We start from the raw sequence: 50431 nt of genomic DNA on the forward strand, positions 1-50431 counted from the left end.
ACGAGCCAGTCGATAAAGACCAGGTGATGTTCTACAAGGAAGACAAGAAGGGCCAGATCCTCGAAGAAGGCATCAACGAAGCGGGCGCCATGAGCTCCTTCATCGCTGCCGGTACTTCGTACTCCAGCCACAACCAGCCGATGCTGCCGTTCTACATCTTCTACTCGATGTTCGGCTTCCAACGTATCGGCGACCTGGCGTGGGCAGCAGGCGACAGCCGTACCCGTGGCTTCCTGATCGGCGGCACCGCCGGCCGGACCACGCTGAACGGCGAAGGCCTGCAACACGAAGACGGTCACAGCCACATCCTGGCTGCCACCATCCCGAACTGCCGCACCTTTGATCCAACCTACGGCTATGAGCTGGCGGTGATCATCCAGGACGGCATGAAGAAGATGACCGAAGAGCAGCAGGACGTTTTCTACTACATCACTGTGATGAACGAGTCCTACCAGCAACCTGCCATGCCGGCTGGTGTTGAGGAAGGCATCATCAAGGGCATGTACCTGCTCGAAGAAGACACCAAGGAAGCGGCGCACCACGTGCAGCTGATGGGCTCCGGCACCATCCTGCGTGAAGTGCGTGAAGCGGCGAAGATCCTGCGTGAAGAGTTCAACGTCGGCGCTGACGTGTGGAGCGTTACCAGCTTCAACGAACTGCGTCGCGACGGCCTGGCAGTCGAGCGCAACAACCGCCTGCACCCAGGTCAGAAACCAGCCAAGAGCTACGTCGAAGAGTGCCTGGCCGGCCGTAAAGGTCCAGTCATTGCCTCTACCGACTACATGAAGCTGTTTGCTGAACAGATTCGCCAGTGGGTCCCGTCCAAGGAATTCAAAGTCCTGGGCACCGACGGTTTCGGCCGCAGTGACAGCCGCAAAAAGCTGCGTCACTTCTTCGAAGTTGACCGTCACTTCGTGGTGTTGGCAGCCCTGGAAGCCTTGGCTGACCGTGGTGAGATCGAACCTAAGGTGGTGGCTGACGCTATCGTCAAGTTCGGGATCAACCCGGAAAAACGCAACCCACTGGACTGCTGAGGAGATTTTTTGTGAGCGAACTCATTCGCGTACCTGACATCGGCAGCGGTGAAGGTGAAGTAATCGAGCTGTTTGTGAAGGTCGGCGACACCGTCGAAGCCGACCAGAGCATCCTGACCCTGGAGTCGGACAAGGCGAGCATGGAAATCCCTGCTCCCAAGGCCGGCGTGGTCAAGAGCCTGAAAGTGAAGCTGGGCGACCGCCTGAAAGAAGGCGACGAACTGCTGGAACTGGAAATCGAAGGCGCCGCTGATGCGGCCCCTGCGCCAGCCCCGGCTGCCGCTGCTGCACCCGCACCTGCCGCTGAAAAACCTGCTGCTGCCGAGGCCCCTGCGGCCCCGGCTGCTGCTCCGGCCGCTGCCACTGTTCAGGATATTCATGTTCCGGACATCGGCTCGTCGGGCAAGGCCAAGATCATCGAGCTGCTGGTCAAGGTCGGCGACACCGTCGAAGCCGACCAGTCACTGATCACCCTGGAGTCCGACAAGGCCTCCATGGAAATCCCATCGCCGGCTGCCGGCGTAGTGGAAAGCATCGCGGTCAAGCTGGAAGACGAAGTCGGCACTGGCGACTTCATCCTCAAGCTCAAAGTACAAGGCGCTGCACCTGCTGCAGCTGCGCCAGCACCGGCTGCTGCTCCGGCTGCCAAGGCTGAAGCTGCTCCGGCGGCTGCCGCTCCTGCACCTGCTGCAAAAGCCGAGGCCGCACCGGCTCCGGCGGCTGCGCCTGCACCTGCGCCAAGCGGTGCCAAGGTTCACGCCGGCCCTGCCGTGCGTCAGCTGGCCCGTGAGTTCGGCGTTGAGCTCAACGCTGTGTCGGCCACCGGCCCGCACGGTCGTGTGCTCAAAGAAGACGTGCAGGTGTACGTCAAAGCCATGATGCAGAAAGCCAAGGAAGCTCCGGCTGCCGGCGCTGCTACGGGCGGCTCGGGCATTCCACCGATCCCGGTCGTGGACTTCAGCCGCTTCGGCGAAACCGAAGAAGTGCCGATGACCCGCCTGATGCAAATCGGCGCGTCGAGCCTGCACCGCAGCTGGCTGAACATCCCGCACGTGACTCAGTTCGACCAGGCCGATATCACCGACCTGGAAGCGTTCCGCGTTGCGCAGAAAGCCGTGGCCGAAAAAGCCGGTGTGAAACTGACCGTGCTGCCACTGTTGCTCAAGGCGTGCGCGCACCTGCTCAAGGAGCTGCCGGACTTCAACAGTTCGCTGGCACCAAGCGGCAAGGCGATCATTCGCAAGAAGTACGTGAACGTAGGTTTCGCCGTGGATACCCCGGACGGCCTGCTGGTTCCTGTGATCAAGAACGTTGATCAGAAGAGCCTGCTGCAACTCGCCGCTGAAGCTGCTGCGCTGGCTGCCAAGGCCCGCGACAAGAAGCTCACCGCCGATGACATGCAAGGCGCTTGCTTCACGATCTCCAGCCTCGGTCACATTGGCGGTACTGGCTTCACGCCAATCGTCAACGCGCCGGAAGTGGCGATCCTGGGTGTGTCCAAGGCCACTATCCAGCCTGTGTGGGACGGTAAAGCGTTCCAGCCGAAGCTGATGCTGCCGCTGTCGTTGTCCTACGATCACCGTGTGATCAACGGCGCTGCTGCTGCCCGCTTCACGCAGCGTCTGAGCCAACTGCTCAACGACATCCGCACCATCTTGCTATAAGCCTCAAACGGGCCTCCCTGTCACCGGGGAGGCCTGGCACTACCGATTTCCGAGCGCCACGCTCGTACCTCAACCCCGCCACTTGGCGGGGCTTTTTTTGGGTGTCTGTTGAACACGCAAAACAGGTTTGTACACCTTCCATCACCCCGATTGCAGAAATCCCCCACGCGGCCGATAACAGGGTTATAGCACTTAGCCTTCATCCTCTCTTGTCAGTGCGTGCTGCATGATGCAACCTTGCCGCAGGTGACAGTAAAGAGGGCGTGAGCCCGGCGCCGTGCGCATCTTCCCAAGCGAGTTTCCCCCATGAAAAGCCAACCCGATGTCGCCCGTATGGCGGCCGAGGTAGTGACGCAATTACCGGTGCCTTCGCGCCTCGGTATGCTGCGTTTCGAGCGGCTTAATGAGGCAAGCTGGGCGCTGCTGTACCTGGACCCCAATTGCGAGCGCCAATTCGGCCTGCCGGCGGTGGAACTGTGCGCCTTGATCGGCACCCCCTACGCCAGCCTGATGGAACCCCAGGCGCGCTATCAACTGCACGACACCATCCAGCAGCAGTTGGCCCATAGCCCGCATTACCTGGTGCGCTACACCCTGCACACCAACGATGGGCCATTGAGCCTGCTGGAGATGGGCGAGGCGTATAAACAACACAATCGCCACCTGTTGCGCGGCTACCTGATGGTGGTCGACGGCCTGTTCAGCGAAATCCCCACCGCCGCCCCGACCGCCGACCTGGAAAACCAGAACAGCCGCCTGCAGATTGCCCTGGAACTCAACCAGCGTGCCCAGCAGGAACAGCTGCAGCACCTTGAACGGGTACGCGCCCAACAGGAGCTGATCCTGCTGCTGGCGCGCCAGCGCTACACCACGCCGAATTCGCTGCAAGAAGCCGCCGAGCTGATCACCCGCAGTGCCTGCGATATCTACCAGATCGACTGCGCCAGCATCTGGAACCTCGAAGGCCAGCGCCTGGTGCCGATCTCGGCCTACCACCGCGAAGACCAGCAGCACCACTTGCCCGAAGCGATTGACGCCAGCAACTTCCCGGATTACCTGGAAGCCCTGCATTCGAGCCGTGCCATCGACGCCACCCACGCGATGCGTGACCCGCGCACCCGGGAAATGGCCGAGAGCCTGCGCGCCAAGGACGTCCACGCCATGCTCGACGCCAGCATCCGCGTAGATGGTCAGGTCGTCGGTGTGTTGTGCCTGGAGCAAAGTGGCAGCTCGCGTGCCTGGCAGTCGGATGAGATCGCCTTTGCCGGCGAGCTGGCGGACCAGTTCGCGCAAGTGATCAATAACCACAACCGCCGCACCGCCACCAGCGCCTTGCACCTGTTCCAGCGCGCGGTGGAACAAAGCGCCAACGCCTTTCTGCTGGTCAATTGCGACGGCGTGGTGGAGTACGTCAACCCAAGCTTTACCGCGATCACCCAGTACAGTGCCGAAGAAGTCCACGGCCACCGCCTGGCACAGTTGCCGGCCCTGGAAAACCTCAGCGAACTGCTGTTCGACGCGCCGTCGAGCCTGGCCAAGAGCAACAGCTGGCAGGGTGAATTCAAGAGCCGGCGCAAAAACCTGGAACCCTATTGGGGCCAGCTGTCGATCTCCAAGGTGTATGGCGACAACCGTGAGTTGACCCACTACATCGGCATCTACGAAGACATCACCCAGACCAAGCTCGCGCAGCAGCGTATCGAGCGCCTGGCCTACACCGATAACCTGACCAACCTGGGCAACCGCCCGGCGTTTATTCGCAACCTTGATGAACGCTTCGCCCGCGACAGCGACAGCCCGATCAGCCTGCTGCTGGTGGACATCGACAACTTCAAGCGCATCAACGACAGCCTCGGTCACCAGACCGGTGACAAACTGCTGATCAGCCTGGCCCGGCGCCTGCGCAACAGCCTGAGTGCCGGTGGCAGCCTGGCGCGTTTTGCCAGTAACGAGTTTGCGGTGTTGCTGGACGATACCGACCTTGAGACCGGCCAACAGGTGGCCAGCCAATTGCTGACCACCCTCGACAAGCCGATGTTTGTCGACAACCAGTTGATCAGCGTCACCGGCTCCGTGGGCCTGGCCTGTGCACCGCTGCACGGCCGCGACCCACAGACCCTGATGCGTAACGCCGGTTTGGCCCTGCACAAGGCCAAGGCCAACGGCAAACATCAGGTGCAGGTCTTCACCGAGGCCCTGAACGCCGAGGCCAGTTACAAGCTGTTCGTGGAAAACAACCTGCGCCGCGCCCTGACCCAAAACGAGCTGGACGTGTTCTACCAGCCCAAACTGTGCCTGCGCAGCGGCCGCTTGCTGGGCATGGAAGCGCTGCTGCGCTGGAATCACCCGGAAAAGGGCATGATCCGCCCGGACCAGTTCATCAGCGTGGCCGAAGAAACCGGGTTGATCATCCCCATCGGCAAATGGATCGCGCGCCAGGCCTGCCGCATGAGCAAGCAGTTGAGCGCAGGCGGCATGGGCAATCTGCAGGTGGCGATCAACCTGTCGCCCAAGCAGTTCTCCGACCCGGACCTGGTGGCGTCGATCGCCACCATCCTCAAGGAAGAACAACTGCCGGCCAACCTGCTGGAGCTGGAGTTGACCGAAGGCTTGCTGCTCGAAGCCACCGAAGACACGCGCCTTCAACTCGACCAGCTCAAGAGCTTCGGCCTGACCCTGGCCATGGACGACTTCGGCACCGGCTACTCGTCGCTGAGCTACCTGAAAAAATTCCCCATCGACATCATCAAGATCGATCGCAGCTTTATCCACGAAATCCCGGACAACCAGGACGACATGGAGATCACCTCGGCGGTCATCGCCATGGCCCATAACCTCAAGCTCAAGGTAGTGGCCGAGGGCATCGAGACGGCCGAACAGCTGGCGTTCCTGCGCCGCCATCGCTGCGATGTGGGCCAGGGCTACCTGTTCGACCGGCCGATCCCCGGCGCAGAGCTGTTGGAAAAGCTTAAACGCTATCCGCGCGGGCCAATCGCCTGACAGCGCTGTAACACTCGGGCACACTGGCTGTCTGTCTTAATACATAACTCAATCTGACTGAGAGGACTGATCATGGTCTTGCGCTCGGAAATTCTGGTGAACAAAAACGTGCTGCCGACTCAAGAACAAGCTTTGCCTGGCCGTGAAACGCCGATGAACCTGCCCGAAACCCACTTCGTCAACGGCAACCCGCTGCTTGGCCCCTTTGTCGACAACGTAGAGTTTGCGATCTTCGGCCTCGGTTGCTTCTGGGGTGCCGAACGGCGGTTCTGGCAGCGCGACGGCGTGGTCAGCACCGTGGTCGGTTACGCCGGTGGCTACACGCCGAACCCGACCTACGAAGAAGTCTGCTCGGGCCTGACCGGCCACAGCGAGGTGGTACTGGTTGTGTTTGACCAGGACAAGATCAGCTATGAAGAACTGCTGAAAATGTTCTGGGAGTTGCACAACCCCACCCAGGGCATGCGCCAGGGCAACGACATCGGCACCCAATACCGCTCGGTGATCTACGCGGTGAAACCTGAGCATCTGGAAGCGGCCAAGGCCAGCGCCGATGCCTATCAGGCTGAATTGAACAAGGCGGGCCTGGGTGTGATCACGACTGAAATCGAACAAGCCCCGACGGTGTATTTCGCCGAGGCGTACCACCAGCAGTACCTGGCGAAGAATCCGCAAGGCTATTGCGGCATCGGCGGTACCGGCGTGACCTGCCCTATCTGACGCCAAAAGCATCGCGGGCAAGCCCGCTCCCACCTTGGAATGCATTCCAAATGTGGGAGCGGGCTTGCCCGCGATAGCGTTCCGACAGGCGACTCATTACTCAGCGATGAGCCAATCCATCTGCCACCCACCCTGGGTCTGACCAAGTTTCTTGGACAGCCACGGCAGCAGCTCACGAAGCTCCTCCTCCAGCCCCCACGGCGGGTTGGCAATCGCCAGGCCCGAGCCGGTCAGGGTGTTGGGCGTGTCCAACGGATGCACCAGCAATTCCACACGCAGCAGCTTCGGCGCGCCGGTGCCGGCCAGGTCCTGATAGAAACGCCGCAGCATGCGCTGGTCCTTCACCGGGTACCAGATCGCCGCGACGGTCTGGCGCATGCGGCTGACCGCTTCCTTGAGGGACGCCGCGCAGCGCTGCATCTCATCAAGTTGTTCAAACGGGGGATCGATCAGCATCAACGCGCGTTTTTCCGGCACTGGCAGCAAAGCACGTGGCACATGCCAGCCTTCGCCCAAGTGCACTTTGACCCGGCGATCGCCTTTCATGTTGTCCTTGAGCAGCACGCCGTCTTCCGGGTGCTTCTCATTAAGCAATACACGGTCCTGGGGCCGCGTGAGGCGGCGCGCCAGCTCCGGCGAGCCTGGGTAGTAGCGCAGCTGGCCGTCCGGGTTCATCTCGTGCAGCACACGCATGTAGTCGGCGGTGAGTGGCGGCAGGTCGCTTTCGCCCCACAGGCGCGCAATGCCTTCCAGGTATTCGCCGGTGCGGTTGGCCTGGTCGCCCTGCAAGTCGTACAGGCCAATCCCGGCGTGGGTGTCGAGGTAGGCGAACGGCTGCTCCTTGCGCGACATCAGGGCGATGAGGCGGGTCAAGGTCAGGTGTTTGAAGACATCGGCGTGGTTGCCGGCGTGAAAGGCGTGACGATAATTCATGGTTGCTCCTGCGCAGGGGGCGAAGTTTACCTTCTACGGCGGCAAAGGTGCAGGGCTGCGTGCCGGGCGGTGCTTATGTCGCAAAGGCAGGCGCACTGCCGAAAACAATCTATGGCTGCTGTGGGAGCTGGCTTGCCTGCGATGGCATCACCGCGGTATTACCCATACACCGCGGTGCTGGCATCGCAGGCAAGCCAGCCCCCACATTGCTTGGGGGCAACCCTGGAATCCAAGGAGGTCAACCCGCATCATGAAAGACGCCACCATTGCATTGCACCACGGCTTCAAGTCGGACCCGACCACCAAGGCCGTCGCCGTGCCGATCTACCAGAACGTCGCCTTCGAGTTCGATAATGCCCAGCATGGCGCCGACCTGTTCAATCTGGACGTGCCCGGCAACATCTACACACGCATCATGAACCCCACCAACGACGTGCTGGAGCAGCGCATTGCCGCCCTTGAAGGCGGTATCGCCGCCCTGGCCGTGTCGGCCGGTAGCGCGGCGATTCACTATGCAATCCAGACCCTCACCCGTGCGGGCGACAATATCGTCACCACGCCCCAGCTTTACGGCGGCACCTACACCTTGTTCGCCCACCTGCTGCCAAGCTTTGGCGTCGACGTGCGCTTCGCCCGCGACGACTCTGCCCAGGCCATCGCCGAACTGATCGACGACAACACCAAGCTGGTCTACTGCGAAAGCATCGGCAACCCGGCAGGCAATATTATCGACATTGAAGCCCTGGCCGATGTCGCCCATGCGCGCGGCGTACCGCTGATGGTGGATAACACCGTGGCCACGCCGATCCTGTGCAAGCCGATTCAGTTCGGCGCCGACATCGTGGTGCACTCGGTCACCAAATACGTGGGCGGCCATGGCAACTCCCTGGGCGGTGTGATCGTCGACAGCGGCAGCTTCCCCTGGACCCAATACCCGGAAAAATTCCCCGGCCTCAACCAACCGGAGCCGGCCTACCACGGGGTGGTCTACACGGAAAAGTTCGGCCCCGCCGCCTTCATTGCCCGCGCCCGCACCGTGCCGTTGCGCAACACCGGGGCTGCGCTGGCGCCGATGAATGCGTTCCTGTTGCTGCAAGGCCTGGAAACCCTGGCCTTGCGCATGGAGCGCCATACCGAAAACGCGCTGAAGGTTGCGCAATTCCTGCAAGGCCACGCCGAGGTGGAGTGGGTCAGCTACGCCGGGCTGCCGGACCACCCGCACCACGCCTTGGCGCAGAAATACATGCAGGGCAAACCCTCGGCGATCCTGTCATTCGGCTTGAAGGGCGGCTATGACGCGGGCGTGCGTTTCTACGATGCGCTGCAAATCTTCAAGCGGTTGGTGAATATTGGCGATGCCAAATCCCTGGCCTGCCACCCCGCGTCCACCACTCACCGGCAGATGAACGAGCAGGAACAGGCCAAGGCCGGCGTGAAGCCGGAGATGATTCGCCTGTCGGTCGGCATCGAGGCGATTGAAGACCTGATCGAGGACCTGCAGCAGGCCCTGGCTTCAACTCAACTCTGAAGCCAGATAATCCGCCAGCGCTTGAGGGCTGACGTCGGGCCTGCGCGAAAAGTAGGCGACCTTGTGCCGCAAGGTCGCAGGCCTGAACGCGGTGTAGAGGTCCGGGCGCTGTTCTTCGAGCCATTGCAGCAGGTTGCCGATCAGCACCTGCGGCGAGTGCTCGGCCAAGTGTGCAAGCAGCGACGCAGGCACTTGCCACCATGGGCTGGCCTTGGCCGCCGTGGCCGGGCCGGTGCTGACGGCCAGCGGCTGGCCATTGATCAGGTAACGCTGAAACACCGGCAACACGCGTCCGGCCTCGTCGCCCAGCTTCTGCAAAATGGGCAGCCATTGAGCGCCATCCCAAAAACGCAAAAACACCGCCTGCTCATCCGGCAACAACACTTTGGTCAGGCCTTGCAGGTGCGCAGCCACCGTCTCCGGCGGGCTGGACGAGACCGCGAGCCAACCCCAGTCCGTTGCCTCGGCGCTGGCGACCCAATCAAGGAAGGCACTGCCCGGCTCAACAATGCCCACATAAGGCATGACGTCGACCCATTCGGCGTAAGCCGTACCGGCCCATATCGAATGCGGCAATTTCCTCGGTGCCAGGGTTTGCCATGCATTAAGCGGCCTGGCTTCGCTGGCGCTGCCCAACACTGCGTAGAGGCGCTCCTCGGGTTGTAGTGGCCACTGTGCGAGCCAGGCGCTGGGAACCATGGACTGAGACATCGGGATAAATTCCATTTAAGGGTGAGAGTGTCCGGGAATATCACACTGGCCGTTCTTGCAGCGCTCACACTCCTCGCAAAACGGCGCACTGCGCTTGAGGCTGGCAACCTGTACGCCACTGAGTGGTGCAGCAACAGCCGCTGACAACTTTGCGGTGACACCCGGCATCAGCGGCATCGGCACAGCAGCGGGCGCACCGCCAACCTGGATCGGCACACTGCTGAAAATTCCGGCGGCCGACAGCGTGATCGATTGCCCTCCGGCCTGGATTGTCACGCTGGCGCCCGCATCGATGACCACGCTTTGCCCGGCGCCGATCTGGATGGTCCGCCCGGCCCGCACCTGCTGCGAGCCAGCGACGACCAGATGATCATCCTGCTTGAGTTCCGCGAGGCGATTGCCATGGGTGATGCGCTGCTCTTCACCCAGCAGCTCATGGTGGGATTCGCCGCCCACCTTGATCCGACGCTGGTTATCCACCTGGACGTGTTGGTCATGCAAGACGTGCTGGGTCCAGTCGCGCTGGGCACGCAGGTAAATCTCCTCGGCGCCTTTGCGATCCTCAATGCGCAACTCGTTGTAACCGCCGCCGCCCGGGGTGCTTTGGCTTCGGAACAGGCTGCGGGTCTTTTCCGCCGGCAGGTCAAGGGGCAACAGATTCGCCGCGTTGGGCAGGCAGCCCATCACCAGCGGCATATCCACGTCGCCATTGACGAAGCCCACCAGCACCTCCATGCCGACCCGCGGGATCAGCACCGCACCGTAACGGTCGTGAGCCCAGCCGCTGGCTACCCGCAGCAAGCAACTGGAGTACTCGTTGTGTTCGCCGTCGCGATCCCAGGCCATCTGCACTTTGACGCGACCGTATTCGTCGCAATGGACCTCAGCGTCGGCAGGCCCGGTGACCACTGCGTTCTGGTAGCCCGATATTTGCGGGCGGGACATGATCAGCGGCGTTCGAAACGGCACATCCCAAGGTGTGACGACAAACTCATTGTGGTAGCCGGGGGAGACGCCATCGTCATAAGTGTCAGGCGCAGATTCCTCAAGGACCTGAGGCTGTTGCCCTGAATGGTACAACCGGGTAACCAACCACAAATTATTCCATTCCGGACGAGGGTGCCCGGTCATCTTCAGGAACTGCCCAGTGGACAAGGCCGGCTGGTCACCACTGCCGCTGGCTTGGCGAAAGTCACTGCGATGACGCTCAAGCACCCGTTGCGCCAAGTACTTGCCATGGGCTCGATCAGTGAAGTGCCCAGGGTAGTACTGCTCATTCAGCACAGGCTGTTGCCCGCTGGATGCCGCGCTTTCCAGGACCAGACCGGGCTTTTTGAAATCATAATCGCGCACGCTTACGCCGGTGGTGCGGGTCTCCAACCGCAGGATGAAGTGCTTGATCGCAGGGGCCCCGGCCACCATGGCGGAACCGGCCGAGTAGGGAGTGGCTTGGTCTGGCTGGGTGAACACGCTTTGGTCATCGCCAAACACCAACAGATGGCGTTCGGGGCTGTGCTGGAAGTGATAGTGAATGCCCGACTCCACGCACAAGCGCTGAATGAACGCCAGATCGGTTTCGCCGAACTGAACACAGTACTCACGCTCGGGGTATTGCCCACTCAGCTGAAACGCAAAGGCATCACCCTGGATACCCTGTGCCTCCAGTGCCAGCGCAATGATCTGCGGCACGGTTTTTTTCTGAAAGATCCGCTGGTGCGTGCTGTGTTCCAGGTAAGCCAACTGCGGCACCAGGGTGATCTGGTAACGGGTCAGGCGCTTGCCGGAATCGCCTTGCGCCACCCGGTACACCTGGCCATGAACGCCGTGCCCTTGCGCATCAAACCCCAGGAACGCCTGACGGTGCAGGAGGCTATCGAGGTCCAGGTCGGGTTGTTCGCTCACCAACTCAAGGTCAAAACGAAAAGGCAGGCTGATAAATTCATCACCCGAAAACCCTCGAACCTTGAGTTCACTGGGCTGCCCATCAAGGGTCAGGTTAAAGGCACTTTGATTGGCAAGAGCAAACATCCGGTGTCTCTCCGCAAGGGGTGGGCGAGCGATTCTGCACCAGCTTTTCACCCACCAGAGCACACCACGGACAAATCAGTAAGCTCCTACACCCTGGGTGCCGGATTCTTCATGTATCTGGCGTCGAAGGCACGCCAAGGCCGTGCTAGCGTAATAGCTCCTCCTCACCGGATCACTGGAAAAAGCATGGCCACCCGCTACGCAAAAATCATCCTGACCCTGGCCCTCGCCGCCTTCGCCACCCTGGTTGCGTTCAACAACATCACGGACTACGGCTCCAACTTCGCCTTCGTCCAACATGTGTTGAGCATGGACACCACCTTCCCGAACAACGCCGCCATGTATCGGTCAATCACGACGCCGTGGATGTGGCACGCGGCCTACGTGCTGATCATTCTCGGCGAGGCGCTCACCGCTGTACTGCTGGCGCGGGGCGCGCTATCGCTATGGCGCGCGCGGCATGCAGGCGGGAGCGAATTCAACCGCGCCAAGGCAGGTGCAACAGCCGGCCTGACCCTCGGCTTTGTGGTGTGGTTTTTTGGCTTTATGGTGGTCGGCGGTGAGTGGTTTCTGATGTGGCAGTCCCATCAGTGGAACGGCCAGGAAGCGGCATTCAAGTTCTACATGGCGATCCTGGGCGTGCTGATTTTTCTCAATCAGCCGGATGCTGGCTGAACTGGCAGCGGGACGCGGAGCGTCCGGGGTGGCATTCCCACGCGGAGCATGGGAACGATCAAAACGATCAAAAAAAGGCCCGCTATCCTAAGGATGCGGGCCTTTTTTCTAACGCAATTGGCGCTTACCGCCCACCGAGTTACTTGTTGAGGTTGTAGTCTTTTTCCGCTGCATCAAAACGCTCGACCATACCCGCAGTCGGTGCGCCCATCTTGCTCACGAAATAGATCGCCAGGCTGGCGAAGATAAAGCCCGGGATGATTTCGTACAGGCCCAGCAGATTGAAGTGCTTCCACACGATCACGGTGATCGCGCCGACCAGGATACCGGCCAGTGCGCCGTTACGCGTCATGCCTTTCCAGATCACCGAGATCAGCACCACAGGGCCGAACGCAGCGCCGAAGCCTGCCCAGGCGTAGCTCACCAGGCCCAGTACGCGGTTGTCCGGGTTGGCGGCCATGGCGATGGCGATCAGGGCCACCAACAGCACCATCGCGCGACCCACCCACACCAGCTCAACCTGGGAGGCGTTTTTGCGCAGGAAGGTTTTGTAGAAGTCTTCGGTCAGCGCGCTGGAGCACACCAACAGTTGGCAGCTCAGGGTGCTCATCACCGCCGCCAGGATGGCCGACAGCAGCACGCCCGCGATCCATGGGTTGAACAGCAGCTTGGCCAGCTCGATAAACACACGCTCGTGGTTCTCGGTGACAGGACCGGCCACTTCCGGGTGCGCGGAGAAGTAAGCAATACCGAAGAAGCCCACCGCCACGGTGCCGGCGAGGCACAGGATCATCCAGGTCATGGAGATGCGACGCGCCTTGGCGATCGACTTCACCGAATCCGCCGCCATGAAACGCGCGAGGATATGCGGCTGGCCGAAGTAACCCAGGCCCCAGCCCATCAGCGAGATGATGCCGATGAAACTGGTGTTTTTGAGCATGTTGAAGTTGTCGGGGTTCTTGGCTTCGATCGCCAGGAACGTGGTGTCGACACCACCGGTGGCCAGCAGCACGATGATTGGCGTGAGGATCAGCGCGAAGATCATCAGCGTAGCTTGCACAGTGTCGGTCCAGCTGACCGCCAGGAAGCCACCCACGAAGGTGTAGGCGATGGTCGCCGCAGCACCGGCCCACAGCGCGGTCTCGTAGGACATGCCGAAGGTGCTTTCAAACAGACGGGCGCCCGCCACGATGCCGGACGCGCAGTAGATGGTGAAGAACACCAGGATCACTACCGCAGAGATGATCCGCAGCAGGCCGCTTTTATCTTCGAAACGGCTGGAGAAGTAATCCGGCAGCGTCAGGGCGTCGCCGTTGTGCTCGGTCTGCACCCGCAGGCGACCGGCCACGAACAGCCAGTTGAGGTAGGCACCGACGATCAGGCCGATGGCAATCCAGCTTTCCGACAGGCCGGACATGTAGATCGCGCCCGGCAAGCCCATCAGCAACCAGCCGCTCATGTCCGAGGCTCCGGCCGACAAGGCCGTGACCACGCTACCGAGGCTGCGACCGCCGAGGATGTAATCAGAAAGGTTGTTGGTGGAGCGATAGGCCATGAAGCCGATCAGCACCATTGCTGCGATGTAGATCACGAATGTGATCAGGGTTGGATTGCTAACGCTCATAGGAGTGACGCCCTGGCTTTGTTTTTATGTAGCAGCGGTCTGGCAGACGGCCACCCATTGGTAACGGGTAGACGATACGGCGAGCCGCGCATTTATGACTGGCGTTTCCCCAGGAAAGCCGCCAGCCGATGAACCGACCCTTGCGAGTGGTTGCACCTTGGGCGCGAATGCTATTCAACAAAGTAAATAAGGTGCAACCAGTTTCTTGAGATTAAGTTGCACCTCGATATGTTTTCGCGAAAATACCGGGTTTTTGCTCCTTTTCGGAGCAAGAACAGCCGATTTTAGAAGTAAACGCACCAAGACGCAGCGTATTCCGTCGAGGGCCGGAATTTTTCCCGATCACGATCGAAAAATTCCTGAACAATTTGGGTTGCACCCGGTTGCACCTCTGCATGCGCAAAGCTAATCTTGCCGCCAGCAGATGCCACTCGGTAGTGGCACCCATGAGGATAAAAAGATGGCAACGACCACCCTTGGGGTCAAACTCGACGACCCGACCCGCGAACGCCTCAAGGCAGCCGCGACCTCCATTGATCGCACGCCGCACTGGCTGATCAAGCAGGCGATTTTCAATTACCTGGAGAAACTCGAGGGTGGTGCAACCCTGACCGAGCTCAATGGCTCGGGCAGCAAGGACGCTGAAGACGCCGGCGAAGTGCAACCTGACCACGCCCACCAGTGCTTCCTGGAGTTTGCCGAAAGCATTCTGCCGCAATCGGTATTGCGCGCCTCGATCACCGCCGCTTACCGCCGCCCGGAGCCGGAAGTGGTGCCGATGCTGATCGAGCAGGCGCGTCTGCCGCAGCCAATGGCCGAGGCCACCAACAAGCTGGCCGCCTCGATTGCCGAAAAACTGCGCAATCAGAAGAGCGCTGGCGGCCGTGCCGGTATTGTTCAGGGCTTGCTGCAAGAATTCTCCCTGTCGTCCCAGGAAGGCGTAGCGCTGATGTGCCTGGCCGAAGCGCTGCTGCGCATCCCGGACAAGGGCACCCGCGACGCGCTGATCCGCGACAAGATCAGCACCGGCAACTGGCAGCCGCACTTGGGCAATAGCCCATCGCTGTTCGTTAACGCGGCCACCTGGGGCTTGCTGCTGACCGGCAAACTGGTCGCCACCCATAACGAAGCGGGCTTGACCTCGTCCCTGAGCCGCATCATCGGCAAGAGCGGCGAGCCGATGATCCGCAAGGGCGTCGACATGGCCATGCGCCTGATGGGCGAGCAGTTCGTCACCGGCGAAACCATCGCCGAAGCCCTGGCCAATGCGAGCAAGTTCGAAGCCAAGGGTTTCCGCTATTCCTACGACATGCTCGGTGAAGCCGCGCTGACCGAACACGACGCCCAGAAGTACCTGGCCTCGTACGAACAAGCCATTCACTCCATCGGCAAAGCCTCCCACGGCCGTGGGATTTATGAAGGCCCGGGCATCTCCATCAAACTCTCGGCACTGCACCCGCGTTACAGCCGTGCGCAGTACGAGCGTGTGATGGACGAGTTGTACCCGCGCCTGCTGTCGCTGACCTTGCTGGCCAAGCAATACGACATCGGCCTGAACATCGACGCCGAAGAGGCCGACCGCCTGGAGCTGTCGCTCGACCTGCTGGAACGCCTGTGCTTCGAGCCGCAACTGACCGGCTGGAACGGCATCGGCTTTGTGATCCAGGCCTACCAGAAGCGTTGCCCGTATGTGATCGACTACGTGATCGACCTGGCGCGCCGCAGCCGCCATCGCCTGATGATCCGCCTGGTAAAAGGCGCGTACTGGGACAGCGAAATCAAGCGCGCCCAGGTCGAAGGCCTGGAAGGCTACCCGGTGTACACCCGCAAGGTGTACACCGACGTTTCCTACATTGCCTGCGCACGCAAACTGCTGTCGGTGCCGGAAGTCATCTACCCGCAGTTCGCCACGCACAACGCCCACACGCTGTCGGCCATTTACCATATCGCCGGTCAAAACTATTACCCCGGCCAGTACGAGTTCCAGTGCCTGCACGGCATGGGCGAACCGCTGTACGAGCAGGTTGTAGGCAAGGTTTCCGAGGGCAAGCTGAACCGTCCGTGCCGCGTGTACGCTCCGGTCGGCACCCACGAAACATTGCTGGCGTACCTGGTGCGTCGCCTGCTGGAAAACGGCGCCAACACCTCATTCGTCAACCGCATTGCCGACCATACCATTTCGATTCAGGAGCTGGTGGCCGACCCAGTGGCCAACATCGAGCAGATGGCCACGCTGGAAGGCGGCTTCGGCCTGCCGCACCCGCGTATCCCGCTGCCGCGTGACCTGTATGGCAGCGACCGCGCCAACTCGGCCGGTATCGACCTGGCCAACGAACATCGCTTGGCGTCGCTGTCTTGCGCACTGTTGGCCACCGCGCACAACAACTGGAAAGCCGCGCCGATGCTGGGCTGCGCTTCCAGTAATGAAGCCGCTGCAGCGGTGCTGAACCCGTCCGATCTGCGTGATGTGGTGGGCCATGTACAGGAAGCCACCGTCGAAGACGTCGACAATGCGATCCAGTGCGCGATCAACGCCGGCCCGATCTGGCAGGCCACGCCGCCCGCCGAACGTGCCGCGATCCTGGAGCGCGCCGCCGACTTGATGGAAGGCGAGATCCAGCCGCTGATGGGCCTGCTGGCCCGTGAAGCCGGCAAAACCTTCGCCAATGCCATCGCCGAAGTGCGCGAAGCCGTGGACTTCCTGCGTTACTACGCGGTGCAGGCGCGCAACGATTTCACCAACGATGCCCACCGCCCCCTCGGCCCAGTGGTATGCATCAGCCCGTGGAACTTCCCGCTGGCAATCTTCAGCGGTCAAGTGGCCGCTGCACTGGCCGCCGGTAACCCGGTACTGGCCAAGCCGGCCGAACAAACCCCACTGGTGGCCGCACAGGCCGTGCGTATCCTGCTCGAAGCCGGTATCCCGGAAGGCGTGCTGCAACTGCTGCCGGGCCAGGGCGAAACCGTCGGTGCCCGTCTGGTCGGTGATGATCGCGTCAAAGGCGTGATGTTTACCGGTTCCACCGAAGTGGCGCGCCTGCTGCAACGCAGTGTCGCCGGTCGCCTGGATGCCCAGGGCCGCCCGATCCCGCTGATCGCCGAAACCGGTGGCCAGAACGCGATGATCGTCGACTCTTCGGCGCTCACCGAACAAGTGGTGATCGACGTCGTTTCCTCGGCCTTCGACAGCGCTGGCCAGCGTTGCTCGGCCCTGCGCGTACTGTGCCTGCAGGAAGATTCGGCAGACCGCGTGATCGAAATGCTCAAGGGCGCCATGGCTGAATGCCGCCTGGGTAACCCGGAGCGCCTGTCGGTGGATATCGGCCCGGTGATCGACGCCGAAGCCAAGGCCGGCATCGAGAAACACATCCAGGCCATGCGCGACAAAGGCCGCAACGTGTACCAGGTGGCGATCGCCGACGGCGAAGAGATCAAGCGCGGCACCTTCGTGATGCCAACCCTGATCGAGCTGGAAAGCTTCGACGAACTGCAACGCGAGATCTTCGGCCCGGTACTGCACGTGGTGCGCTACAAGCGCAAAGAGATCGACCAGTTGATCGGCCAGATCAATGCCTCCGGCTACGGCCTGACCCTGGGCGTGCACACGCGCATCGACGAGACCATCGCCAAGGTGATCGACAATGTGCATGCCGGTAACGTCTATGTGAACCGCAACATCGTCGGTGCCGTGGTCGGCGTGCAGCCGTTCGGCGGCGAAGGTTTGTCGGGTACTGGCCCGAAAGCTGGCGGCCCGCTTTATCTGTACCGCCTGCTGTCGACTCGCCCTACGGATGCCATCGAGCAATCCTTCGTGCGCGGCGACAAGCTGGCTGCACCGGACGTGCGCCTGCGCGACGCCATGAGCCAACCGCTGACCACCCTGAAAACCTGGGCCGACAGCAACACGTTCAGCGACCTGAGCGCCCTGTGCAGCCAGTTTGCCGCACAGTCGCAAAGCGGTATCACCCGCCAACTGGCCGGCCCGACCGGCGAGCGCAACAGCTATGCCATCCTGCCCCGCGAGCACGTGTTGTGCCTGGCGGAAGTGGAAGGCGACCTGCTGACGCAACTGGCGGCGGTATTGGCGGTTGGTGGCTCGGCGGTATGGCCGGAAACTGACCTGACCAAAGCCTTGTTCCCACGCCTGCCGAGGGAAGTTCAGGCGAAGATCAAGCGTGTGGCTGACTGGACCAAGGATGAGGTGGTGTTCGACGCCGTTGTGCACCACGGTGATTCCGACCAACTGCGTGCGGTGTGCCAGCAAGTGGCGCAGCGCGGTGGCGCGATTGTCGGGGTGCACGGCTTGTCGCAAGGTGAGACGGCGATTGCGCTGGAGCGCCTGGTGATCGAGCGGGCATTGAGCGTTAACACCGCTGCGGCGGGTGGTAACGCGAGCCTGATGACCATCGGTTAACTCATGTGGGAGCTGGCTTGCCTGCGATAGCGGTGGGCCAGTGACTTAGATGTCAGCTGGCACGGCCTCATCGCGGGCAAGCCAGCTCCCACATTGACCGCATCCAACCTTTCGCCCGCGTTCTGCCCCTCCATCACGCAAATCAATCTTGCTATCCAGCCTCTATTCGCGCACTTAGACTCAGGCCATTCCCTTCAAAGGTAAGCCGCCATGTCCGAGACGCTGCTCAGTTCCCGCAATCTGGCTTTCGAGCTGTACGAAGTCCTCGATGCCGAGGGCCTGACCCAGCGCGAGCGGTTTGCCGAGCACAACCGTGAAACCTTCGACGCCGCCATCAGCACGGCGCGCAGCATTGCCGAGAAGTATTTCGCGCCGCACAACCGCAAAAATGACGAGAACGAACCGCGCTACGAAGATGGCCAGGCGATCCTGATCCCTGAAGTCAAACCCGCCGTGGACGCTTTTCTGGAAGCGGGCTTTCTGAACGCTGCCCGCAGTTTCGAAGCCGGTGGCATGCAGTTGCCTACCCTGCTCTCCCAAGCCTGTTTCGCGCACTTTCAGTCGGCCAACGCAGCGTCAACGTCCTACCCGTTCCTGACCATGGGCGCCGCCAACCTGATCGAAAGCTTCGGCACCGAGGCGCAAAAACAGCGCTTCCTGCAGCCGATGATCGAAGGCCGCTTCTTCGGCACCATGGCCCTCACCGAGCCACATGCCGGCTCGTCGCTGTCGGATATTCGTACCCGCGCAGAGCCTGCGTCCGACGGCACGTATCGACTCAAGGGCAACAAGATCTTCATCTCCGGCGGCGACCACCCGCTGTCGGAAAACATCGTGCACATGGTGCTGGCCAAGCTGCCGGACGCGCCGCCTGGGGTGAAGGGCATTTCGCTGTTTATCGTGCCCAAATTCCTGGTCAACGAGGATGGCAGCCTGGGCGCACGTAACGACGTGCTGCTGGCCGGGCTGTTTCACAAGATGGGCTGGCGGGGCACCACGTCCACAGCACTTAACTTCGGCGATAACGGCAACTGCGTCGGCTATCTGGTGGGCAAACCCCATCAGGGCTTGAGTTGCATGTTCCAGATGATGAACGAGGCACGCATCGGCGTGGGCATGGGTGCGGTGATGCTGGGTTACGCCGGCTACCTCTATTCACTGGAATACGCCCGCGAACGCCCGCAAGGTCGCCTGCCTGACAGCAAAGACCCGAGCACCACGCCGGTTTCGATCATCCAGCACGCCGATATCAAGCGCATGCTGTTGACCCAGAAAGCCTATGTGGAAGGCGCCTTCGACCTGGGCCTGTACGCGGCTCGGTTGTTTGACGACACCACCACGCTGGAAACCGAAGCCGAGCGCAAGCACGCCCACGAACTGCTCGACCTGCTCACGCCCATCGTCAAATCCTGGCCATCGGAGTTCTGCCTCAAGGCCAACGAACTGGCAATCCAGATCCTCGGCGGCCACGGCTACACCCGCGAATACCCGGTGGAGCAGTACTACCGCGATAACCGCCTGAACCCGATCCATGAAGGCACCCACGGCATCCAGTCCCTGGATTTGCTCGGGCGCAAGCTCGCGCAAAACGGCGGCGCGGGCTTGAAGCAACTGGTCCGCCTGATCGCCGAAACCGGCGCTCGGGCTCAGGAATACGCCTCACTGACGGCCCTGCGCGAACCGCTGGAGCAATTGGTCAGCCGCCTGCAAAGCGTGACGATTGGCCTGCTGACGGATCTCGCCCACGGCAAGGTCAACAGCAGCCTGGCGAACTCGGCACTGTACTTGAAGGTGTTCGGGCACACGGTGATTGGCTGGCGCTGGCTGGAGCAGGCGATTCGCGCCGAGGAAGGTTTGGCCAAGGGGAATGCGGCCGATGTGGCCTTTTATAGAGGCAAGCTCCAGGCCGCCCGGTACTTCCTGACCTGGGAAGTACCGAGCTGCCATCATGAACTGGCGATTCTGGAGGCACGCGATGACACGTGCCTGGGCATGCAGGACGCGTGGTTCTAAGGCGTTCCGATCGCCTTGGAAATCACTTCGACCGTGGCGCTGACTTGCTCTTGGTAACGGTCGAGTTCCTGCTGGTGATGCTTTTGCATGTCGATCTGCTCGGCGCACAGGTTCAGCGCAGCCAGTACCAATAATTTGTCACCGATCAGGGTCGGGTACTTTTTCTTGGTGGTGGCCAGGGAGGCCTTGAGCATGGTCACGGCGTGCATCAGGGTTTGATCCTCCCCTTGCGGCGCCTTGATCGAGTAATCCTCTCCGAGAATCGAAACGACCTTTATCCCTTCATTCATGCGCCGACAGGCCCTGCGCTCACACGCTCAACCAGCGCCTGGATACGCGCGGCGGTGGCGCCGTGTTTTTCTTCCTGTTCCATCAGGTTCAGTTGCAGGCTGTCGTTTTCATCCTTGGCGCGGGCCAGTTCCGCCTTCAGGGCTTCATTGCTGCCGAGCAGGTCTTGGTTTTGTTGTACGAGGTCAGTGACCAGCTGTTCAAGCTGGCTGAGGGATGCTTCTAACATTTTGATTTCTCGGGCATTTTCAAAGGGCGGTGACGATAAAGAAAATTCACCTCGGATGCCAGGGTTATCCCCGGCAGGCAGCCCGTTTTTTAAGGGCCGGGCCGCACTTTCGAGCCTTAGTGACTGCATTTACCCGATCTGGTTCCTGAATCCGTCCAACCCCTCGTCAGATGCGACAAAAGCGCGCGCCCCCTTAAGACTTTAGTCGCATGGCCGATACGCAATGCACACCTCGTCTCATGGCCGCACGGATCGCGCTTCTCCCCAGGACTCCCGCATGTCTCTTCGTAATATGAATATCGCTCCGAGGGCCTTCCTTGGCTTTGCGTTTATTGGCGCGCTGATGTTGTTTCTCGGCGTGTTCGCCTTGAACCAGATGAGCAAGATTCGCGCAGCCACCGAAGACATCACCCAGTCCAGCGTGCCGAGCATTCGCGCCCTCGACGAATTCACCCAGCTGACCCTGCGCCTGCGCGTGCTGTCGTACCGCCTGCTGACCAACCGCGAGCCGGACGTGCAGCAAAAAACCCTGGAAGCCTTTGAGCTGCGCAACCAGCAGATTCGTGCCGCCCAAGGCGTCTACGAAAAACTTATAGAAAGCAGCGAAGAGCGCGCCACCTACAACGAATACGTACGTTTGCTCGGCCAGTACCATCAGATCGAGGAGCGCATGAAGAGCCTGTCACGCGCCAACCAGATTGATGAGCTGCGCGCCTTGCTCAACACCGAATTACTGAGTAATTCCGAGCAAGTCAACGCGGTGCTCACGCGCCTGCTGGACATCAACAACCAAATGGCCAACGCCACCAACCAAGAAGCCAAAGACCAATACGACATGGCCTTTGATCTGGTAGTGGGCCTGCTGATCATTGCCACCGCGCTGACCCTGCTGTTCGCCTGGCTGCTGACCCGCAGCATCACGCTGCCCATTGCCCAGGCCCTGGAAGCCGCCGAAGAAGTCGCTGAAGGCAACCTCACACGCCCGATCAAGGTTGATGGCAACGATGAAGCCGGCCGCCTGCTCGCTGCCATGGCCAAGATGCAGGACAAGCTGCGCGACACCCTGCAACGCATCGCTGGCTCCGCGACCCAGCTTGCGTCCGCGGCAGAAGAACTGAATGCCGTCACCGACGAAAGTGCCCGTGGCCTGACCCAGCAGAACAATGAAATCGAGCAAGCCGCCACCGCCGTCAACGAGATGACCAGTGCCGTTGAAGAAGTCGCGCGCAACGCGGTGAGCACCTCCGAAGCCTCGCGCAACGCCACCACCTCTGCCGGTGACGGCCGTGACCTGGTACAGGAAACCGTCAGCGCCATCGAGCGCATGAGCGGCGACGTACAGGCCACCGCCACCTTGATTGGCGACCTGGCCAACGAGTCCCGCGATATCGGCAAAGTGCTCGACGTGATTCGCGGCCTGGCCGACCAGACCAACCTGCTGGCCCTGAACGCCGCGATTGAAGCGGCGCGCGCCGGTGAAGCCGGTCGTGGGTTTGCCGTGGTGGCCGATGAAGTGCGCGCGCTGGCCCATCGCACCCAGCAGTCGACCAGCGAGATCGAGCGGATGATCGGCAGCATTCAGGCCGGCACCGAGCATGCGGTGGATTCGATGCGCAACAGCACCGAACGTGCGGAGTCGACGTTGAACATCGCCAAAGGCGCGGGAATGTCGCTGGACACCATCAACACTGCGATTGTGGAGATCAACGAACGCAACCTGGTGATCGCCAGCGCGGCCGAAGAGCAGGCGCAAGTGGCGCGGGAAGTGGACCGTAACCTGGTGAATATTCGTGATTTGTCGGTGCAGTCGGCCACGGGTGCCAGCCAGACCAGTGCGGCGAGCAGTGAGTTGTCGCGCTTGGCGGTGGACCTGAATGGGATGGTGGGGCGCTTCAGGCTCTAACTGACACCAGTGATCCCTTGTGGGAGCTGGCTTGCCTGCGATAGCAATCTAACAGTCAATAACCCCAGTGACTGATACACCGCTATCGCAGGCAAGCCAGCTCACACATTGACAGCGGACGCAGAGCGTCCAACGAGGCATTCCCACGCAGAGCGTGGGAACGATCTTTTGACAGCACAGCAATTCAACAGGTTAGAATCGCTGGCACGCAGACTGCATGGTCAGTTTGCGCCCCGTCTTCCCCGCTCTGGAGTACTGCCTTTGAATGCAACGACCATCAACAGCCTGTTCTTGATCGGCGCGTTGCTGGTGGGTGCGAGCATTCTGGTGAGTTCTCTTTCCTCGCGCTTAGGGATCCCGATTCTGGTGATCATCCTGGCGGTGGGCATGGCCGCCGGCGTCGATGGCGGCGGCATCATCTTCGATAACTACCCAACCGCGTACCTGGTGGGCAACCTCGCATTGGCCGTGATCCTGCTCGACGGCGGTTTGCGCACACGGGTGGCGAGTTTTCGCGTGGCACTCTGGCCGGCGTTGTCGCTGGCCACGGTGGGGGTGTTGATCACCACCGGCCTCACCGGCATGGCGGCGGCCTGGCTGTTCGACCTCAATATCATCCAAGGCTTGCTGATCGGCGCGATTGTTGGCTCCACGGACGCCGCAGCCGTGTTCTCACTGCTGGGCGGCAAGGGCCTGAACGAGCGGGTCACCGCCAGCCTGGAAATCGAATCCGGCAGCAACGACCCGATGGCGGTATTCCTCACCGTCACCCTGATCGACATGCTGGCCAGCGGCCAGACCGGCCTGCACTGGAGCTTGCTGGCTCACCTGATTCGCGAATTCGGCATCGGCGGCATCGTCGGCCTGGGCGGCGGCTGGCTGATGCTGCAAATGGTCAACCGCATCAACCTGGCCACCGGCCTGTACCCGATCCTGGTGATCGCCGGTGGCCTGGTGGTGTTCGCCCTGACCAATGCCCTGCACGGCAGCGGCTTCCTCGCCGTGTACCTGTGCGGGCTGGTGATCGGCAACCGCCCGGTGCGCAGCCGTCATGGCATTTTGCATATGCTCGATGGCATGGCGTGGCTGGCACAGATCGGCATGTTCCTGGTGCTGGGCCTGCTGGTCACACCCCATGACTTGCTGCCCATCGCCCTGCCGGCGCTGGGCCTGGCGTTGTGGATGATCCTGTTTGCGCGGCCACTGTCGGTGATGGTCGGCCTGCTGCCGTTCAAGGCCTTCCACGGCCGCGAAAAAGCCTTTATCGCCTGGGTCGGCTTGCGCGGCGCGGTGCCGATCATTCTGGCGGTGTTCCCGCTGATGGCCGGCCTGCCGCACGCGCAGCTGTACTTCAACCTGGCGTTCTTTATTGTGCTGGTGTCGCTGCTGGTGCAAGGCACCAGCCTGCCGTGGGTGGCCAAATTGCTGAAGGTCACCGTGCCGCCGGAACCGGCGCCCATCTCCCGCGCCGCGCTGGAAGTGCACGTCACCAGCGAGTGGGAGCTGTTCGTCTACCGCCTGGGCGCGGAAAAATGGTGCATCGGCGCCGCCCTGCGCGAGCTGAAAATGCCCGAAGGCACACGCATCGCCGCACTGTTCCGTGGCCAGCAACTGCTCCATCCGTCGGGTAGTACGGTGCTGGAAGTCGACGATTTACTCTGCGTGATCGGCCACGAACACAACCTGCCGGCCCTCGGCAAACTGTTCAGCCAGGCGCCGCAACGCGGCCTCGACCTGCGTTTCTTCGGCGATTTCGTGCTCGAAGGCGACGCCCAGCTGGGCGCGGTCTCCGCCCTGTACGGGCTTAAGCTCGACGGCATCGACCCGGATATGCCGCTCAGCAGCTTCATCACCCAGAAGGTCGGCGGCGCGCCCATCGTCGGCGACCAGGTGGAGTGGAACAACACAATCTGGACCGTCGCGGTCATGGACGGGAACAAGATCGGAAAAGTCGGCGTCAAATTCCCCGAAGGAAGTCGTCCAGGCCCTGGACTCTTCCTCTAAACTGCGAGGCTATGGCGCCACGCCACCAGCCTCTTTACCTTGCTCGACCGGTATCCATGACCCTACTGCGCACCTTTTTAGCCACTGCCCTGCTGGGCCTGACCCTCTGCGTGGGCAACGTCTACGCCGCCGACCCGCCCAGCACCGACGCCATCCAGCAAAGCCTGGACAAGCTGCCCGACCGCAAGCTGCCCGACGCCGACATGAAGGCGTTGCAGAGCATCCTGCAACAGACGTTGACGTACCTGGGCAACAAGCAGGATTACGAGCAGCGCCTGGCCGACCTCAAGCGCCAGCTGGCAGACGCCCCGCGCCAGACCACCGACAACCAGCGTGAATTGGTGCGGCTCAAGGCGACTAAAATTGTCCCCGTGGCCCAACGCTATGCCTCGCTGCCCGTGCCGCAACTTGAGCAATTGCTCGTGCAGCGCAGCACCCAGCAAGGCGACCTGCAAAAAGAGTTGGCCGACGCCAACAGCCTGACCATCGCCGCCCAGACCCGTCCAGAGCGCGCCCAGACCGAAATCAGCAGCAGCCAGACGCGCATCCAGCAGATCAATTCGATCCTCAAGGCTGGTAAAGACAACGGCAAAACCCTCAGCGGCGACCAGCGCAACCAATTGAATGCCGAACTTGCGGCCCTTAATGCCCTGATCCCGCTGCGCCGCCAGGAACTGGCCGGCAACAGCCAACTGCAAGACCTGGGCAACAGCCAGCATGACCTGGTGGTGGAAAAGACCGCGCGCCTGGAACAAGAGATCCAGGACCTGCAAACCCTGATCAACCAGAAACGCCTGGCCCAGTCCCAGCAGACCGTGACCCAGCAGTCCATCGAAGCGCAAAAGGCCGGCGGCAGCAGCCTGCTCGCGACCGAAAGCGCGGCCAACCTCAAGCTCTCCGACTACCTGCTCAAAAGCACTGATCGCCTCAATGACCTGACCCAGAAAAACCTGCAGACCAAGCAGCAACTGGACACCGTCACTCAAAGCGACTCGGCCCTGGACGAGCAGATCAATGTGCTCAAGGGCAGCCTGCTGCTCTCCAAAATCCTCTACAAACAAAAACAGGCGCTGCCGCGTCTTACCGTCGACCGCAACCTGGCGGACGACATCGCCAACATTCGCCTGTACCAGTTCGAGGTCAACCAGCAACGCGAACTGATCAGTACGCCCAGCACCTATGTGGATAGCCTGCTGGCCAATCAGTCGCCGGATGACGTGACGCCACAATTGCGCCGCACTTTGCTGGAACTGGCGATCACTCGCAGCGACCTACTCGAACGCCTGAGCCGTGAGCTGAGCGCGCTGCTGAACGAATCCATCACCCTGCAACTGAACCAGAAACAACTGCTCAGCACCGCCACCAACCTGCGCGCGACCCTCGACGAGCAAATGTTCTGGATCCCCAGCAACAAGCCGCTGGACACCGAGTGGCTGGAAACCGTGCCGGACCACCTGACCAAGCAAGTCACCACCCTGCCGTGGGCTTCGAGCGTCAGCGAACTGTATGACGGCCTGACCCAGCGCCCGCTGCTGTTCTTGCCGTTGCTGCTCTTGATTGGCGCACTGCTGTGGCGGCGTAAAGCCTTGTACGCGCGCCTGAAAAAGATCCACCTCGATATTGGCCACTTCAAGCGCGACAGCCAATGGCACACGCCGGTGGCCATCCTGGTGAATATCCTGCTGGCGCTGCCGGTGGCCCTGGCGCTGGCATTGTGCGGCTACGCGCTGCAAATCGACGCCCGTGGGCAAAACGCCAACTTGGGCGCGGCCTTGCTGCTGATCGCCCAAGCGTGGCTGGTGTTCTACACCGCCTACCGGATTCTCGCGCCGGGTGGCGTGGCCGAACTGCATTTCCGCTGGGAAAAGCCCCAGGTCGAGTTCCTCCAGGGCTGGATCCGCAAGCTCGGGCTGGTGGTGCTGGCGCTGGTAGCGGTAGTGGCCATCGCCGAACACCAGCCGGCCGCGCTGGCCGACGACGTGCTGGGTATCGCTGTGGTGCTGACCTGCTACGCGCTGATGGCCTGGCTGCTGAGTCGCCTGCTGCTGCACAGCCCGACCCACGAAAAAGCCTCATTGTTCCGTAAGGCCGTGGGCCTGGTGTTTACCGCCCTGCCCGTCGCGCTGTTTATCGCCGTGTGCTTTGGCTACTACTACACCGCGCTCAAACTCAGCGACCGGCTGATCAACACGCTGTACCTGCTGATGTTCTGGCTGGTCATCGAGGCCACCTTTGTACGCGGCCTCGGCGTTGCTGCACGACGCCTGGCCTATGCCCGCGCCCTGGCCAAACGCCAGGCCGCCAAGGAAGCCGGCGACGGCGAAGCGGTGATCGAAGAACCGACCCTGGACATCGAGCAGGTCAACGAACAGTCCATGCGCCTGATCCGCCTGGCCTTGCTCGGCGGCTTTATCGCCGCGCTGTACTGGGTGTGGAAAGACCTGATCACTGTGTTCTCCTACCTGGACAACGTGACCCTCTACGAATACACCAGCGGCACTGGTGCCAATATCAGCATGGTGCCGATCAGCATCGGCGACTTGCTCGGCGCCTCGATCATCGTCGGCATCACCTTCGCCCTGGCGCGCAACCTGCCCGGCCTGCTCGAAGTACTGGTGCTGTCCAAGCTGGACCTGGCCCAAGGCAGCGCTTATGCCACGACCACCTTGCTGTCCTATGTGATCGCCGGCGTCGGTTTCGTCTCCACCTTGTCCACCCTCGGCGTGAGCTGGGACAAGTTGCAATGGCTGGTGGCGGCGCTGTCGGTGGGGTTGGGCTTTGGTATGCAGGAGATCTTCGCCAACTTTATCTCCGGCATCATGATCCTGTTCGAACGCCCGGTGCGCATCGGCGACACCATCACCATCGGCAACCTGTCGGGCACGGTGAGCAAGATCCGCATCCGCGCCACCACGATTACCGACTTCGACCGCAAGGACATCATTGTCCCGAACAAGACGTTTATCACCGGGCAACTGATCAACTGGTCACTGACCGACACCATCACCCGCGTCACCCTGAAACTGGGCGTGGACTACGGCTCTGATCTGGATCTGGTGAAGGAATTGCTGCTCAAGGCCGCGCGTGAAAACCCGCGCGTGCTGAAAGAACCCGAACCCCATGTGTACTTCCTCAACTTCGGCGAAAGCACCCTCGACCACGAACTGCGCATGCACGTGCGCGACCTGGGTGACCGCAACCCGGTGATCGACGAGGTGAACCGCTTTATCAACCGCGAGTTCAAGAACCACCACATCAACATCTCGTTCCGCCAGATGGAGGTCTACCTCAAGAACCTCCACGGCCAGGAATACAAACTGGTGGAAGTCGACGCACCGACCAAACCCGCCAACGACGGCGGCGTGCAAGAACCGCCGCCGAGCAAACTCGACTAAACGCCCTATCCCCAGCAGAATGCTCGGACATTCTGCTGGAGATGGCCGGTGAAAGCCCTCGACGAACTGACCTTCGACAACCGCTTCGCACGCCTGGGCGACGCGTTCTCAACCCACGTACTGCCTGAGCCCCTCGACGCGCCGCGCCTTGTGGTGGCGAGCGACGCCGCCATGGCCTTGCTCGACCTCGACCCGGCCGTGGCCGAAACGCCGGTATTTGCCGAGCTGTTTGGCGGGCACAAACTGTGGGCCGAAGCAGAACCGCGGGCAATGGTCTATTCCGGGCACCAGTTCGGCGGCTATACCCCGCAACTGGGCGATGGCCGCGGGTTGTTGCTGGGTGAGGTGTACAACCAGGCCGGCGAGCATTGGGACTTGCACCTCAAGGGCGCCGGGATGACGCCGTATTCGCGCATGGGCGATGGGCGTGCGGTGCTGCGCTCTTCGATTCGTGAGTTTCTCGCTTCCGAAGCCCTGCATGCCTTGGGTATTCCCAGCAGCCGCGCCCTCTGCGTGATTGGCTCCGACACGCCGGTATGGCGCGAGAAACAAGAGCGCGGCGCCATGGTATTGCGCTTGGCTCACAGCCATATCCGCTTCGGGCATTTCGAATACTTCTACTACACCAAGAAGCCCGAGCAGCAGGCCGAATTGGCCGAGCACGTGTTGAATCTGCACTACCCCGAGTGCCGCGAACAGCCCGAACCGTACCTGGCAATGTTCCGCGAAATCGTCGAGCGCAATGCCGAGATGATCGCCAAATGGCAGGCCTATGGCTTCTGCCACGGCGTGATGAACACCGACAATATGTCGATCCTCGGCATCACCTTCGACTTCGGGCCGTTTGCGTTTCTGGATGATTTTGACGCGCACTTCATCTGCAACCATTCGGACCATGAAGGGCGCTATTCCTTCAGCAATCAGGTGCCGATCGGGCAGTGGAACCTCAGCGCACTGGCCCAGGCGCTCACGCCGTTTATCAGCGTCGACGCGTTGAAAGAAGCGCTCGGCCTGTACCTGCCGCTGTATCAGGCGCACTACCTGGACCTGATGCGCCGCCGCCTGGGGCTCACCACCGCCGAAGACGATGACCAGCCACTGGTGGAACGCCTGCTGAAACTGATGCAGAACAGCGGCGTGGACTACACGCTGTTCTTCCGGCGCCTGGGTGATGAGTCCGCGGCGCTGGCCGTGGCGCGCTTGCGCGATGACTTTGTCGACCTGGCCGGGTTTGATGCCTGGGCCGAGCAGTACAAGGCACGCGTCGCACGGGATGGCGATGACAGCCAAGAACGCCGCCGCGAACGCATGCACGCGGTGAACCCGCTGTACATTCTGCGCAACTATCTGGCACAGAACGCCATCGCGGCTGCCGAGTCAGGTGACTACAGCGAAGTGCGGCGGCTGCATGAAGCGCTTTCCAAACCCTTTGAAGAACAGCCCGGGATGGAGCAATACGCCCAGCGGCCGCCGGATTGGGGCAAGCATTTGGAGATTAGTTGCTCGTCGTAAGATGATCGTTCCCACGCTCTGCGTGGGAATGCCGCCTGGGACGCTCCGCGTCCCGCCTTTCGCCCTGCGCACGGGTGACGCAGAGCGTCACGGGATGCATTACCACGCGGAGCGTGGGAACGATCAGAGCGGCACTAAATGAAGGTTTCGACCGTTACGCCAAAACGTTCGGCCAACCAACGAATTTGCCGCAGGTTTAGCTGGCGCTTGCCGCTCAATACCTCAGAGACGACAGATTGTGCCCCTACTCCGGGTAGGTCACTCTGGGTGAGACCGTGTTCGCGCATCATGTATCGCAGCACATCAACATCACTGGCGACCGGCATTGGACGGTGTTCATGGTCGTAGGCCTCGATCCAGTCACCGATGATGTCCACCAACCCCATAAATGGGTGAGTTTCATCTTCTCCAACGATATCCAATAACTCATCGAGCGCCCTAGCCAAAGCGTCGTAGTCCGCTTCGGACTGGGGCTTGGTTAGCAGCGGAGAAATAAAATCCCAGTGTTCAACAGCCAGTTTCAAGTTGTCGTTCATGTTTCACCCTTTTCGCCTGGTCTTGATAAACCTCGTTGCCGGCTCCAGATTGAACCCATTGGCCACGTCCTAGGAGCCCACCATGTCCGAACCTCTTGTAATCCCCTGCCCGCATTGCAACGGCCTCAACCGCATCCCTGGCGAACGCCTGGGTGATGCGCCTAAATGCGGGCGCTGCAAGCAGCCTGTGTTGCTGAACAAGCCTTTCGAGCTGAAACAAGGCGACTACGCCAGCCAGATCAAGGGCGACCTGCCGTTGTTGGTGGATGTGTGGGCCGAGTGGTGTGGGCCGTGCAAATCGTTTGCGCCGGTGTTTGAGCAGGCGGCTGGGCAGTTGGAGGGTAAATGCCGATTGGCCAAGCTTGATAGCGAGGCTAATCAGCAGCTGTCGGCGCAGTTGGGGATTCGCTCGATTCCGAGTTTGATTCTGTTCAAGAACGGCCGTGAAGTGGCGCGCCAGAGTGGCGCGTTTCCGTTGCCGCAGTTGATGAGTTGGTTGCGTAGCCAAGGGGTGTAAACCAGCCCCTCAAGCAACGGGGTCAACTGTGGGAGCTGGCTTGCCTGCGATGGCCTCACCTCGGTCCAACTGATAGACCGAGTTGCCTGCATCGCAGGCAAGCCAGCTCCCACATTGACCGCGTTTTAAGCTCGGGCTACGGGGGCTTCGTGGTCCATCATCTGGCCGACCAGCATTACGCCGAGTTCGCTTAATTGATGGATGGCCAGGGCCACGTCGCGGTGTTCGCCGGTGAGGTCGTTGGACAGCTTGAGTAACAGCGTACGGACGGAAGAGAAGGTTTCGTAGCTGTTGAGTACGAGGGTTTCGGTAGGGAGGTTGGGTGCAACTGTATAAAGGTTAACCATAAATCGTCTCCGAGCAGGAGCCGCAACCAGCCGCTACTAAACGGAGGGTGGCAGCTGTACGCAGGTTAGTAGACCGGGGAGACTCACCGGCGCGCTCGAAAGCGCCCTCCGTACAGCCACCATCAAATACAGGACAGTCCTGATCAATGATTTGCTGTACGTCTCACCACGGGCTACTAAACCCGATCACTGAACATTCAGTGACCCGAGAACCTTAGAGACGCCCATCCAGACGCACAAGCCGGGCGATTCTGGCTTAGCTGTAGGCAACGATACAAGCCACAGCCCCATTTGCCAGACCCTTCCTACACCCTCCGTAGGAACAATCCAGATCCCCTGCTGAAACACAAAAACAAATGTGGGAGCTGGCTTGCCTGCGATGGCATCACCTCGGTCTATCAGTCAGACCGAGGTGATGCCATCGCAGGCAAGCCAGCTCCCACATGAGTTCACAGGGTATTTGTGTTGCTATCGGGATCAGGCATTTTCCAGCAAGTTATGCAGCTCCACAAACTGCAACGTCAGCTTGTGCCGTGGGTCCAGGTGGATCAGCGGCTTGCTCTCCTGGTGCGACTCGCGCATGCGCACCGAGCTGGCCAGGTACACCGGCAGTACCGGCAAACCTTCGGCAATCAACTCATCCAGCATCTGCTGCGGCAGGCTCGCACGGGCCTGGAACTGGTTGACCACGATGCCTTCCACTTCGAGGCCTTCGTTGTGGTCTTCCTTCAATTCTTCGATTTCACGCAACAGACCATACAACGCCTGGCGCGAGAAGCTGTCGCAATCAAACGGGATAAGCACGCGATCAGCGGCAATCAACGCCGAAACCGCATAAAAATTCAGTGCAGGCGGCGTATCCAGGTAAATCCGGTCGTAATCTTCGCTCAACTCATCCAGCAGCTTTCGCAGTTTGTTGATCTTGTGCTTGGCCTCAAGCTTGGGCTGCAGATCCGCAAGCTCAGCGGTCGCGGTGATCACATGCAGGTTATCGAACGGCGTTTCGTAGATATCCACCTGGTTTTTCTTCGAAAACGGCCCGGAAGACAGGGTTTGCTTGAAGAAGTCGGCAATGCCCATCGGGATATCGTCACCGGTCAGCCCGGTGAGGTACTGGGTTGAGTTGGCCTGTGCATCGAGGTCCACCAACAGGGTCCGATAGCCTTCACTGGCGCTCACCGCCGCCAGGTTGCAGGCAATGCTGGACTTGCCAACGCCGCCTTTTTGATTGAACACCACACGCCGCATGGAAAAAACCTCCGTGTATCAATGAATGTCCGAGTGTAGAGGGCAAAAGCGCCTGTTAGCTACCTCGTTCATCCATGCACTGGCGCATCACCTGTCGAACAAAAGGAGGAGTCCTACAATCCACACACCGCACGGGTAAAGGACAATCTGTAAATCTTTTCCGGCAAATTGTATTCATCCGTGAACAATTCTTTACCAAAGTTTGCTAGAACCCCACGGCACCGGGATAATGCGCGCCATTCGGCCATGGTCCCCTGTCCCGGTATTCGGGGCCAACGGCTGCACATGGAAGCCCGCAGGGGCGGGATAACTTCTCAGTGATCACTTTCAATATCGACCAATGGCGCGCCTGGGCTCCGGGCCTGGAGACTGCGCACGACTGGCGCGCCTGGTGCCAGGCTCCGGTGTTAGTGCCGGCCAGCGATGCGTCACCCGACGTGTCCTTCCTGCCCGCCATGCAGCGCCGCCGCCTGAGCCGGCTGGCGCGCATGGCGTTCAGCGTGGGCTGGCCGTTGGCCGAGGGCCGGCAAGACCTGCCGCTGGTGTTTGTTTCCCGGCACGGCGAAACCCCGCGCACCCTCGATATACTCAGCGACCTGGCCAACGACGAGCCGCTGTCGCCCACCCAGTTCAGCCTGTCGGTGCATAACGCGGTGATTGGCCTGTGGTCGATCCTGCGCAATGAGACCTGCGAAATGACCGCCCTCGCCGCCGCCGGCGATGGCCTGGAACACGGCATGCTCGAAGCCGCCGCGCTGCTCAACGAAGGCGCCCCGGCGGTGTTGCTGGTGATCACCGAAGAACAACCGCCTGCGGCTTACGCCGACTGGATCCGTGACGTGCCCTTCCCTTATGCCCTCGGCCTGCTGCTGACCCCGGGCGACGAGTGGCAACTGGAACTAAACAGCGGCGCTGTCCAACTCACTCAAACCCAGTGGCCCCACGCCCTGAACCTGCTGCGCACCCTGCTTACCGAGCAGGCCACCTGCCAACATGCCTGGAAGAACCGTGTATGGAACTGGCAACGCAAGCCCTGACCGACAAGCCACGGGACGCCTATTACTGGCGCCTGTTCGCCACCGCCGCGAGCTTCTTCTGCTTCGGTGTCGGCGGGCTGTGCCTGCGCTTGCTGGTGTTCCCGCTGCTCAGTTGCCTGCCAGGCAGTGCCGCTAAACACCAGCGCCGCGCCCGCCACACCATCAGCAAGCTGTTCTGGCTGTTTATCCGCATGATGCAACGCGCCGGTGTGCTGACCTACAGCGTTGAAGGCGCAGAAAACCTCGGGCGCCCCGGCCAGATGATCATCGCCAACCACCCGTCGCTGATCGACGTGGTGTTTTTGATCGGCCTGATGCGCCAGACCAACTGCGTGGTCAAGCAGAGCCTGTTCCAGAACCCGTTCACCCGTGGGCCGGTGCGCGACGCCGGTTACATCAGCAATGACGGCAGCGCCGATATGCTCGATGCCGCGGCCGATGCGCTGCGCGATGGCCAGACGCTGATCATCTTTCCCGAGGGCACGCGCACCACGCCCGGCGTAGCACCGGCCTTTCATCGCGGCGGCGCGGCCATTGCGCTGCGCGGTGCGACAATCATCACCCCGGTGGTGATCAAGGTCAGCCCCACCACCCTGACCAAGGCCGAACCCTGGTATCGCATTCCCAAACGCCGTTTTCACTTCAGTTTGCGCGTAGGTGCCGATATAGACCCACAGGCGTTTGCCACACTGGGGCCAGCGCCCCAGGCTTCACGCAAGCTCAACGATTACCTGCATCACTATTTCATTAAGGAGCTCGCCGAAGATGAGCAACCAACACAGCCTTGAGCACGACATAAAGGCGCTGATCATCGAGGCCCTGGGCCTGGAAGACATCAGCCCCGACGACATTGGCAGCGACCAGACCCTGTTCGGCGAAGGCCTGGGCCTGGATTCGGTGGACGCCCTGGAGTTGGGCCTGGCGATCCAGAAAAAGTACGGCATCAAGATCGATGCCGACGCCAAAGACACGCGCAATCACTTCACCAACGTGGCCAGCCTTGCGGCATTCGTCACGGCTAAAAAGGCAGCTTGAGACCGGACCATGCAAACTCGTGACGATATTTTCAACACCCTGCGCGATGCCTTGGTGGAACTGTTTGAACTGCCGCCTGAGCGCGTCACCCTCGACGCCAACCTGTATCAGGACCTGGAAATCGACAGCATCGATGCCGTGGACCTGATCGACCATATCAAGCGCCAGACCGGCAAGAAGATCGCCGCCGAAGAGTTCAAGGCGGTGCGCACTGTCAACGACGTGGTTGAGGCGGTGTACCGTCTGGTCCAGCCTGCCGCATGAGCCGGCTGATCGGCCTTGGCCTGTTGCTGGCGGGGCTGCTGTACCCTTTTGCGGTGTATTACGGCACCGAGCACTTCGCGCCGTGGCAATTCGGTTTGCTGCTGGGCAGCCTGTGGCTGTTGCGTGCGCTGACCGGCGCACGGCGCCCCGGCAGCCGCTGGATGGCCGTAGCGGTGATCGTGTTCTGCCTGCTGTTGGCCTGGTTCGACAACCCGCAGTTGCTGCGCTGGTACCCGAGCCTGGTCAGCGCGTTCATGCTGGCGCTGTTCGGCATGAGCCTCAAATACGGGCCGCCGATGGTCGAGCGTCTTGCACGCATGACCGACCCGCAGCTGCCGCCCAAAGCAATTGTGTACACGCGCCAGGTCACCGTGGTGTGGAGTGTGTTTTTTCTGTGTAATGGCTTGCTCGCCGCCGCCCTCACGCTGTGGGCGCCACTGAGCTGGTGGACGTTGTACAACGGCCTCATCGCCTACGGGCTGATGGGGCTGCTGTTTGCCGTGGAATGGCTGGTACGACAAAGGGTTCGAGGCCGCGTATGAATGGGTTGAAACTTGAGCACTTGCTGCTTGAGGCGCTGGAACAACGTTCGGTCACCACCGAACCTGCGATGAATCACGTCCAACTCTGCGAGCAGGCCCTGAGCCTCGCGGCGGGCCTGCAGGCGCGCGGCATCCAGCGCTTGGCGGTGCACCTGGAAGACGCAGGCGTGCTGGCCGTTGCCCTGCTGGGCGCCTGGCGTGCCGGGGTCAGTGTGCTGCTGCCTGCCGACTTGCAGCCCCAGACCCGCCAACGCTGGGACGACAGCGTGGACGCCTGGCTGGTAGAGGCAGCCGACCTTGACGCGTTGTATCAGGCGCCATTGAGCCCTGCCGCGCTCGACCTCGACGCCTGCCAATTAAGCCTGTGCACCTCCGGCTCCAGCGGCGAACCCAAGCGCATCGACAAGACCCTGCGCCAACTGGCCAACGAAGTGGCGGCGCTGGAAGCGCTGTGGGGCGCAGGCCTCAAAGACGCCTGCATCATCGGCAGCGTGGCCACCCAACATATCTATGGTTTGCTGTTCCGGGTGTTGTGGCCGCTGTGCGCCGGTCGCACCTTTGTGCGCAAGCAACTGGCCTTCCCTGAAGACATGCAGCGCGCCAGCCGCGAACATGCGCAATTTGCCTGGGTCGCCAGCCCCGCACTGCTCAAGCGCATGGGCGACAACCTCGACTGGCCCGCACTGAGTAAAGTGTCGCGAGTGTTCTCCTCCGGCGGCGCGCTGCCAGTGGAAGCCGCCGGCAGCCTGTACGACCGCTTGCAGCAATGGCCGACGGAAATCCTCGGCAGCTCGGAAACCGGCGGTATCGCCTGGCGCCAGGGCGCACAGCCGTGGCAGCCATTTGCCGATGTGGAACTGAGCCAGGATGCCGACGGCGCCCTACGCATTGCCTCGCCGTACCTGCCGGCCGGGCATATCGAACAAACCGCCGACGCGGCGCGCATTCATTCCGATGGCCGCTTCGAGCTGCTCGGGCGCCTGGACCGCATCGTCAAACTGGAAGAAAAGCGCATCTCCCTGCCCATGCTCGAACAGGCACTGCTGACCCACGCCTGGGTCGCTGAAACCCGTCTGGGCGTGGTGCAGGAAAACCGCGCTTCACTTGGCGCGCTGGTGGTGCTGAGCGCCGAGGGCCTGCATGCGCTGCGCAATCAGGGGCGACGCAGCGTCACCCAAACCCTGCGCGAGCATTTAAGCCAACATTGCGAAGCCCTGGCCCTGCCACGTCGCTGGCGTTTGCTGCGCCAGCTGCCGCTGAACAGCCAAGGCAAACTGCCCCAGGCTGACGCGGAGGCATTGCTGCTGGCACCACGCCCAAAAGCACCCGAAGTGCTGGAACAGGTCGAAGCCAACGGCGAATGGACTGTGCAACTGAGCATCCCGCCGGACCTGGCCTACTTCAGCGGCCATTTCCCGGTCACACCGGTGCTGCCCGGCGTGGTGCAGGTGGAATGGGCCTTCAACCTCGGCCAGCAACTGCTCGATTTACCCGCGACCTTTGCCGGGATGGAAGTGCTCAAGTTCCAGCAACTGGTGCGCCCTGGTGATCAGGTTGAACTGCACCTGCGCTTCGATCCGGAGCGCGGCAAGCTGTACTTCGCGTACCGCAACGGCGATGCGGCCTGCTCCAGCGGCCGGATTCAATTGGTGGCTGCGCATGCATAAGCTCTTGTGGCGAGCAGGCTTGCCCTGCGTTGGGCTGCGAAGCGGCCCCAAAACCTGTAATGGAGTTCTGCCTGATTCACAGAGGTTACCTTACTGGGGCCGCTGCGCAGCCCAACGCAGGCGGTGCGACGATTCGACAAGCCTGCTCGCCACAGGTTGTTCAATCGCTGGCTGGGTACGCCATGCATAACCCCTGCGCCCTCATCCCGGTCTACAACCACGAAGCCGCCGTGCCCGCCGTGGTTCACAGCCTGTTGAACAGCGGCCTGCCGTGCCTGCTGGTCGATGACGGCAGCAGCCCGGCGTGCGCGGCGGTATTGGCGCAACTGGCAACGCTCGATCACGTCACCTTGCTGACCCTGCCAAACAACCAAGGCAAAGGCGGCGCGGTCATGGCCGGTTTTCGCGAAGCCGCGCGCCTGGGCTACACCCACGCGTTGCAGGTAGACGCCGACGGCCAGCACGACCTGCGCGAAGTCGACAGCTTCCTCGACGCCTCGCGCACGCACCCAAACGCGGTGATCTGCGGCTACCCCGAATACGACGACAGCGTGCCCAAAGGTCGCCTTTACGCGCGCTACCTGACCCACGTGTGGGTGTGGATCAACACCCTGTCGCTGCAAATTCGCGACTCGATGTGCGGTTTTCGCGTGTACCCGCTGGCGCCGACGCTGGCCTTGATGGATTCGGCGTACATCGGCACGCGCATGGATTTCGACTCCGACATCCTGGTACGCCTGGCCTGGCGCAACCAGCCGATGCGCTGGCTGCCGACCCAAGTGCATTACCCTACCGATGGCGTGTCACACTTCCGCCTGTTCCGCGACAACGTGCGCATCAGCGCCATGCACACCCGGCTGTTCTTCGGCATGCTGGTACGCGCGCCGATGATTGTGTGGCGACGGTGGCAGGCATGAGCGACAGCACCAAACACTGGGCCGACCGCGAAGAGCGCGGCAGCTTCTGGCTGATGAAGCTCACCGCGTTCGCGGCCAAAGTACTGGGCCGCCGCCTGCTGAGCCCGGTGCTGTACGGCATTGTGTTGTACTTTTTCCTGTTCGGGCGCACGGCGCGCCAAAGTGCCTGGCAATACCAGCAGCGCCTGGCCGACTGGAGCGGGCGCGATGCGTTGCGGCCCAGCCATAAAAGCGTGTTCGCGCAGTTCATGGCCTTCGCCGACTCCTTGCTCGACAAGCTCGACGTGTGGAACGGCAAGCTGCGCATCGAACAGATCGAAATCAACGACCCGGCGCAATTGCGCGGGCAGTTACGCGGCAAGCGCGGCCAGATGCTGGTGGGCGCGCACTTGGGCAACCTGGAGGTGTGCCGCGCACTCGCAGAGATTGGCGAACAAGTCACCATGAACGTGTTGGTGCACACCAAGCACGCCGAACAATTCAACCGCCTGCTGGGCGAGGCCGGGGCCACGCACTTGCGCCTGATCCAGGTCAGCGAGCTGGACCCGGCGACCATGCTGCTGCTCAGCCAGCGCCTGGACGAGGGCGAGTGGCTGGCGATTGCCGGTGACCGCGTGCCCCTGCACGGCGGGCGCAAGGTGCGCGTGGACTTTCTCGGGCATGCCGCCGCCTTCCCCCAAGGCCCGTGGCTGCTGGCCGGCCTGCTTAAATGCCCGGTCAACCTGCTGATGTGCCTCAAGCACAATGGCCGCTATCGCCTGACCATCGAGCCGTTCGCCGCCTTGATCGAATGGAAGCGCAGCACCCGCGAGCACGTCATCGCCCAGTGGACCGCCCGCTACGCCGCACGCCTGGGCGATTTTTGCCTGGAGGCGCCCCAACAATGGTTCAACTTTTACCCTTTCTGGAAGACCGATGACCCCGCATCTTGAGCCGGTAATTTTTGGCGAACGCCACCTGCCAATCGAAGACGTGCTGGCCCTGGCCAACCGTCAGGCGCCCACGCAATTGCAGGATGACGCTGCCTATCGCCAGCGCATCGCCAAGGGCGCGCAGTTCCTCGACTCGCTGCTGGACAAGGAAGGCGTGATCTATGGCGTGACTACCGGCTACGGCGACTCCTGCGTGGTGGCGGTGCCGTTGCAGCACGTCGAGGCGTTGCCACGTCACCTCTACACCTTCCACGGTTGCGGCCTGGGCAAGTTGCTCGACGCCCAAGCCACCCGCGCCGTGCTCGCCGCACGCTTGCAGTCGCTGTGCCATGGTGTGTCCGGCGTGCGCGTGGAGTTGCTGGAGCGCCTGCATGCCTTCCTCGAACACGACGTGCTGCCGCTGATTCCGGAAGAAGGCTCGGTGGGCGCCAGCGGTGATCTGACGCCGCTGTCCTACGTGGCGGCGACCCTGTCCGGTGAGCGCGAAGTGCTGTTCCGTGGCGAACGCCGCCAGGCTGCCGACGTACACCGCGAACTCGGTTGGGAGCCGCTGGTGCTGCGCCCCAAGGAAGCCCTGGCCTTGATGAACGGCACCGCCGTGATGACCGGCCTTGCCTGCCTGGCCTTCGCCCGCGCCGACTACCTGCTGCAACTGGCCACGCGCATCACCGCATTGAACGTGGTAGCGCTGCAAGGCAACCCGGAACACTTCGACGAGCGCCTGTTCGCCGCCAAGCCGCACCCGGGGCAGATGCAAGTGGCCGCCTGGCTGCGCAAGGACCTGGCGATCGATGCGCCGACTGCGCCGCTGCATCGTTTGCAGGATCGCTACTCGCTGCGCTGCGCGCCCCATGTGCTGGGCGTGCTGGCCGACAGCCTGAACTGGCTGCGCTCGTTCATTGAAATCGAGCTGAACAGCGCCAACGACAACCCGATTATCGACGCCGAAGAAGAGCGCGTGCTGCACGGCGGGCACTTCTACGGCGGGCATATCGCCTTTGCCATGGACAGCCTCAAGACCCTGGTGGCTAACGTCGCCGACCTGCTTGACCGTCAGCTCGCGCTGCTGGTGGATGTGCGTTACAACCACGGCCTGCCGAGCAACCTGTCCGGCGCGCCGGCCGACCGCGCGATGATCAACCACGGCTTCAAGGCCGTGCAGATCGGTACCAGCGCCTGGACCGCCGAAGCGCTGAAAAACACCATGCCGGCCAGCGTGTTCTCGCGTTCCACCGAATGCCACAACCAGGACAAGGTGAGCATGGGCACCATCGCCGCCCGCGACGCAATCCGCGTGCTGGAGCTGACCGAACAGGTCGCCGCCGCCACCTTGCTCGCCGCCAACCAAGGCGTGTGGCTGCGCGCCCAGGTTGAAGATGCACGCCCACTGCCACCAGCACTGGCGGCCATGCATATCGAGCTGGCCAAAGACTTCCCGCCGGTGATCGAAGACCGCGCATTGGAAGGCGAACTGCGCCTGTGCCTCAAACGTATCGCCGAGCAACACTGGAGGCTGCATGCGTAGCCAGGGCGTTTTGCATTGCGACACGCAAATCCTCGTGCCGTTTTTTGATGTCGATACCATGAACGTGGTGTGGCACGGGCATTACGTGAAATACCTGGAAGTGGCGCGCTGCGCGTTGCTGGACAAGCTCGGCCACAACTACACGGCGATGCTCGAATCCGGCTACGCCTGGCCGGTGATCGACATGCAACTGCGCTATGTACGCGGCGCAGTGTTCGGCCAGACCCTCAACGTGCGCGCCAGTTTGGTGGAATGGGAAAACCGTTTGAAGGTGAATTACCTGATCACCGACCTCGCCAGCGGTGAACGCCTGACTCGCGCCAGCACTGTGCAAGTGGCGGTAGAAATCGCCAGCCGCGAGATGCAACTGGCCTCGCCAAAAGTCTTTGCCAACGCAGTAGAAAGGGCCTTGAAATGAGATCCAATGTGGGAGCGGGCTGGCCCGCGATGGTCGTCAACGATAACGCGCTTCGCCTGATACTGCGCAGCGCCCTCAGGTTCATCGCGGGCAAGCCCGCTCCCACATTGATCGGGTTGCTACTGAGTTTCAGTGCCCACGCCTTCGACCTGCAGCAGCTAAGTGACCAACTGGCCAAACCCGCCGTAATCCACGGCAGCTTCATCCAGGAAAAACACCTGCGCGCCCTGCCCCAGCCCTTGGTCAGCAAAGGCACGTTCGTACTCGCCAAAGACCACGGCCTGCTGTGGCTGTTGAAAACCCCGCTGCAACAGGACTACCGCATCAGCGCCCAAGGCATCGCCCGACGTGACGCCAACGGCTGGCAATTGCTGCCGAACAAGAGCGCCGGTGCCGAGCAGAATCGCCTGTTCCTTGCAGTACTCCAAGGCGACAGCAGTGGCTTGCAGCGCGATTTCGAGCTGCAGCTGCAAGGCGAAGCCCAACAGTGGAAGCTGACGCTGGTCCCACGTTCGCTGCTGCTCAAGCAGGTATTCACCCAGATCAATATCGACGGCGGCGAGCTGGTGCAAACAATCGAACTGCTCGAAACCCAGGGCGACAGCACCGTGCTGCGCATGCAGGACAGCACTGCCGGCCAACCGTTGAGCGAATCGGAGCAACACGACTTTGCCCAGTGAGCGCTGGCTGCCACGCCTGTTCCTGATCCTGCTGGTGGCGGTGTTGGCGCTGGCCGGCTGGCAGTGGCGCCATGGCGCGCCATTGTCGGCCAACCTGATGGAACTGGTGCCGGGCAGCACGCCGGATGCGCTGGAACTCAAGGCCGAACAGCGTATGCAGGAACCGCTGAACCGCGAAATGCTGGTGTTGGTGGGGCATGCCGATCGGCAAAAAGCCGTAGCAGTGGCGCAGCAAATGGGCGAACGCTGGCAGGCCAGCGGCCTGTTTGAAAAAGTGCAGTGGAACCTGCAAGCCGACTTGCCCGCCCTGCGTGAACAATTGCTGCGCGGTCGGCTGGCGATGCTCTCGGCCAAGGACCGCGAGCAACTGATCGAGCACCCGGACGCGTTCATTCAGCAGCGCGTGCAAGCGCTGTTCGACCCGTTTACCGGGTTCAGCCTGGTGCCGAGCCAGGACGACTGGCTGGGCCTTACCGGTCGCATCCAGAACAGCCAGCCGCAGCACGGTTCGGTGCAGCTCGATATCGGCAGCGGCGCCTTGATTGCCGATGCCGACGGCAAAAGCTGGGTGCTGCTGCGTGCGCGCACCACCGGCAATGCCTTTGATATGAAACTGCCGCTGCAAGTGGCGGACCTGCTCCAGGCCAGTCGCGAACAGGCCCGCGAGCAAGGCGCGCAATTGCTCGCTGCCAGCGGCCTGCTTTACGCCGCCAACGGGCAGCAACAGGCCACGCGGGAAATCACCTGGGTCGGTGGTGGCGCCACGCTGGGCATCCTGTTGTTGCTGTTGCTGGCGTTTCGGCGCTGGCGCGTGTTGCTGGCGTTTGTGCCGGTGCTGGTGGGTATGCTGTTTGGCGCGGTGGCCTGTGTGGCACTGTTCGGCCATATGCATGTGATGACCCTGGTGCTGGGCTCCAGCCTGATCGGCGTGGCGGTGGATTACCCGCTGCATTACCTGTCCAAAAGCTGGAGCCTGCAACCCTGGCGCAGCTGGCCGGCATTGCGCCTGACCTTGCCAGGGCTGAGCCTGAGCCTGGCGACCAGTTGCATTGGCTACCTGGCGCTGGCATGGACGCCGTTCCCGGCGCTGACGCAAATCGCCGTGTTCTCCGCCGCCGGTTTAGTCGGTGCCTACCTGTCGGCGGTGTGCCTGCTGCCCGCGCTGCTCAAGGGTGTGGAGCTGCGCCCGGCACAATGGCCGCTGCGGATTGCCGAATGCCTGTGGCTATTGCGCGCCGCGCTGCTCAAGCGCGTGCCAAGCCCGGTGCTGCTGGCACTGTTGCTGCTGTTTTGCGCGGGCGGCCTGTGGCACTTGAACAGTAAAAATGATATCCGCCAGTGGATCGGTGCCCCACCGCAATTGCTGCAAGAAGCGCAGGCCGTGGCGCGCATTACTGGTTTCCAGCCCACCAGCCAGTTTTTCCTGGTGCGCGCCGACAACCAGCAGCAGTTACTGGAACGCCAGGCCGCCCTGGGCGAACGCCTGGATCAGTTGGTGAACATGGGCAAGCTGCAAGGCTACCTGGCGCTCAACCAACTGGTGAGCCTGCCGGCTGAGCAGCAACACCTTCGTAATGCGCTGAACAACCTTGCGCAGCACTGGCAGCCGCTGCTGGACCTTGGCGTGCCGGCCAGCGCGCTGCAAGCCGAAGTCACGCAACTGCAAGCGCTGCCCACCGAAGACATCGATGCCGCACTGATCGGCCCATTGGCTGAGCCTTGGCGCACATTGTGGCTGGGGCCGGTAAACGGCGGCGTGGCGGCGATGGTCAGCCTGCAAGGCCTGAACAACCCGGCGCTGTTGCGTGTGCAAGCGCTGGACTTACCCGGCGTGCAACTGGTTGACCGGCTGGGTGATTTGAACCGAGTGTTTGCCGACACGCAGATCAGCGCGGCTGAGTTGAAGCTGATGTCGTGTGTGCTGATCGTGCTGTTATTGATCATGCCGTTCGGTGTTGGCGGCGCCTTGCGCATCGTCGCCCTGCCACTGCTCGCGGCACTGTGCAGCCTCGCCAGCCTCGGTTGGCTGGGCCAGCCGCTGACCTTGTTCAGCCTGTTCGGCCTGCTGTTGGTCACTGCCATCAGCGTCGACTATGCGATCTTGATGCGCGAGCAGATCGGCGGCGCGGCCGTGAGTCTTTTAGGTACGCTGCTGGCAGCACTGACGACCTGGTTGTCGTTTGGCCTGCTGGCGGTGTCGAGTACACCCGCCGTGAGCAATTTCGGCCTGTCGGTCAGCCTCGGCCTGGCGTTCAGCTTTATGCTGGCGCCTTGGGCCGGGCATCAGAAGCACGCCTTATGAATGTGTTAATCGCCAAAGTGGCAAGGAGCCCTCGTGCCCACAGTTGAAATGGAACGTCGCCAGGTGGTGGTGATTGGTGCCGGGCCATCCGGCGCTATCGCCGCCGCGCTGTTAAAGCGCCACGGGCATGATGTATTGATCATCGAGCGCGAGCATTTCCCACGCTTCTCGATTGGCGAAAGCCTGCTGTCGCACTGCATCGACTTTATCGAAGAAGCCGGCATGCTCGACGCCGTACAGGCCGCGGGTTTCCAGGTAAAAACCGGCGCGGCGTTCGCCTGGGGCGAGCGCTACAGTGCGTTTGATTTCGGTGACACCTTCAGCAACGGCAAGCCCACCACCTTCCAAGTGCAGCGCGGCGAGTTCGACAAGTTGCTGGCTGATCAAGCGGCGCTGCAAGGCGTAGAGATTCGCTATGGCCAAAGCATCGTCGGTGTGGATTTCGCCGGTGAAAGCCGCTACCTGCACGTGCGTCGCCAGAATGGCAGCGAGTATCACCTCAAGGCCAAGTTCGTGCTCGATGCCAGCGGCTACGGCCGCGTGCTGTCGCGCCTGCTGGACCTGGAAGCACCGTCGAATTTCCCGGTGCGCCAGGCGGTGTTTACCCACGTTGAAGATCACATCACACACCCAGGTTTTGATCGCAGCAAAATCCTCGTCACCACTCACCCGACCCAACGCGATATCTGGTTCTGGACCATCCCGTTCAGCCATGGCCGCTGCTCGGTAGGCGTGGTGGCGGCAAAAGAACATTTCGACGGCCGCGACAGCGACCTCGACGCCTGCCTGCGCGGTTTCATCGCTGAGACGCCAAGCCTGGCGGGCGTGCTGCAAAACGCCGTGTGGGATACGCCCGCGCGTACCCTCGCCGGCTATTCGGCCAACGTCAAAACCCTGCACGGCCCGGGCTTTGCGCTGCTGGGCAATGCGGCGGAATTTCTCGACCCGGTGTTCTCTTCCGGCGTGACCATCGCCATGCGATCGGCGAGCATGGCCGCAGCGCTGTTACATCGCCAACTCAAGGGCGAAACCGTCGACTGGCAAACCGAGTTCGCCGAGCCGCTGAAACGCGGGGTCGACACCTTCCGTTGCTATGTCGAAGGCTGGTATGCAGGCACCTTCCAGGACGTGATTTTTCACCCAGGCAGCTCGCCGGAGATACGCCGGATGATCAGTTCGATCCTCGCCGGTTACGCCTGGGATGAGCGCAACCCGTTTGTCAGCGAGCCCAAACGGCGGCTGCGGATGTTGTCTGAAATTTGTGCGGGTGAGCCGGTATGAGTAGCCAATACCTGAGTAAAAACTACGTCGAAGAAACCAAATTCGGCTTCTGGTTCCTGCGCAGCCACACTTGGCAGCACCATGTATTGCGCGTGGCGATCAACGACCTGCGCGGCCTGTTCACCGACCCGCTGCCGGTGGCGCCGGTGCTGCTGGACGCCGGTTGCGGCCAGGGCAAGTCGTTCCAGTATTTGCAGCAGGTGTTCGCGCCACAGCGCCTGATCGGCCTGGATGCCGACCCGCACAGCCTGGAGCTGAGCCAGGCAGAAGCCAAGCGCCAAGGCTTGGCCATCGAGCTGATCGGCAGCGACTGCGCCACACTGCAGGTGCCGGACGCAAGCGTGGATATCCTGTTCTGCCACCAGACCTTTCACCATCTGGTGGAACAGCATCGCGCCTTGAAAGAGTTCTATCGCGTACTCAAGCCGGGCGGCTATCTGCTGTTTGCCGAATCCACCGAAGCCTATATCGACACTTGGGTGATTCGCTGGCTGTTCCGCCACCCGATGCATGTGCAGAAAAGCGCTGAAGAATACCTGGAGATGCTGCGCGAGCAGGGTTTTGAGTTCGGCCCACAGAACGTTTCGTACCCGTATTTGTGGTGGAGCCGCTCCAGCGATTTCGGCCTGCTGGAACGCTGGGGCCTGCGCAGCCCACCACCGGTTGGCCAGCGCGAAGAAACGCTGGTCAACTGCGTGGCGCGTAAACCTGTAGCGAGCGCCGAAACATGATTCGTATGCTGTTGATGGGTTGCCTGTTGCTGCTGAGCGCCTGCGTCAGCCAGCCGCCGCTGCCCGAAAAAACCCCGGCCCTGGCCTTGCCCATGCAACTGCACGTGCAGAGCCGCGCCGACGGCCAAACCCAGGATTGGCTGCTGGTGATCCAGCGCGAAGGCACAGCCATTCGCTGGTCGATGATGGACCCGCTGGGCATTCCCCAGGCCCGGCAAAAGCTGATCAATGGCCAGTGGCAGGCCGACGGCTTGCTGCCGCCCAATCCGCAGGCGCGTGAGTTGTTTGCGGCGCTGTTGTTTGCGCTGACCTCGGCCGATGACATACCCACGCTGTACCCGCGTGCCCAGGCGATGGACCTGACGCGCACGCTGCCGGGGCATTGGCAGATCGTCTATCAGTCCTCCGAGGTGTTCAGCGTGAACATGGCGGGCCAGCCGTTGAGCTACCGCATCACCCCACTGGGGGCGGCGCGATGACGGCTTACCTGAATGCCCTGGGCGTGATCTGCGCCCTGGGCCGCGGCCAGGCTGAAGTCAGCCGCAGCCTGTTTGCCGGCGATTGTTCCGGCATGCGCGCCGAAAGCGGTTGGGTGCCAGAGCGCGTGCTGCCGGTGGGCGGCGTGCGCAGCGAGCTGGTGGCAATCCCGGCTGACCTACGCCCGCAGAGCAGCCGCAATAACCAGTTGCTGCTGGAAGCGGCCTTGCAGATTGAAACCGAGCTGCGCCAGGCAATCCACACCTACGGCGCCTCGCGGGTTGGCATTGTGCTGGGCACCAGCACCTCGGGCATCGATGAAGCCAGTCGCGGCATCGCGCATTACCTGCGTGGGCAGCAGTTCCCGGGCGACTATGACTACCAGCAACAGGAACTCAGCGCACCGGCGAATTTTCTCGCTGACTGGCTACAGGTAAGCGGCCCGGCCTATGTGATTTCTACTGCCTGCACTTCCAGCGCCCGTGCGCTGATGAGTGCCCAGCGCCTGCTCGACCTGGGTGTGTGTGATGCGGTGATCTGCGGCGGTGTCGACAGCCTGTGCAAGCTGACGCTGAACGGCTTTACCGCGCTGGAAGCGGTCGCCAGCGAACGCTGCAATCCGTTTTCGGTGAACCGCAACGGCATCAATATCGGCGAAGCGGCAGTGCTGTTTCTGATGACCAAAACACCTGCGCCGATTGCCTTGCTCGGCAGCGGCGCCAGTTGCGATGCGCACCATATCTCCGCGCCAGAGCCCAGCGGCAAAGGTGCGTTGCAGTCGATGCGCAAGGCCTTGGCCAACGCCAAACTTGAACCGGAACACATCGGTTACCTGAACCTGCACGGCACTGCCACCCAACACAACGACGCCATGGAAAGCCTGGCCGTCGCCAGCCTGTTTCCTCAAGGCGTAGCGTGTTCGTCGACCAAGCCCATGAGCGGCCACACCCTCGGTGCCGCAGGCGCGCTGGAAGCGGCGTTCTGCTGGTTGAGCCTGATGCATGACCGTGTGCCGCCGCATGTGTGGGACGGTCAAGCCGATCCGACGCTGCCCGCGCTGCAGTGGGCACAGACCGGCGACACCTTGAAAAAACGCTGCCTGATGAGCAACTCGTTTGCCTTCGGCGGCAATAACGTCAGCCTGATAATCGCGGAGGCCCCATGATCGATTGGCCACTCGCCGAACTGCTGCCCCACGCGGGCGACATGATCCTGATCGACCAGGTGCTGTCGTTCGATGAAGAGCAGGTTCACACCCGCGCCACCGTCAAGCCCGGCGGCCTGTTCAACCGGCCGGACGGCGGCCTGCCAGCCTGGGTCGGCATCGAGCTGATGGCGCAAAGCGTCGCCGCCTATGCCGGCTGCCACGCGCGTCAGAACGGCGAGGCAGTGGAACTGGGTTTCCTGCTCGGCACGCGCAAATTCGAATGCAACGTGGAACACTTCCCGGCCGGCGCCGAGCTGCGCATCCACGGCCTGCGCTCGCTGGAAGACGACAACGGCATGGGTGTGTTCGAATGCCACCTGACCGGTGACGGTATCCAGGCCAGCGCACGTTTGAACGTATTTCGACCGCCCCAGGCGGCCAATTATTTAGATGAATCGAAGGACTCAACGCCATGACTGAATCCGTACTGGTCACCGGCTCCAGCCGTGGCATCGGCCGCGCCATTGCCCTGCGCCTGGCCCAGGCCGGGCATGACATCGTGCTGCATTGCCGCAGTGGCCGCGCTGAAGCGGACGCGGTAAAGCTCGAGATCGAGGCGCTGGGCCGCAAGGCGCGGGTGCTGCAATTTGATGTGGCGGATCGTTTCAGCTGCAAGGAAATCCTTGAGGCCGACGTGGAGCAATATGGCGCCTATTACGGCGTGGTGCTCAACGCCGGCCTGACACGCGACGGTGCGTTCCCGGCCCTCTCCGAAGACGATTGGGATGTGGTGATGCGCACCAACCTGGATGGTTTCTACAACGTGCTGCACCCGGTGATGATGCCGATGATTCGTCGTCGCGCCGCTGGCCGTATCGTTTGTATCACGTCGGTTTCCGGTTTGATCGGCAACCGTGGCCAGGTCAACTACAGCGCCTCCAAAGCCGGTTTGATCGGCGCGGCCAAGGCGCTGGCTATTGAACTGGGCAAGCGCAAGATCACCGTCAATTGCGTCGCCCCAGGCTTAATCGACACGGCGATGCTGGATGAAAACGTGCCGGTCGAAGAACTGATGAAGATGATCCCGGCGCAACGCATGGGCACCCCGGAAGAAGTCGCCGGTGCGGTGAACTTCCTGATGTCGGCCGAGGCCGGCTATATCACGCGCCAAGTGCTGGCCGTGAATGGAGGCCTGTGCTGATGAAGCGCGTCGTCGTCACCGGCATGGCCGGCATGACCTCCCTGGGCAGCGATTGGGACACCATCGCCGCCAACTTTCGCGCCAACCGCAGCGGCATCCGGCGCATGGATGAGTGGGACCGTTTTACCGAATTGAACACGCGTCTGGCCGGGCCGATCGACGATTTCGTCGTGCCTGCGCACTGGACGCGCAAGCAACTGCGCAGCATGGGCCGCGTCTCTCGCCTGGCGGTGTGGGCGGCGGAACAGGCGTTGCGGGATGCAGGCTTGCTCGGCGATGAATCGATCAAGGACGGGCGCATGGGCGTGGCCTGTGGTTCATCCACCGGCAGCACCGATGAGATCAAGGCGTTCGGCAATATGCTGCTGAACTCAGTGGCCGAGGGGCTGAATGCCAACTCCTATGTGCGCATGATGCCGCACACCACGGCGGCGAATATCAGCATCTTCTTTGGCCTCACCGGGCGGCTGATCCCCACCTCCAGCGCCTGCACCAGCGGCAGCCAGGGCATTGGTTACGCCTACGAGGCGATCAAGTTCGGCCGCTTGCCGTTGATGCTTGCCGGCGGCGCCGAAGAGCTGTGCCCCACCGAAGCCATGGTGTTCGACGCGCTGTACGCCACCAGCCTCAAAAACGACGCGCCGCAGACCAGCCCACGCCCTTACGACAGCGGCCGCGACGGCCTGGTGATCGGCGAAGGCGGCGGCATGCTGGTGCTCGAAGAACTGGAGCACGCCCTGGCGCGCGGTGCGCATATCCACGCCGAGTTGGTCGGCTTCGGCAGCAACGCCGACGGCCAGCACACCACACGCCCGGAGCAGAAAACCATGCGCCGCGCCATGGAACTGGCCCTGGAAGATGCCGGGCTTGAGCCATCCGCCATCGGCTACGTCAATGGCCACGGCACCGCCACCGACCAGGGCGACATCGCCGAGACGCTGGCCACCAGCAGCCTGTTCGGCAGCCGCATGCCGATCAGTTCGCAGAAGAGCTTTCTGGGCCACACTTTGGGCGCGTGCGGCGCACTGGAATCGTGGTTCAGCATCGAAATGATGAACCGCGACCAGTATGTGCACACCTTCAACCTGGATGCCGTCGACCCGCAATGCGGCGAGCTGGATTACCTGCAAGGTGGGTTTCGCGAGATGCACAACGACTACGTGATGAACAACAACTTTGCCTTTGGCGGCGTCAACACTTCGCTGATCTTTCGCCGCTGGTCCTGATTTTTTAATTGACTGGAGAAAACGGAATGTCTTCCTTGCTACGCGCCACCCTGATCACTCTGGCTTTGCTGACCACCGCCGGTTGCACCAACAAACCCGTGCTAAACACCCAGCACGATTTGCCGGTCACGGCCCAGCTCAGCGAAGAAAAAATCAAACAGGTGATCGTCGCGGCCCTGCAAAAACGCGAATGGACCGTGCAACGCCTGAGCCCGCAACTGGTGCAGGCCGAAATCACTGTGCGCAACCAATTCCACGCCGAAATCGATATCCGCTACACCCGCACCAGCTACGCCATCACCTACCGCGACAGCCGCGACCTGGGCTACAAGGACGGCAAGATCCATCGCAACTACAACCGCTGGGTGAGCATGCTGGATCGCGACATCATGGCGGGCTTGCAGAGTGCGGGTATCAATGGCGTGGAGGCCTTAAAGCAGAACTGAGGCTTTCGCATCCAAATGTGGGAGCTGGCTTGCCTGCGATGGGCATAGGTATCTACACAACTTTTAAAAGCACCCTATTTCTCCTGTGGCGAGCAGGCTTGTCCTGCGTTGGGCTGCGAAGCAGCCCCAAACCCAGTCGCTGAGTTCTTTCAGGAAAATTGCAGTGCCTGTACTGGGGCCGCTTCGCAGCCCAACGCAGGACAAGCCTGCTCGCCACAACAGCCCACCTGCCACAGACTTCGTGTTAACCGGTTGTGTAGATACCTATGCTGCGATGGGA

The 50431-nt window shown here is 61.8% G+C and carries 41 protein-coding genes and 2 pseudogenes (1 of these 43 only partly in view); 34 read left to right on the forward strand and 9 right to left on the reverse strand.

Translation table 11 applies throughout. The features are described from left to right. From aceE to msrA, 4 genes are all read left to right on the forward strand, one after another. On the forward strand, nt 1–1034 hold the final stretch of the coding sequence (aceE, locus tag GIW48_RS08030; RefSeq protein WP_017138519.1) for a pyruvate dehydrogenase (acetyl-transferring), homodimeric type. It extends 1612 nt beyond the left edge of the window; only the last 1034 of its 2646 coding nucleotides appear in the window; the start codon falls outside the window, past its left edge; it ends in the stop codon at nt 1032–1034. 11 nt (nt 1035–1045) lie between these two features. Then, nucleotides 1046–2698: a dihydrolipoyllysine-residue acetyltransferase gene (gene aceF / locus GIW48_RS08035; RefSeq protein ID WP_236460425.1), complete on the forward strand. Its 1653-nt coding sequence runs from the start codon at nt 1046–1048 to the stop codon at nt 2696–2698. Between the two features lie 306 nt (nt 2699–3004). Continuing rightward, complete coding sequence (locus GIW48_RS08040; RefSeq protein WP_017138521.1) at nt 3005–5698, forward strand: putative bifunctional diguanylate cyclase/phosphodiesterase; 2694 nt, start codon at nt 3005–3007, stop codon at nt 5696–5698. A gap of 72 nt (nt 5699–5770) precedes the next feature. Continuing rightward, a complete protein-coding gene (gene msrA, locus GIW48_RS08045; RefSeq protein ID WP_017138522.1) occupies nt 5771–6418 on the forward strand; it encodes a peptide-methionine (S)-S-oxide reductase MsrA in 648 nt (215 codons plus the stop codon). A gap of 96 nt (nt 6419–6514) precedes the next feature. On the opposite strand, the gene GIW48_RS08050 is transcribed toward msrA, so the two are convergent. Beyond that, on the reverse strand, nt 6515–7351 hold the full coding sequence (locus tag GIW48_RS08050; RefSeq protein ID WP_017138523.1) for a 23S rRNA (adenine(2030)-N(6))-methyltransferase RlmJ: 837 nt from the start codon (nt 7349–7351) through the stop codon (nt 6515–6517). 250 nt (nt 7352–7601) lie between these two features. On the opposite strand from GIW48_RS08050, the gene GIW48_RS08055 reads away from it, so the two are divergent. After that, nucleotides 7602–8879: an O-acetylhomoserine aminocarboxypropyltransferase/cysteine synthase family protein gene (locus GIW48_RS08055; protein WP_176991743.1), complete on the forward strand. Its 1278-nt coding sequence runs from the start codon at nt 7602–7604 to the stop codon at nt 8877–8879. On the opposite strand, the gene GIW48_RS08060 is transcribed toward GIW48_RS08055, so the two are convergent. Together GIW48_RS08060 and GIW48_RS08065 are read right to left on the reverse strand one after the other, a co-directional pair. Beyond that, the gene (locus tag GIW48_RS08060) at nt 8865–9590 is read right to left on the reverse strand and encodes a DUF4123 domain-containing protein (RefSeq protein WP_236460426.1); all 726 of its coding nucleotides are present in this window, start codon (nt 9588–9590) and stop codon (nt 8865–8867) included. The two genes, GIW48_RS08055 and GIW48_RS08060, sit on opposite strands and share 15 nt — an antisense overlap. A gap of 15 nt (nt 9591–9605) precedes the next feature. Next, complete coding sequence (locus GIW48_RS08065) at nt 9606–11618, reverse strand: type VI secretion system Vgr family protein (RefSeq protein ID WP_236460427.1); 2013 nt, start codon at nt 11616–11618, stop codon at nt 9606–9608. A 186-nt stretch (nt 11619–11804) separates the two neighbouring features. Here GIW48_RS08065 and GIW48_RS08070 point away from each other — a divergent pair, with 186 nt between their 5' ends. Beyond that, nucleotides 11805–12293, forward strand: coding sequence for a DUF2165 family protein (locus GIW48_RS08070; protein ID WP_236460428.1), 489 nt, complete (start codon nt 11805–11807; stop codon nt 12291–12293). Nucleotides 12294–12432: 139 nt separating this feature from the next. Here GIW48_RS08070 and putP read toward each other — a convergent pair whose 3' ends face one another. Next, nucleotides 12433–13917: a sodium/proline symporter PutP gene (gene putP, locus GIW48_RS08075; protein ID WP_017138528.1), complete on the reverse strand. Its 1485-nt coding sequence runs from the start codon at nt 13915–13917 to the stop codon at nt 12433–12435. 460 nt (nt 13918–14377) lie between these two features. Here putP and putA point away from each other — a divergent pair, with 460 nt between their 5' ends. Then, a complete protein-coding gene (putA, locus tag GIW48_RS08080; RefSeq protein WP_236460429.1) occupies nt 14378–18331 on the forward strand; it encodes a trifunctional transcriptional regulator/proline dehydrogenase/L-glutamate gamma-semialdehyde dehydrogenase in 3954 nt (1317 codons plus the stop codon). A gap of 210 nt (nt 18332–18541) precedes the next feature. Continuing rightward, complete coding sequence (locus GIW48_RS08085) at nt 18542–20344, forward strand: acyl-CoA dehydrogenase (RefSeq protein ID WP_236460430.1); 1803 nt, start codon at nt 18542–18544, stop codon at nt 20342–20344. Here GIW48_RS08085 and GIW48_RS08090 read toward each other — a convergent pair. After that, on the reverse strand, nt 20341–20634 hold the full coding sequence (locus tag GIW48_RS08090; RefSeq protein WP_017138531.1) for a cell division protein ZapA: 294 nt from the start codon (nt 20632–20634) through the stop codon (nt 20341–20343). The two genes, GIW48_RS08085 and GIW48_RS08090, sit on opposite strands and share 4 nt — an antisense overlap. Then, entirely contained in the window at nt 20631–20861 is a 231-nt protein-coding gene (locus GIW48_RS08095) for a hypothetical protein (protein WP_017138532.1), read from the reverse strand. Before GIW48_RS08095 ends, GIW48_RS08090 begins: the two co-directional genes overlap by 4 nt. Nucleotides 20862–21204: 343 nt before the next feature. On the opposite strand from GIW48_RS08095, the pseudogene GIW48_RS29850 reads away from it, so the two are divergent. From GIW48_RS29850 to selO, 5 genes and pseudogenes are all read left to right on the forward strand, one after another. Beyond that, nucleotides 21205–21861 (forward strand): annotated as a pseudogene (locus GIW48_RS29850) (MCP four helix bundle domain-containing protein); the annotation flags it as partial. Nucleotides 21862–22164: 303 nt separating this feature from the next. Beyond that, nucleotides 22165–22764 (forward strand): annotated as a pseudogene (locus tag GIW48_RS29855) (methyl-accepting chemotaxis protein); the annotation flags it as partial. A 261-nt stretch (nt 22765–23025) separates the two neighbouring features. Next, a complete protein-coding gene (locus GIW48_RS08105; protein WP_017138534.1) occupies nt 23026–24768 on the forward strand; it encodes a potassium/proton antiporter in 1743 nt (580 codons plus the stop codon). 56 nt (nt 24769–24824) lie between these two features. Then, nucleotides 24825–28163, forward strand: coding sequence for a mechanosensitive channel MscK (mscK, locus tag GIW48_RS08110; protein WP_017138535.1), 3339 nt, complete (start codon nt 24825–24827; stop codon nt 28161–28163). A gap of 48 nt (nt 28164–28211) precedes the next feature. Beyond that, nucleotides 28212–29675 (forward strand): protein adenylyltransferase SelO, encoded by a 1464-nt coding sequence (selO, locus tag GIW48_RS08115; RefSeq protein WP_236460431.1) that lies wholly within the window; start codon nt 28212–28214, stop codon nt 29673–29675. Between the two features lie 134 nt (nt 29676–29809). On the opposite strand, the gene GIW48_RS08120 is transcribed toward selO, so the two are convergent. After that, on the reverse strand, nt 29810–30211 hold the full coding sequence (locus GIW48_RS08120) for a helix-turn-helix domain-containing protein (RefSeq protein ID WP_236460432.1): 402 nt from the start codon (nt 30209–30211) through the stop codon (nt 29810–29812). A gap of 82 nt (nt 30212–30293) precedes the next feature. Between GIW48_RS08120 and trxC the strand changes: the two genes are divergently transcribed. Further along, nucleotides 30294–30728, forward strand: a complete 435-nt coding sequence (trxC, locus tag GIW48_RS08125) for a thioredoxin TrxC (RefSeq protein WP_017138537.1) — start codon at nt 30294–30296, stop codon at nt 30726–30728. Nucleotides 30729–30853: 125 nt separating this feature from the next. Here the strand turns inward: trxC and GIW48_RS08130 are convergent, their stop codons facing one another. Then, nucleotides 30854–31075, reverse strand: a complete 222-nt coding sequence (locus tag GIW48_RS08130) for a DUF6124 family protein (protein ID WP_236460433.1) — start codon at nt 31073–31075, stop codon at nt 30854–30856. Between the two features lie 477 nt (nt 31076–31552). Further along, nucleotides 31553–32323, reverse strand: a complete 771-nt coding sequence (locus GIW48_RS08135) for a ParA family protein (protein ID WP_017138539.1) — start codon at nt 32321–32323, stop codon at nt 31553–31555. Between the two features lie 317 nt (nt 32324–32640). Here GIW48_RS08135 and GIW48_RS08140 point away from each other — a divergent pair, with 317 nt between their 5' ends. The 20 genes from GIW48_RS08140 to GIW48_RS08235 all read left to right on the forward strand — a co-directional run bounded on the left by GIW48_RS08140 (nt 32641) and on the right by GIW48_RS08235 (nt 50151). Then, nucleotides 32641–33360 carry a beta-ketoacyl synthase chain length factor gene (locus GIW48_RS08140; protein ID WP_099548064.1) on the forward strand — a complete coding sequence of 240 codons (720 nt, stop codon included), beginning with the start codon at nt 32641–32643 and terminating at the stop codon, nt 33358–33360. Continuing rightward, nucleotides 33336–34148: a lysophospholipid acyltransferase family protein gene (locus GIW48_RS08145; RefSeq protein WP_017138541.1), complete on the forward strand. Its 813-nt coding sequence runs from the start codon at nt 33336–33338 to the stop codon at nt 34146–34148. The genes GIW48_RS08140 and GIW48_RS08145 overlap by 25 nt, the downstream gene beginning before the upstream one ends. After that, nucleotides 34126–34395 carry a phosphopantetheine-binding protein gene (locus GIW48_RS08150; RefSeq protein WP_017138542.1) on the forward strand — a complete coding sequence of 90 codons (270 nt, stop codon included), beginning with the start codon at nt 34126–34128 and terminating at the stop codon, nt 34393–34395. The genes GIW48_RS08145 and GIW48_RS08150 overlap by 23 nt, the downstream gene beginning before the upstream one ends. Nucleotides 34396–34404: 9 nt before the next feature. Continuing rightward, nucleotides 34405–34659 (forward strand): acyl carrier protein, encoded by a 255-nt coding sequence (locus GIW48_RS08155; protein WP_003187949.1) that lies wholly within the window; start codon nt 34405–34407, stop codon nt 34657–34659. After that, nucleotides 34656–35201 (forward strand): membrane protein, encoded by a 546-nt coding sequence (locus GIW48_RS08160; RefSeq protein WP_017138543.1) that lies wholly within the window; start codon nt 34656–34658, stop codon nt 35199–35201. The genes GIW48_RS08155 and GIW48_RS08160 overlap by 4 nt, the downstream gene beginning before the upstream one ends. Continuing rightward, on the forward strand, nt 35198–36868 hold the full coding sequence (locus GIW48_RS08165; RefSeq protein ID WP_186617939.1) for an acyl-CoA synthetase family protein: 1671 nt from the start codon (nt 35198–35200) through the stop codon (nt 36866–36868). The genes GIW48_RS08160 and GIW48_RS08165 overlap by 4 nt, the downstream gene beginning before the upstream one ends. A 182-nt stretch (nt 36869–37050) precedes the next feature. After that, the gene (locus GIW48_RS08170; protein ID WP_017138545.1) at nt 37051–37785 is read left to right on the forward strand and encodes a glycosyltransferase family 2 protein; all 735 of its coding nucleotides are present in this window, start codon (nt 37051–37053) and stop codon (nt 37783–37785) included. After that, nucleotides 37782–38717 (forward strand): LpxL/LpxP family acyltransferase, encoded by a 936-nt coding sequence (locus tag GIW48_RS08175; protein WP_176991734.1) that lies wholly within the window; start codon nt 37782–37784, stop codon nt 38715–38717. The genes GIW48_RS08170 and GIW48_RS08175 overlap by 4 nt, the downstream gene beginning before the upstream one ends. Then, entirely contained in the window at nt 38701–40242 is a 1542-nt protein-coding gene (locus tag GIW48_RS08180) for an HAL/PAL/TAL family ammonia-lyase (protein WP_236460434.1), read from the forward strand. The genes GIW48_RS08175 and GIW48_RS08180 overlap by 17 nt, the downstream gene beginning before the upstream one ends. Then, entirely contained in the window at nt 40235–40660 is a 426-nt protein-coding gene (locus tag GIW48_RS08185) for an acyl-CoA thioesterase (RefSeq protein WP_236460435.1), read from the forward strand. The genes GIW48_RS08180 and GIW48_RS08185 overlap by 8 nt, the downstream gene beginning before the upstream one ends. Nucleotides 40661–40689: 29 nt before the next feature. Continuing rightward, entirely contained in the window at nt 40690–41340 is a 651-nt protein-coding gene (locus tag GIW48_RS08190; RefSeq protein WP_186617946.1) for an outer membrane lipoprotein carrier protein LolA, read from the forward strand. Continuing rightward, on the forward strand, nt 41330–43642 hold the full coding sequence (locus GIW48_RS08195; protein WP_236460437.1) for an MMPL family transporter: 2313 nt from the start codon (nt 41330–41332) through the stop codon (nt 43640–43642). Before GIW48_RS08190 ends, GIW48_RS08195 begins: the two co-directional genes overlap by 11 nt. Before the next feature lie 33 nt (nt 43643–43675). Further along, complete coding sequence (locus GIW48_RS08200) at nt 43676–44923, forward strand: tryptophan 7-halogenase (RefSeq protein WP_017138551.1); 1248 nt, start codon at nt 43676–43678, stop codon at nt 44921–44923. Then, complete coding sequence (locus tag GIW48_RS08205) at nt 44920–45654, forward strand: class I SAM-dependent methyltransferase (protein ID WP_138452431.1); 735 nt, start codon at nt 44920–44922, stop codon at nt 45652–45654. The genes GIW48_RS08200 and GIW48_RS08205 overlap by 4 nt, the downstream gene beginning before the upstream one ends. Further along, nucleotides 45651–46133 (forward strand): hypothetical protein, encoded by a 483-nt coding sequence (locus tag GIW48_RS08210; RefSeq protein ID WP_236460438.1) that lies wholly within the window; start codon nt 45651–45653, stop codon nt 46131–46133. The genes GIW48_RS08205 and GIW48_RS08210 overlap by 4 nt, the downstream gene beginning before the upstream one ends. After that, nucleotides 46130–47296, forward strand: a complete 1167-nt coding sequence (locus GIW48_RS08215) for a beta-ketoacyl-[acyl-carrier-protein] synthase family protein (protein ID WP_236460440.1) — start codon at nt 46130–46132, stop codon at nt 47294–47296. The genes GIW48_RS08210 and GIW48_RS08215 overlap by 4 nt, the downstream gene beginning before the upstream one ends. Then, entirely contained in the window at nt 47293–47754 is a 462-nt protein-coding gene (locus GIW48_RS08220; RefSeq protein WP_138452436.1) for an ApeP family dehydratase, read from the forward strand. Before GIW48_RS08215 ends, GIW48_RS08220 begins: the two co-directional genes overlap by 4 nt. Next, nucleotides 47751–48479: a 3-oxoacyl-ACP reductase FabG gene (fabG, locus tag GIW48_RS08225; RefSeq protein ID WP_099548055.1), complete on the forward strand. Its 729-nt coding sequence runs from the start codon at nt 47751–47753 to the stop codon at nt 48477–48479. The genes GIW48_RS08220 and fabG overlap by 4 nt, the downstream gene beginning before the upstream one ends. Then, nucleotides 48479–49705, forward strand: coding sequence for a beta-ketoacyl-ACP synthase (locus tag GIW48_RS08230; RefSeq protein WP_236460442.1), 1227 nt, complete (start codon nt 48479–48481; stop codon nt 49703–49705). The genes fabG and GIW48_RS08230 overlap by 1 nt, the downstream gene beginning before the upstream one ends. Nucleotides 49706–49731: 26 nt before the next feature. Further along, nucleotides 49732–50151 carry a hypothetical protein gene (locus tag GIW48_RS08235; RefSeq protein WP_017138558.1) on the forward strand — a complete coding sequence of 140 codons (420 nt, stop codon included), beginning with the start codon at nt 49732–49734 and terminating at the stop codon, nt 50149–50151. Nucleotides 50152–50431 lie beyond the last annotated feature (280 nt).

This window comes from Pseudomonas sp. PA-6-3C, assembly GCF_021605825.1.
Taxonomy (GTDB): domain Bacteria; phylum Pseudomonadota; class Gammaproteobacteria; order Pseudomonadales; family Pseudomonadaceae; genus Aquipseudomonas; species Aquipseudomonas edaphica.

Excerpts from the sequence above, each read along its gene's own strand:
- GIW48_RS08040 (WP_017138521.1), top strand. The coding sequence starts at position 3,005 with ATGAAAAGCCAACCCGATGTCGCCCGTATGGCGGCCGAGGTAGTGACG.
- msrA (WP_017138522.1), top strand. The coding sequence starts at position 5,771 with ATGGTCTTGCGCTCGGAAATTCTGGTGAACAAAAACGTGCTGCCGACT.
- GIW48_RS08050 (WP_017138523.1), bottom strand. The coding sequence starts at position 7,351 with ATGAATTATCGTCACGCCTTTCACGCCGGCAACCACGCCGATGTCTTC.
- GIW48_RS08055 (WP_176991743.1), top strand. The coding sequence starts at position 7,602 with ATGAAAGACGCCACCATTGCATTGCACCACGGCTTCAAGTCGGACCCG.
- GIW48_RS08060 (WP_236460426.1), bottom strand. The coding sequence starts at position 9,590 with ATGTCTCAGTCCATGGTTCCCAGCGCCTGGCTCGCACAGTGGCCACTA.
- GIW48_RS08065 (WP_236460427.1), bottom strand. The coding sequence starts at position 11,618 with ATGTTTGCTCTTGCCAATCAAAGTGCCTTTAACCTGACCCTTGATGGG.
- GIW48_RS08070 (WP_236460428.1), top strand. The coding sequence starts at position 11,805 with ATGGCCACCCGCTACGCAAAAATCATCCTGACCCTGGCCCTCGCCGCC.
- putP (WP_017138528.1), bottom strand. The coding sequence starts at position 13,917 with ATGAGCGTTAGCAATCCAACCCTGATCACATTCGTGATCTACATCGCA.
- putA (WP_236460429.1), top strand. The coding sequence starts at position 14,378 with ATGGCAACGACCACCCTTGGGGTCAAACTCGACGACCCGACCCGCGAA.
- GIW48_RS08085 (WP_236460430.1), top strand. The coding sequence starts at position 18,542 with ATGTCCGAGACGCTGCTCAGTTCCCGCAATCTGGCTTTCGAGCTGTAC.
- GIW48_RS08090 (WP_017138531.1), bottom strand. The coding sequence starts at position 20,634 with ATGAATGAAGGGATAAAGGTCGTTTCGATTCTCGGAGAGGATTACTCG.
- GIW48_RS08095 (WP_017138532.1), bottom strand. The coding sequence starts at position 20,861 with ATGTTAGAAGCATCCCTCAGCCAGCTTGAACAGCTGGTCACTGACCTC.
- mscK (WP_017138535.1), top strand. The coding sequence starts at position 24,825 with ATGACCCTACTGCGCACCTTTTTAGCCACTGCCCTGCTGGGCCTGACC.
- GIW48_RS08120 (WP_236460432.1), bottom strand. The coding sequence starts at position 30,211 with ATGAACGACAACTTGAAACTGGCTGTTGAACACTGGGATTTTATTTCT.
- trxC (WP_017138537.1), top strand. The coding sequence starts at position 30,294 with ATGTCCGAACCTCTTGTAATCCCCTGCCCGCATTGCAACGGCCTCAAC.
- GIW48_RS08130 (WP_236460433.1), bottom strand. The coding sequence starts at position 31,075 with ATGGTTAACCTTTATACAGTTGCACCCAACCTCCCTACCGAAACCCTC.
- GIW48_RS08135 (WP_017138539.1), bottom strand. The coding sequence starts at position 32,323 with ATGCGGCGTGTGGTGTTCAATCAAAAAGGCGGCGTTGGCAAGTCCAGC.
- GIW48_RS08145 (WP_017138541.1), top strand. The coding sequence starts at position 33,336 with ATGGAACTGGCAACGCAAGCCCTGACCGACAAGCCACGGGACGCCTAT.
- GIW48_RS08150 (WP_017138542.1), top strand. The coding sequence starts at position 34,126 with ATGAGCAACCAACACAGCCTTGAGCACGACATAAAGGCGCTGATCATC.
- GIW48_RS08155 (WP_003187949.1), top strand. The coding sequence starts at position 34,405 with ATGCAAACTCGTGACGATATTTTCAACACCCTGCGCGATGCCTTGGTG.
- GIW48_RS08160 (WP_017138543.1), top strand. The coding sequence starts at position 34,656 with ATGAGCCGGCTGATCGGCCTTGGCCTGTTGCTGGCGGGGCTGCTGTAC.
- GIW48_RS08165 (WP_186617939.1), top strand. The coding sequence starts at position 35,198 with ATGAATGGGTTGAAACTTGAGCACTTGCTGCTTGAGGCGCTGGAACAA.
- GIW48_RS08170 (WP_017138545.1), top strand. The coding sequence starts at position 37,051 with ATGCATAACCCCTGCGCCCTCATCCCGGTCTACAACCACGAAGCCGCC.
- GIW48_RS08175 (WP_176991734.1), top strand. The coding sequence starts at position 37,782 with ATGAGCGACAGCACCAAACACTGGGCCGACCGCGAAGAGCGCGGCAGC.
- GIW48_RS08180 (WP_236460434.1), top strand. The coding sequence starts at position 38,701 with ATGACCCCGCATCTTGAGCCGGTAATTTTTGGCGAACGCCACCTGCCA.
- GIW48_RS08185 (WP_236460435.1), top strand. The coding sequence starts at position 40,235 with ATGCGTAGCCAGGGCGTTTTGCATTGCGACACGCAAATCCTCGTGCCG.
- GIW48_RS08190 (WP_186617946.1), top strand. The coding sequence starts at position 40,690 with ATGGTCGTCAACGATAACGCGCTTCGCCTGATACTGCGCAGCGCCCTC.
- GIW48_RS08205 (WP_138452431.1), top strand. The coding sequence starts at position 44,920 with ATGAGTAGCCAATACCTGAGTAAAAACTACGTCGAAGAAACCAAATTC.
- GIW48_RS08210 (WP_236460438.1), top strand. The coding sequence starts at position 45,651 with ATGATTCGTATGCTGTTGATGGGTTGCCTGTTGCTGCTGAGCGCCTGC.
- GIW48_RS08215 (WP_236460440.1), top strand. The coding sequence starts at position 46,130 with ATGACGGCTTACCTGAATGCCCTGGGCGTGATCTGCGCCCTGGGCCGC.
- GIW48_RS08220 (WP_138452436.1), top strand. The coding sequence starts at position 47,293 with ATGATCGATTGGCCACTCGCCGAACTGCTGCCCCACGCGGGCGACATG.
- fabG (WP_099548055.1), top strand. The coding sequence starts at position 47,751 with ATGACTGAATCCGTACTGGTCACCGGCTCCAGCCGTGGCATCGGCCGC.
- GIW48_RS08230 (WP_236460442.1), top strand. The coding sequence starts at position 48,479 with ATGAAGCGCGTCGTCGTCACCGGCATGGCCGGCATGACCTCCCTGGGC.
- GIW48_RS08235 (WP_017138558.1), top strand. The coding sequence starts at position 49,732 with ATGTCTTCCTTGCTACGCGCCACCCTGATCACTCTGGCTTTGCTGACC.